The 52,324-nt window shown below is 59.6% G+C and carries 65 protein-coding genes, 1 tRNA gene and 1 pseudogene (2 of these 67 running past the window's edge); 24 read left to right on the top strand and 43 right to left on the bottom strand.

Annotated features, from left to right (window positions below):
• On the bottom strand, positions 1-394 hold the 5' portion of the coding sequence (locus D0Y60_RS01940) for an aspartate/glutamate racemase family protein (protein ID WP_117366448.1). 320 nt of this gene lie to the left of the window's left edge; only the first 394 of its 714 coding nucleotides appear in the window; it begins with the start codon at positions 392-394; the stop codon falls past the left edge of the window.
• A gap of 168 nt (positions 395-562) precedes the next feature.
• Between D0Y60_RS01940 and D0Y60_RS01935 the strand changes: the two genes are divergently transcribed.
• Positions 563-1,024, top strand: coding sequence for an Lrp/AsnC family transcriptional regulator (locus D0Y60_RS01935; RefSeq protein WP_117367030.1), 462 nt, complete (start codon positions 563-565; stop codon positions 1,022-1,024).
• A gap of 57 nt (positions 1,025-1,081) precedes the next feature.
• On the opposite strand, the gene D0Y60_RS01930 is transcribed toward D0Y60_RS01935, so the two are convergent.
• From D0Y60_RS01930 to D0Y60_RS01915, 4 genes are all read right to left on the bottom strand, one after another.
• A complete protein-coding gene (locus D0Y60_RS01930) occupies positions 1,082-1,291 on the bottom strand; it encodes a cold-shock protein (protein WP_064330432.1) in 210 nt (69 codons plus the stop codon).
• Positions 1,292-1,483: 192 nt separating this feature from the next.
• On the bottom strand, positions 1,484-1,846 hold the full coding sequence (locus D0Y60_RS01925) for a DUF4087 domain-containing protein (RefSeq protein WP_117366447.1): 363 nt from the start codon (positions 1,844-1,846) through the stop codon (positions 1,484-1,486).
• A gap of 72 nt (positions 1,847-1,918) precedes the next feature.
• Positions 1,919-2,218, bottom strand: a complete 300-nt coding sequence (locus D0Y60_RS01920; protein ID WP_117366446.1) for a hypothetical protein — start codon at positions 2,216-2,218, stop codon at positions 1,919-1,921.
• Positions 2,219-2,334: 116 nt separating this feature from the next.
• Positions 2,335-2,715: a hypothetical protein gene (locus D0Y60_RS01915; RefSeq protein ID WP_117366445.1), complete on the bottom strand. Its 381-nt coding sequence runs from the start codon at positions 2,713-2,715 to the stop codon at positions 2,335-2,337.
• Positions 2,716-3,110: 395 nt separating this feature from the next.
• On the opposite strand from D0Y60_RS01915, the gene D0Y60_RS01910 reads away from it, so the two are divergent.
• From D0Y60_RS01910 to D0Y60_RS01900, 3 genes are all read left to right on the top strand, one after another.
• Positions 3,111-3,758: a TetR/AcrR family transcriptional regulator gene (locus D0Y60_RS01910; RefSeq protein ID WP_117367028.1), complete on the top strand. Its 648-nt coding sequence runs from the start codon at positions 3,111-3,113 to the stop codon at positions 3,756-3,758.
• A gap of 57 nt (positions 3,759-3,815) precedes the next feature.
• A complete protein-coding gene (gene ilvC, locus D0Y60_RS01905) occupies positions 3,816-4,835 on the top strand; it encodes a ketol-acid reductoisomerase (RefSeq protein WP_117366444.1) in 1,020 nt (339 codons plus the stop codon).
• 557 nt (positions 4,836-5,392) lie between these two features.
• Positions 5,393-6,616, top strand: coding sequence for a PLP-dependent aminotransferase family protein (locus D0Y60_RS01900; protein WP_117366443.1), 1,224 nt, complete (start codon positions 5,393-5,395; stop codon positions 6,614-6,616).
• 154 nt (positions 6,617-6,770) lie between these two features.
• Here the strand turns inward: D0Y60_RS01900 and D0Y60_RS01895 are convergent, their stop codons facing one another.
• Complete coding sequence (locus D0Y60_RS01895) at positions 6,771-8,414, bottom strand: M20/M25/M40 family metallo-hydrolase (RefSeq protein WP_245409057.1); 1,644 nt, start codon at positions 8,412-8,414, stop codon at positions 6,771-6,773.
• 140 nt (positions 8,415-8,554) lie between these two features.
• On the opposite strand from D0Y60_RS01895, the gene D0Y60_RS01890 reads away from it, so the two are divergent.
• Complete coding sequence (locus tag D0Y60_RS01890; RefSeq protein ID WP_199564092.1) at positions 8,555-8,971, top strand: Lrp/AsnC family transcriptional regulator; 417 nt, start codon at positions 8,555-8,557, stop codon at positions 8,969-8,971.
• 6 nt (positions 8,972-8,977) lie between these two features.
• Here D0Y60_RS01890 and D0Y60_RS01885 read toward each other — a convergent pair whose 3' ends face one another.
• The gene (locus D0Y60_RS01885; RefSeq protein WP_147324486.1) at positions 8,978-10,594 is read right to left on the bottom strand and encodes a hypothetical protein; all 1,617 of its coding nucleotides are present in this window, start codon (positions 10,592-10,594) and stop codon (positions 8,978-8,980) included.
• Between the two features lie 166 nt (positions 10,595-10,760).
• Here D0Y60_RS01885 and D0Y60_RS01880 point away from each other — a divergent pair, with 166 nt between their 5' ends.
• From D0Y60_RS01880 to D0Y60_RS01870, 3 genes are all read left to right on the top strand, one after another.
• Complete coding sequence (locus D0Y60_RS01880) at positions 10,761-11,867, top strand: endonuclease/exonuclease/phosphatase family protein (protein ID WP_117366440.1); 1,107 nt, start codon at positions 10,761-10,763, stop codon at positions 11,865-11,867.
• An 81-nt stretch (positions 11,868-11,948) separates the two neighbouring features.
• Positions 11,949-12,866 carry a PhzF family phenazine biosynthesis protein gene (locus tag D0Y60_RS01875; protein WP_117366439.1) on the top strand — a complete coding sequence of 306 codons (918 nt, stop codon included), beginning with the start codon at positions 11,949-11,951 and terminating at the stop codon, positions 12,864-12,866.
• 118 nt (positions 12,867-12,984) lie between these two features.
• Positions 12,985-13,060, top strand: a tRNA-Lys gene (locus tag D0Y60_RS01870).
• Between the two features lie 63 nt (positions 13,061-13,123).
• Here the strand turns inward: D0Y60_RS01870 and D0Y60_RS24960 are convergent.
• From D0Y60_RS24960 to D0Y60_RS01815, 12 genes are all read right to left on the bottom strand, one after another.
• Entirely contained in the window at positions 13,124-13,795 is a 672-nt protein-coding gene (locus tag D0Y60_RS24960; protein WP_245409056.1) for an integrase, read from the bottom strand.
• 337 nt (positions 13,796-14,132) lie between these two features.
• A complete protein-coding gene (locus D0Y60_RS01860; protein ID WP_117366438.1) occupies positions 14,133-14,339 on the bottom strand; it encodes a hypothetical protein in 207 nt (68 codons plus the stop codon).
• Between the two features lie 30 nt (positions 14,340-14,369).
• Positions 14,370-14,639, bottom strand: coding sequence for a hypothetical protein (locus D0Y60_RS01855; RefSeq protein WP_117366437.1), 270 nt, complete (start codon positions 14,637-14,639; stop codon positions 14,370-14,372).
• A complete protein-coding gene (locus tag D0Y60_RS01850; protein WP_117366436.1) occupies positions 14,636-14,989 on the bottom strand; it encodes a hypothetical protein in 354 nt (117 codons plus the stop codon). Before D0Y60_RS01850 ends, D0Y60_RS01855 begins: the two co-directional genes overlap by 4 nt.
• Positions 14,979-15,695: a hypothetical protein gene (locus D0Y60_RS01845; RefSeq protein WP_199564091.1), complete on the bottom strand. Its 717-nt coding sequence runs from the start codon at positions 15,693-15,695 to the stop codon at positions 14,979-14,981. Before D0Y60_RS01845 ends, D0Y60_RS01850 begins: the two co-directional genes overlap by 11 nt.
• Complete coding sequence (locus tag D0Y60_RS24815) at positions 15,688-16,437, bottom strand: hypothetical protein (protein ID WP_199564090.1); 750 nt, start codon at positions 16,435-16,437, stop codon at positions 15,688-15,690. The genes D0Y60_RS01845 and D0Y60_RS24815 overlap by 8 nt, the downstream gene beginning before the upstream one ends.
• Entirely contained in the window at positions 16,434-16,820 is a 387-nt protein-coding gene (locus D0Y60_RS01835; RefSeq protein ID WP_117366435.1) for a hypothetical protein, read from the bottom strand. The genes D0Y60_RS24815 and D0Y60_RS01835 overlap by 4 nt, the downstream gene beginning before the upstream one ends.
• Positions 16,817-17,350 (bottom strand): hypothetical protein, encoded by a 534-nt coding sequence (locus tag D0Y60_RS01830; RefSeq protein ID WP_117366433.1) that lies wholly within the window; start codon positions 17,348-17,350, stop codon positions 16,817-16,819. Before D0Y60_RS01830 ends, D0Y60_RS01835 begins: the two co-directional genes overlap by 4 nt.
• Positions 17,347-17,658, bottom strand: a complete 312-nt coding sequence (locus D0Y60_RS01825; RefSeq protein WP_117366432.1) for a MazG-like family protein — start codon at positions 17,656-17,658, stop codon at positions 17,347-17,349. Before D0Y60_RS01825 ends, D0Y60_RS01830 begins: the two co-directional genes overlap by 4 nt.
• Positions 17,651-18,091 carry a hypothetical protein gene (locus D0Y60_RS01820; protein ID WP_117366431.1) on the bottom strand — a complete coding sequence of 147 codons (441 nt, stop codon included), beginning with the start codon at positions 18,089-18,091 and terminating at the stop codon, positions 17,651-17,653. The genes D0Y60_RS01825 and D0Y60_RS01820 overlap by 8 nt, the downstream gene beginning before the upstream one ends.
• Complete coding sequence (locus D0Y60_RS24565) at positions 18,088-18,342, bottom strand: hypothetical protein (protein WP_147324485.1); 255 nt, start codon at positions 18,340-18,342, stop codon at positions 18,088-18,090. The genes D0Y60_RS01820 and D0Y60_RS24565 overlap by 4 nt, the downstream gene beginning before the upstream one ends.
• Complete coding sequence (locus D0Y60_RS01815) at positions 18,339-18,767, bottom strand: DUF968 domain-containing protein (RefSeq protein WP_117366429.1); 429 nt, start codon at positions 18,765-18,767, stop codon at positions 18,339-18,341. Before D0Y60_RS01815 ends, D0Y60_RS24565 begins: the two co-directional genes overlap by 4 nt.
• A 93-nt stretch (positions 18,768-18,860) precedes the next feature.
• Between D0Y60_RS01815 and D0Y60_RS01810 the strand changes: the two genes are divergently transcribed.
• Positions 18,861-19,121: a hypothetical protein gene (locus D0Y60_RS01810; protein ID WP_117366428.1), complete on the top strand. Its 261-nt coding sequence runs from the start codon at positions 18,861-18,863 to the stop codon at positions 19,119-19,121.
• A gap of 18 nt (positions 19,122-19,139) precedes the next feature.
• Here D0Y60_RS01810 and D0Y60_RS01805 read toward each other — a convergent pair whose 3' ends face one another.
• A complete protein-coding gene (locus D0Y60_RS01805) occupies positions 19,140-19,337 on the bottom strand; it encodes a hypothetical protein (protein ID WP_117366427.1) in 198 nt (65 codons plus the stop codon).
• A 331-nt stretch (positions 19,338-19,668) separates the two neighbouring features.
• A pseudogene (gene bet, locus D0Y60_RS01800) lies at positions 19,669-20,430 on the bottom strand (phage recombination protein Bet); the annotation flags it as partial.
• Between the two features lie 83 nt (positions 20,431-20,513).
• Here bet and D0Y60_RS01795 point away from each other — a divergent pair.
• Entirely contained in the window at positions 20,514-20,867 is a 354-nt protein-coding gene (locus D0Y60_RS01795) for a hypothetical protein (RefSeq protein ID WP_117366426.1), read from the top strand.
• Positions 20,868-20,999: 132 nt separating this feature from the next.
• Positions 21,000-21,893, top strand: coding sequence for a GSCFA domain-containing protein (locus D0Y60_RS01790; protein ID WP_117366424.1), 894 nt, complete (start codon positions 21,000-21,002; stop codon positions 21,891-21,893).
• Positions 21,894-21,913: 20 nt separating this feature from the next.
• Here D0Y60_RS01790 and D0Y60_RS01785 read toward each other — a convergent pair whose 3' ends face one another.
• On the bottom strand, positions 21,914-23,983 hold the full coding sequence (locus tag D0Y60_RS01785) for a hypothetical protein (RefSeq protein ID WP_147324484.1): 2,070 nt from the start codon (positions 23,981-23,983) through the stop codon (positions 21,914-21,916).
• Positions 23,980-25,176 carry a glycosyltransferase gene (locus tag D0Y60_RS01780; protein WP_117366422.1) on the bottom strand — a complete coding sequence of 399 codons (1,197 nt, stop codon included), beginning with the start codon at positions 25,174-25,176 and terminating at the stop codon, positions 23,980-23,982. Before D0Y60_RS01780 ends, D0Y60_RS01785 begins: the two co-directional genes overlap by 4 nt.
• A 329-nt stretch (positions 25,177-25,505) precedes the next feature.
• Here D0Y60_RS01780 and D0Y60_RS01775 point away from each other — a divergent pair, with 329 nt between their 5' ends.
• The gene (locus tag D0Y60_RS01775; RefSeq protein WP_158565370.1) at positions 25,506-25,754 is read left to right on the top strand and encodes a helix-turn-helix transcriptional regulator; all 249 of its coding nucleotides are present in this window, start codon (positions 25,506-25,508) and stop codon (positions 25,752-25,754) included.
• A 150-nt stretch (positions 25,755-25,904) separates the two neighbouring features.
• Here the strand turns inward: D0Y60_RS01775 and D0Y60_RS01770 are convergent, their stop codons facing one another.
• A complete protein-coding gene (locus D0Y60_RS01770) occupies positions 25,905-26,576 on the bottom strand; it encodes a hypothetical protein (protein ID WP_147324483.1) in 672 nt (223 codons plus the stop codon).
• Positions 26,577-26,945: 369 nt separating this feature from the next.
• Between D0Y60_RS01770 and D0Y60_RS01765 the strand changes: the two genes are divergently transcribed.
• From D0Y60_RS01765 to D0Y60_RS01755, 3 genes are read left to right on the top strand one after another with little or no spacing between them, the layout of a single operon-like run.
• Positions 26,946-27,725, top strand: coding sequence for a hypothetical protein (locus tag D0Y60_RS01765; protein ID WP_117366418.1), 780 nt, complete (start codon positions 26,946-26,948; stop codon positions 27,723-27,725).
• Entirely contained in the window at positions 27,722-27,916 is a 195-nt protein-coding gene (locus D0Y60_RS01760; RefSeq protein ID WP_117366417.1) for a hypothetical protein, read from the top strand. Before D0Y60_RS01765 ends, D0Y60_RS01760 begins: the two co-directional genes overlap by 4 nt.
• The gene (locus D0Y60_RS01755) at positions 27,913-28,212 is read left to right on the top strand and encodes a hemolysin XhlA family protein (RefSeq protein ID WP_245409055.1); all 300 of its coding nucleotides are present in this window, start codon (positions 27,913-27,915) and stop codon (positions 28,210-28,212) included. The genes D0Y60_RS01760 and D0Y60_RS01755 overlap by 4 nt, the downstream gene beginning before the upstream one ends.
• 266 nt (positions 28,213-28,478) lie before the next feature.
• Here D0Y60_RS01755 and D0Y60_RS01750 read toward each other — a convergent pair whose 3' ends face one another.
• The gene (locus D0Y60_RS01750) at positions 28,479-29,255 is read right to left on the bottom strand and encodes an SOS response-associated peptidase family protein (protein ID WP_245409054.1); all 777 of its coding nucleotides are present in this window, start codon (positions 29,253-29,255) and stop codon (positions 28,479-28,481) included.
• A 403-nt stretch (positions 29,256-29,658) separates the two neighbouring features.
• On the opposite strand from D0Y60_RS01750, the gene D0Y60_RS01740 reads away from it, so the two are divergent.
• Complete coding sequence (locus D0Y60_RS01740) at positions 29,659-30,786, top strand: polysaccharide pyruvyl transferase family protein (protein ID WP_147324482.1); 1,128 nt, start codon at positions 29,659-29,661, stop codon at positions 30,784-30,786.
• A 608-nt stretch (positions 30,787-31,394) separates the two neighbouring features.
• On the opposite strand, the gene D0Y60_RS01735 is transcribed toward D0Y60_RS01740, so the two are convergent.
• Complete coding sequence (locus tag D0Y60_RS01735; protein ID WP_117366411.1) at positions 31,395-31,697, bottom strand: DUF982 domain-containing protein; 303 nt, start codon at positions 31,695-31,697, stop codon at positions 31,395-31,397.
• A gap of 7 nt (positions 31,698-31,704) precedes the next feature.
• Complete coding sequence (locus tag D0Y60_RS24560; RefSeq protein WP_147324481.1) at positions 31,705-32,175, bottom strand: hypothetical protein; 471 nt, start codon at positions 32,173-32,175, stop codon at positions 31,705-31,707.
• Positions 32,176-32,281: 106 nt separating this feature from the next.
• Here D0Y60_RS24560 and D0Y60_RS24555 point away from each other — a divergent pair, with 106 nt between their 5' ends.
• The gene (locus D0Y60_RS24555; RefSeq protein WP_147324480.1) at positions 32,282-32,527 is read left to right on the top strand and encodes a hypothetical protein; all 246 of its coding nucleotides are present in this window, start codon (positions 32,282-32,284) and stop codon (positions 32,525-32,527) included.
• A gap of 65 nt (positions 32,528-32,592) precedes the next feature.
• Here D0Y60_RS24555 and D0Y60_RS01725 read toward each other — a convergent pair whose 3' ends face one another.
• From D0Y60_RS01725 to D0Y60_RS24550, 3 genes are all read right to left on the bottom strand, one after another.
• Positions 32,593-32,820, bottom strand: a complete 228-nt coding sequence (locus D0Y60_RS01725; RefSeq protein WP_117366409.1) for a hypothetical protein — start codon at positions 32,818-32,820, stop codon at positions 32,593-32,595.
• Between the two features lie 37 nt (positions 32,821-32,857).
• The gene (locus D0Y60_RS01720) at positions 32,858-33,142 is read right to left on the bottom strand and encodes a hypothetical protein (RefSeq protein ID WP_117366407.1); all 285 of its coding nucleotides are present in this window, start codon (positions 33,140-33,142) and stop codon (positions 32,858-32,860) included.
• Positions 33,143-34,076: 934 nt separating this feature from the next.
• A complete protein-coding gene (locus D0Y60_RS24550) occupies positions 34,077-34,343 on the bottom strand; it encodes a hypothetical protein (protein WP_147324479.1) in 267 nt (88 codons plus the stop codon).
• Between the two features lie 245 nt (positions 34,344-34,588).
• On the opposite strand from D0Y60_RS24550, the gene D0Y60_RS01715 reads away from it, so the two are divergent.
• The 5 genes from D0Y60_RS01715 (at position 34,589) to D0Y60_RS01695 (ending at position 40,709) form a co-directional block, all read left to right on the top strand.
• Entirely contained in the window at positions 34,589-35,146 is a 558-nt protein-coding gene (locus D0Y60_RS01715; RefSeq protein WP_117366406.1) for a DUF924 family protein, read from the top strand.
• A 207-nt stretch (positions 35,147-35,353) separates the two neighbouring features.
• Positions 35,354-37,828 (top strand): mechanosensitive ion channel family protein, encoded by a 2,475-nt coding sequence (locus D0Y60_RS01710; RefSeq protein WP_245409053.1) that lies wholly within the window; start codon positions 35,354-35,356, stop codon positions 37,826-37,828.
• Positions 37,829-37,962: 134 nt separating this feature from the next.
• Entirely contained in the window at positions 37,963-38,226 is a 264-nt protein-coding gene (locus D0Y60_RS01705) for a hypothetical protein (protein WP_117366404.1), read from the top strand.
• Positions 38,227-38,414: 188 nt separating this feature from the next.
• The gene (locus D0Y60_RS01700; protein ID WP_117366403.1) at positions 38,415-39,242 is read left to right on the top strand and encodes a response regulator; all 828 of its coding nucleotides are present in this window, start codon (positions 38,415-38,417) and stop codon (positions 39,240-39,242) included.
• A 222-nt stretch (positions 39,243-39,464) separates the two neighbouring features.
• A complete protein-coding gene (locus D0Y60_RS01695; protein ID WP_117366401.1) occupies positions 39,465-40,709 on the top strand; it encodes a diguanylate cyclase in 1,245 nt (414 codons plus the stop codon).
• A 42-nt stretch (positions 40,710-40,751) separates the two neighbouring features.
• On the opposite strand, the gene D0Y60_RS01690 is transcribed toward D0Y60_RS01695, so the two are convergent.
• Positions 40,752-41,759 (bottom strand): GlxA family transcriptional regulator, encoded by a 1,008-nt coding sequence (locus D0Y60_RS01690; protein ID WP_117366400.1) that lies wholly within the window; start codon positions 41,757-41,759, stop codon positions 40,752-40,754.
• Positions 41,760-42,056: 297 nt separating this feature from the next.
• On the opposite strand from D0Y60_RS01690, the gene D0Y60_RS01685 reads away from it, so the two are divergent.
• Entirely contained in the window at positions 42,057-42,650 is a 594-nt protein-coding gene (locus tag D0Y60_RS01685; protein WP_117366399.1) for a GNAT family N-acetyltransferase, read from the top strand.
• Between the two features lie 94 nt (positions 42,651-42,744).
• Here D0Y60_RS01685 and D0Y60_RS01680 read toward each other — a convergent pair whose 3' ends face one another.
• Positions 42,745-42,948, bottom strand: coding sequence for a hypothetical protein (locus D0Y60_RS01680; protein WP_117366398.1), 204 nt, complete (start codon positions 42,946-42,948; stop codon positions 42,745-42,747).
• Positions 42,949-43,055: 107 nt separating this feature from the next.
• On the bottom strand, positions 43,056-43,274 hold the full coding sequence (locus D0Y60_RS01675; RefSeq protein WP_117366397.1) for a hypothetical protein: 219 nt from the start codon (positions 43,272-43,274) through the stop codon (positions 43,056-43,058).
• A gap of 116 nt (positions 43,275-43,390) precedes the next feature.
• On the opposite strand from D0Y60_RS01675, the gene D0Y60_RS01670 reads away from it, so the two are divergent.
• The gene (locus D0Y60_RS01670; protein WP_117366396.1) at positions 43,391-44,308 is read left to right on the top strand and encodes a LysR family transcriptional regulator; all 918 of its coding nucleotides are present in this window, start codon (positions 43,391-43,393) and stop codon (positions 44,306-44,308) included.
• Positions 44,309-44,341: 33 nt separating this feature from the next.
• Here D0Y60_RS01670 and D0Y60_RS01665 read toward each other — a convergent pair whose 3' ends face one another.
• From D0Y60_RS01665 to D0Y60_RS01620, 10 genes are all read right to left on the bottom strand, one after another.
• Positions 44,342-44,746, bottom strand: coding sequence for a hypothetical protein (locus tag D0Y60_RS01665; RefSeq protein ID WP_117366395.1), 405 nt, complete (start codon positions 44,744-44,746; stop codon positions 44,342-44,344).
• A 12-nt stretch (positions 44,747-44,758) separates the two neighbouring features.
• Positions 44,759-45,067, bottom strand: a complete 309-nt coding sequence (locus D0Y60_RS01660; protein ID WP_117366394.1) for a hypothetical protein — start codon at positions 45,065-45,067, stop codon at positions 44,759-44,761.
• Positions 45,068-45,242: 175 nt separating this feature from the next.
• Positions 45,243-47,315: an ASKHA domain-containing protein gene (locus tag D0Y60_RS01655; RefSeq protein ID WP_117366393.1), complete on the bottom strand. Its 2,073-nt coding sequence runs from the start codon at positions 47,313-47,315 to the stop codon at positions 45,243-45,245.
• Between the two features lie 33 nt (positions 47,316-47,348).
• On the bottom strand, positions 47,349-47,672 hold the full coding sequence (locus D0Y60_RS01650; RefSeq protein ID WP_117366392.1) for a hypothetical protein: 324 nt from the start codon (positions 47,670-47,672) through the stop codon (positions 47,349-47,351).
• Between the two features lies 1 nt (position 47,673).
• A complete protein-coding gene (locus D0Y60_RS01645; protein WP_117366391.1) occupies positions 47,674-48,642 on the bottom strand; it encodes a methyltetrahydrofolate cobalamin methyltransferase in 969 nt (322 codons plus the stop codon).
• Between the two features lie 91 nt (positions 48,643-48,733).
• Positions 48,734-49,828 (bottom strand): methylenetetrahydrofolate reductase, encoded by a 1,095-nt coding sequence (locus D0Y60_RS01640; RefSeq protein WP_117366390.1) that lies wholly within the window; start codon positions 49,826-49,828, stop codon positions 48,734-48,736.
• Positions 49,829-49,831: 3 nt separating this feature from the next.
• Positions 49,832-50,446 carry a methylenetetrahydrofolate reductase C-terminal domain-containing protein gene (locus tag D0Y60_RS01635; RefSeq protein WP_117366389.1) on the bottom strand — a complete coding sequence of 205 codons (615 nt, stop codon included), beginning with the start codon at positions 50,444-50,446 and terminating at the stop codon, positions 49,832-49,834.
• Positions 50,439-50,741 (bottom strand): virulence factor, encoded by a 303-nt coding sequence (locus tag D0Y60_RS01630; protein WP_117366388.1) that lies wholly within the window; start codon positions 50,739-50,741, stop codon positions 50,439-50,441. Before D0Y60_RS01630 ends, D0Y60_RS01635 begins: the two co-directional genes overlap by 8 nt.
• A 108-nt stretch (positions 50,742-50,849) precedes the next feature.
• On the bottom strand, positions 50,850-51,632 hold the full coding sequence (locus D0Y60_RS01625) for a formyl transferase (protein ID WP_117366387.1): 783 nt from the start codon (positions 51,630-51,632) through the stop codon (positions 50,850-50,852).
• A 102-nt stretch (positions 51,633-51,734) separates the two neighbouring features.
• Positions 51,735-52,324: the 3' portion of a DUF1638 domain-containing protein gene (locus D0Y60_RS01620; protein ID WP_117366386.1), read on the bottom strand. Its footprint extends 52 nt past the window's final position; the window shows 590 of its 642 coding nt (coding positions 53-642); its start codon lies off the right edge, out of view; it ends in the stop codon at positions 51,735-51,737.

Raw genomic sequence — 52,324 nt, 5'->3', positions numbered from 1 at the left:
CGTGTTCCATCGTGTAGCGCGTGGCAAGCAGCAGCGGACGGCGCTTGCCGTCGGCGAGGATTTCGCCTGCGGTTTCGTCGATGATGTTGAGCAGCGTTGCCTTGGTGGCGGCCTGCACGGCGTCGGCGACGAGATGCATCGTGTTGGTGCAGATCAGCACGCAGTCGGCCCCAGCCTTTTCAAGGCCGGCGGCAACCGCGCCGAGCCGTGCGCCAGCGGCATCCCAGCGACCGGCCTTCTGGAACTCGACGATCGACTGGAAATCGACCGAATGCACCAGCACTTCCGCCGAATGCAGGCCGCCAAGCCGCTCGCGCACGGCCTCGTTGATCATCCGGTAATAGACCGCCGTGCTTTCAAAGCTCATGCCGCCGATAAGGCCGATCGTTTTCATGGTCGTTTCCTCCGCTCTGTCTGGATGGCGCAGAGAATGCCGCGTGATCGGCGGCGATTGTTCGCAATGTTCGCGTTTATATTTCGCGATGGCAGGAAAATTTCTTGCCTAGAGTTTCAAAGGCGCTCATTGTTCGCGCGACTGAAGAAAACGATGGAGAATCCCGGCGTGTTGGACGAACGAGACCGCAAATTGCTGGCGCTGTTGCAGGAGGATGCGGGCGCGCCCGTTTCCGTGCTGGCGGAGAAGGTGAGCCTGTCGCTCTCGGCCTGTGCCCGGCGTATCCAGCGGCTGGAGGAGAGCGGTCATATCGCGGGCCGGGTCGCGCTGCTCGATCGCGACAAGATGGGCGTGCCGACGACGGTTTTCGCCCTTATCAAGACCGCGCATCACAGCGACGACTGGATCGATCTGTTTTCGAAGGCGATCGCCGATATTCCGGAGGTCGTCGAGGCGCACCGGCTGACGGGCAACTACGATTACATTCTGAAGATCGTGCTGCCGCGCGTCGAGCACTATGACGTGGTCTACAAGCGCATCGTGCGCCGGGTCGAGCTATTCGACGTGTCGGCGTCGATCTCGATGGAAAGCCTCAAGAGCGGATCGCGCCTGCCGGTCGAACATGCCTGAAAGCGCGCACAAAAAAGGCCGGCAGAGCCGGCCTTTTCGTATGTCTTTTTTGAATGATCAGGCTGCGACGAGCTGATCAGCCGACATCTTGCCGGACTTACGGTCGCGAACCAGTTCGAAGGAAACCTTCTGGCCTTCGTTGAGGGCAGCGAGGCCCGCGCGCTGTACGGCGGAGATGTGGACGAAAACGTCCGGCTCACCGCTGTCCTGCTGAATGAAGCCGTAGCCCTTGGTCGTGTTGAACCACTTTACGGTACCAGTTGCCATGACGAAACCTTTCCTAGCCGTCAAATCAATCTTCGGCCGTCCGTCGGGCGGCCTTGGGTGGTCGAATTTGAAGGGGAAGTTCGTGAAGCTGCAGGCTGGAAACCCGCAAATGCGACGTCAACGTTCAAATCTCGATGCGGGAGAAATAAGTGCTTCGGCGCGACCGGTCAAGACGCGCCCGCACGCTCGTCCTCATTCCGGTGCGGAAAGTGCCTCGTCGTTGGCGCATTGCGAGATGGGCAGTTGCCGGAAGGAATAAATCGCGACGATGCGGCCCTCGTCGTCGTCCGTATCGACCTTCATGCAGGCGCAGGCGTAGCCGTAATTGCCGTTGGTGCGCACATAGTCGCCCTCGGAAATGTCGGGGATCCGGTCCATGCCGTCGGGCTCGGAGCCGCCGCCCTGGCTCATCATCGTCCATGTGCCGTCGGCGTCGTCCAGCCACCAGTTGCCCGGCGTCGGGTTCTGCAGCCAGCCGCAGCGGCTTTCGGCGGCCTGCGCGGCGGTGGACAGGGTTGCAAGCGCGAGGAGCGCGGCAAGAAGGGGCTTTTTCATCGATACGCTCTCGTGTTTTGTTTTTGCCGCATTGTCCGACGCCGAAGCGAGATCGCTTCGGCTGGAAATGCTTTAGTTCTTGATCTTCTTACAATGGAACATGTCGCCGCTCGTTTCGGAAGACCAGTCCATCTCCGTATCGGTGATATTGGCAAGGCCGATGCGGTAGTCGTCGGCGAAGGTCAGGATATAGGCGCCGCCATCCTTTTCGGTTTTCAGGATCGGCATTTGGCCTTCGCCGGAATCGTAGGTGTCTGCCGTGAAGGTGAAGGTCGAGACCTCGCAGTCCCAGCTGCCTGCATAGGGCGGCTCATCGGCGGCGGCGGCAGAAAGCGTGGATGCGAGCAGGACGGCGGCGGCGAGGCGAAGCATGGCGCGGGATCCGAAACAGGAGTGTGGATACTCCCGTAACGGGCGAGGGCCGTCAATTATTCCCGCATGGGTGCTGTCGGTACGAAAAAGCCCCGCCGGAGCGGGGCTTCTTTAAATCAGGCCGGGCGTCGCTTGTCGACGCGGTTATGGTCGAGGAAAGCGGCGATGGCCGCTTCGCCGCAGAGGCGGCGCTGTTCGACGAGGGCGGATGCGATGCGGGCGGCATCGCCGAAGGTCGCGATTTCGGCATTTTCCGTTGCCGGATTGCGAACGAGGCAATCGGTAACGATATCCGCCATGGTACGCGGCAGGAGGTCGGTGCAGTCCAGCATGCTGTCGAACACGACGCCGATGGGAACGATCTTGTCTTCGAAGATCACCATCGGTTCGGCGCGTTCGTCTTCCCAGGCATCGAAGGCCTCGAGAGCGTCACCAAACAGTTGCTGAAGCGTGATGGGAGCATGTCCTTCGTGAAGGTCTGGCAGGAAATTCAACATTTTCTGTCTCCTTGGCGTAAGGGCGTTTCGCTTGATACTCCTGTACTCGGACCCCTTGGGTGAGGCTTGCCGATCCGCGACGCAAACCGGCCTGCTGCACCGCAGGTCTCACAAATCTTAACAACAGGAAACGGATTGGGAAGCGAAATATTTTGTTCGCCACCGGTCCGCCGTCGCTTCGCCGTGGAGTTCTGTTTCAAAACAGCGACATAGGCGGAAGAAATTTTTGAGCGCTGTTGTGCGCTGCAATGCCGGCGGGGATCTGTGCGCCGAAATATCAAGGTGCCGGAATCCGGTTTCTCTAGCCTCAGCAAGAAGGGCGTTGACCGAGAGACCATACATCGCTAGAAGGTGCGAACCGTACCGTACGGTACGCAAAATATTGGGTGGAAATCTTGCAGATCGCAGAGCAGGCAAAGACGGGCGCAGCCGCCGCGGGACTGACGGAACGTCAGGGCGCGGTGCTGGAGCGTGCGCTCGGCCTGCTGGTGGAGGGCGGCGAGCGGGCGCTCACCACGGCGGGTGTCGCGCGCGCGGCGAACTGTTCGAAGGAGAGTCTTTATAAGTGGTTCGGCGATCGTGACGGGTTGATCTCGGCGATGATCACCTATCAGGCCGGCAAGGTGCGCACCGTCGAGGTCGATGCGCGCGCGCTGACGGTGGACAGCCTGCGCAAGCATCTCGTCGCCTTTGCGGGCGATCTCATCGACGTTCTCTCGGGCGACGTGTCGCTGGCGCTGAACCGTCTTGCCATCGGCCAGGCGAGCCGCGAAGGCGCCGGTCTCGGCCGCCTGTTGCAGGAACGCGGCCGCCGGCAGATCGGCAAGCGCGCTGCGGCGCTGCTGGAAGCCGGCCGCAAGGCGAAGCTGCTTGCATTCGACACCGCCGACGAGGCATACGGCACGCTCTACGGCCTTGTCGTCTCCGACATGCATCTGCGCATGTTGCTGGGCGAGGACGCTAGCGCACTCAAAAAGGAATTCTCGCCACGCGCGGAGAAGGCGGTCGATGCCTTCCTGACGCTTCACGGCGCGAAAGGGTAAGGCCGGCAGGAAAACCGCCGGTTCAATTTAAACAGACAGCAAGGGAAGGAACCATCGATGCGCGTCTATTACGATCGTGATGCCGATCTCAACCTCATCAAGGCGAAGAACGTCGCCATCGTCGGCTACGGCTCGCAGGGCCGTGCTCACGCCCTCAACCTCAAGGATTCCGGCGCCAAGGGCGTCGTGATCGCGCTCAAGGCCGGTTCGCCGACGATCAAGAAGGCCGAAGCCGATGGCTTCAAGGTCATGACGGTTGCCGAAGCCGCCAAGTGGGCCGACCTCCTGATGATGGCGACCCCGGACGAACTCCAAGCCGACATCTACAAGGCTGAAATCGCCGGCAACATCCGTGACGGCGCCGCCATCGCGTTTGCCCACGGTCTCAACGTTCATTTCGGCCTCATCGAGCCGAAGTCCTCGGTCGACGTCGTCATGATCGCACCGAAGGGACCGGGCCACACGGTTCGCGGTGAATACCAGAAGGGCGGCGGCGTTCCCTGCCTCGTTGCCGTTCACCAGAACGCCTCGGGCAACGCGCTTGACCTCGCGCTCTCCTACGCCTGCGGCGTCGGCGGCGGCCGTTCGGGCATCATCGAGACCAACTTCAAGGAAGAGTGCGAAACCGACCTCTTCGGCGAACAGGTCGTTCTGTGCGGCGGTCTCGTCGAGCTGATCCGCGCTGGTTTCGAAACGCTGGTTGAAGCCGGTTACGCGCCGGAAATGGCCTATTTCGAGTGCCTGCACGAAGTAAAGCTCATCGTCGACCTGATCTATGAAGGCGGCATCGCCAACATGAACTACTCGATCTCCAACACGGCCGAGTGGGGCGAATACGTCACGGGTCCGCGCATCATCACCGCCGACACCAAGGCTGAAATGAAGCGCGTCCTCAACGACATCCAGACCGGCAAGTTCACCTCCGAGTGGATGCAGGAATGGAAGGCCGGCGGCGCACGCTTCAAGGGCATCCGTCGCAACAACGACTCGCACCAGATCGAAGAAGTCGGTGCGAAGCTGCGCGGCATGATGCCGTGGATCGGCAAGAACAAGCTGGTCGACAAGGCCGTCAACTAAGTGGCTTGCCGATCCCCGTTGATTGCTTGCATGCCTGCGGCAATGCGGCGATCGGCAAGAACAAGCCGGTCGATAAGGCCGTCAACTAATCGTTTGCGCGCGAAAGCGTGAACGACGGACGGACCGGGCGGAAAACCGCCCGGTCCTCTATTTCAGTCAAACTGAAATAATGCAGTGCATCCTCTGATCTATTGCGACGCAGCAAGTAATAAACTTGCGCGATCGCCCGAACGGGAACAAAATACGCAAGTGTTTCGTTCAGCCGTCAGGAGGATGGTGCAATGACCACGATTGTCCAATACTTTGCCTGGTTCGACCTTTTTATCCTGGGCAGTATAGCCATGCTGGTGCTGCTCAGCCTTTACAGCGACCGCGCCACCTGAGCGCTTCCGCAGTCTGAAAGGGTTGCCGGAGCAGCCATGTTCCGGATAGTCTTTCTCTGCGCGTAATCTTGTTGGTGCACCTTTTCTGTCGTGCGAATATTTAGGTCAGCATTATTGACATAAATACGGCGCCGTGATGAGGTGCGTTCAAACAACAAGCCCGAGGAAACCCCTATGTTCAAATGGGAACTGGCCTTCGCGACCCGCGCGTCGCGGATGAAGGCGTCCGAAATCCGTGAACTCCTGAAGCTGCTGGAACGGCCCGATATCATCTCGTTTGCCGGCGGCATTCCGGATCCGGCGCTGTTCCCCAAGGAAGCCTTCTCCGCCGCCTACACGGACGTGCTGGCGGGCGAGGGCGCCAATGCGGGCCTGCAGTATTCCGTCAGCGAAGGCTACAAGCCGCTGCGCGACTGGCTGGCCGGCGAAATGGGCAAGCTCGGCATTGCCTGCACCGCCGAAAACGTCTTCATCGTCTCCGGTTCGCAGCAGGGCCTCGACTATCTCGGCAAACTCTTCCTGTCGCCTAAGGATACCGCGCTGGTCACCTGGCCGACCTATCTCGGCGCGCTGCAGGCCTTCAACGCCTACGAGCCGACCTATGACCGCCTGAACCTCCAGGGCAACCGCACGCCGGACGCCTATCGCGCCACGGCGGAAGAGGCTGGCGGCCGCGTCAAGTTCGCCTATCTCTCGGCTGACTTCGCCAATCCGACCGGCGAAACCGTCGACCGTGCCGGCCGTGAGAAGCTGCTGTCGCTTGCCGAAGAACTGGACATCCCGGTCATCGAGGACGCGGCCTACCAGTCGCTGCGCTACGACGGCGAGGCCGTGCCGCCGATCCTGGCGCTGGAAATCGCCAAGACGGGCGATATCAACGCCGCGCGCACCATCTATTGCGGCAGCTTCTCCAAGACGCTGGCTCCCGGCCTGCGCGTCGGTTACATCGTCGCGGCCGCGCCCGTCATTCGCAAGCTCGTGCTGATGAAGCAGGCGGCGGACCTTCATTCCTCGACCATCAACCAGATGGCCATCGCCCATGTCGCCGAGCGCGGTTTCGATGCGCAGGTGGCGAAGATCAAGGCGGCTTACAGCGCGCGCCGCGATGCCATGCTCGCCGCGCTCCAGAAATACATGCCGGAAGGCGTTTCCTGGACGAAGCCGGAAGGCGGCATGTTCGTCTGGGTCACGCTGCCAGCCGGCATGGACGGTGCAAAACTGCTTGCCCGCTCCATCGAGACGGAAAAAGTCGCCTTCGTACCGGGCCAGGCCTTCCACGCCGACGGCAGCGGCGCCAACACGCTGCGCCTCAGCTTCTCCTGCGCCGATGCGGCGACCATCGAGGAGGGCATCTCCCGCCTCGGCCGCCTGCTGAGCAAGGAGCGACTTGCGGCCTGACGGGCAGACCCCTCCCTAAATCCCTCCCCACAAGGGGAGGGACTTTACGTGCGGCACGCTCGGTAGAAGATCTTTCGCGATGAACGTGCTGCTAGCCTTTCTCCCCCTTGTGGGGAGATGCCGGCAGGCAGAGAGGGCCTTCTTGATGACGCCCTCACTCCGCGAGCCAAACCAGCGCCGATTCGAACACCAGATCCGGCAGAACCTCAAACGTATAGGGCGCATGGACGCGTTCCCACTTCTGGTGATAATCCCGCCCCCAAGGCCCGATATTGACCGTCGGGAAAGATAGCAGTCCGTCCGGCGCGTTGTCGGTGAAGGCCGCTGACGGCGTGTTGGCGGCGAGCAGGCCAGTTTCGCTGGCCTCCGGCCGATGGCCGAAGAAGCTCATGTCGGAAATGCCGGCAAAGATCTGCTTGAACTTGATCGACGTGCCGTGCCGCTTAGCGGTCTCCTGCATGACCGTTTCCAGCCGGGTCTGCATCAAGCTGCCGGTCTCGCCGGCGCGATCCAGATGGACCAATGGATAATGCAGGCTGCCGAAGCCGATGATCACGGCGGGGCCTTCGATGCCCGCTTCCGCCGCGGCCGCCGCCACGATCTCGCGGCTGACCTTCAGGGGATCGGTGCCGCCGGAGAGGGAGCGCTCCCGTGCGGTGATACGGTCGAGCGCATCCCCGCCGCGTGCCTTCAACCGCTCCAGAAGCTCCGCATAGCTGAGAACCACGCCCTCGGTCTTCGCTGCCGGTCGGCCGCGATAGCGTGCCTGATGGGCATCCTGCGTTTCCAGTGCCGCGTTCAACGCGTCGGTCACGACTGTGCGGAATTCGCCGAGAATATCGGCGGGGCTACGCCGGTGGGTCAGCCAGTTGAAGGAGAGCCAGACGCGATCCGGCGTCGTTACGTCGTAGCCGTCCCTGATGTCGCGGGCTTCCAGGCAGACCGGCGGCGGTGAGCGTTCGCCGAAGGCCTCGTCGCTCAGTTCCGGCACGGTATCCATGGCGTGCACGATTTCCGCGCTGATGCGGTGGGCGCTTGTGCCGTTGAAGGGATAGCCGGCATGGGTGGGACGGCCGATGACGAAGGCGAAGGGTGCGAATTTGCCGATCGAGCCGAGATAGACCGCGCGGCCTTCCTCGCCGTCTCGCTCGCAGCTCGAGGCATCGAGATTGATGCCGCCGACGATATCGAGGTCGAAGCGGCGGGCGATCTCCGGCAGGGTATTGCGCAGGCTGCGCATGCCGCGCGAGCGGTTCTCCTCATCGGGCGTCGCGACGAAGAGGATGTTGCCCTCAGGCGCTTCCAGCCCGGCAAAACGCTCCAACGCCGCGATGCCGGCGGCAAGGCCGCTCTTCATGTCGAGCAGGCCGCGGCCGGCGATGAAATCGCCGCTCTCGAAATCCTTGAGCGCCTTTGCCTCCGCGCCGTTCAGTGGGCGGCTGCGCAACTCCTGGAGTAAGGCTTCGGTCAATGGTTCAGGATCGCAGGCGAGCGGTGCCAGCGTGCCGTAATTGGCGATGGAGACCGTATCGAAATGACCTGCCATCACTACCGTGCGCCGGCCGCGGCCGCGCACCAGCGCTACGACATTCTGCGTCATCGGTTCGCCATGGCTGTCCACGGTGAAAAGCTGGTCGGGATGGCTCCTGAAATAGGATGTTTCGGCGAGATGTGCTCGCAGCTTCTCCGAGAAGGCGGCTTCATCCGGCGAACCGGTGACGCTCGGCCAGCGGGTCATCAGCAAGGAAAGATCCTTGGCGCGGGCGGCGGCGGTGCGTCGGGCATTTTCGGTCGTCATGAGGGGCGCCTGTCGAAAGCGGTTGCATTAAGACGAACGCTATCCAAGGATGACGGCAAGCGAAACGGCAATCTTTTGGAAAAATCGCACCCTATATTGTCGTTTCGTCACTCAAATCTGGCATTCTGGCAACGGGTATCATGGACACGACCGATCGCAAGCTTCTCGCCCTCCTGCGCAAGGATGGCCGCGCCTCGCTTTCCGCGCTCGCCGCCGAACTCAGGGTCTCGCGCGGCACGGTGCAGAACCGTATCGACAGGCTGACACGCGACGGTGTCATTTCAGGCTTCACCGTACAGGTGACGGAGACGGACGATCCCCATGCGGTGCGCGCGATCACCATGATCGAGATCACCGGCCAGAAGACGCTCGCCGCCGTGAAGGCGCTACGCGGCATCCCGGAGGTGCGCGCCCTGCACACGACGAACGGTGCCTGGGACCTCGTCGCCGAGTTGCATGCTGAAAACCTCGTGGAGTTCGAGCGTGTGCTGCGCGGCATCCGCGCCATGGACGGCGTGTCGAAGTCCGAAACCAGCCTGCTGCTGACGACGCTTTGACAGGCGCTACGGCATTACCACGTCGATTTCCTCGCCGGTCGAGGAATAGGTGACGCGCCCGCCTTTCCAGCCGTCCTGGCCTTCGAGGCGGATTTCCAGCGTCACCTTGCCATCGGGCGAGGGCACCATGAAGCTGCCGTCCGGCGACATCAGCTGGCCGATCGAAAAGGTGTAGCGGCTGAGCGACATGTCCGAGCCGACCTTCAGCCGGGTGAAGGTGCGGGCGGTCAGTTCGTTGAGTTTTTCTGCGGAAAAGAAGGCAAGGTCGTCCATGCGGAACAGCCGCTCGGGACGGAATTCCGCATCCCAGGGCATCATCATGCTGGAAGCGGTGATCCCGCGGTCGTTGGCATTGTATTCCCGCATCTTGCCGGGCGTGTCCGGCACTTCGGCCAGGATGCGCATGGAATCGTTGGACACGCTGAGTTCGGCGAACCGGGCGTTCCTGCCGAATTGTTCGCTCACCACGGCAAACACGTCGCGCGTCGTCGTGGCGTCGAGCCAGTTACGGTTGGGTTGGCGCGCGTCGGGCAGGTCGGTCGCCCGCACGATGCCGTCGGCCGTGAGATCCACCGTTCCGCTGTTGGTGAAGAGCGCCAGCTCGCCTGATTGCGTCCAGTCGGTGAAATGCACGGTCCAGCGCTGCTCCGGCTTGCCGGGGCCGTCGGAAAACAGCCGCAGCATCATGTAGTTCAGCGTCGATTTGTCGTTGCCCCAAGCCTTCTTTGCGGCATCTCGCACCTTGCTCAGCTTGGAAAGGTCGATCTCGCCGAGCGACAACGCCGGCTCCTGCTCGGTGCCTGGGAACATCGGCGAGGCGATGGGCGAGCGCGTGACGCCCGAAATGTCCCAGGAATAGCCGACCGTAGCGCCCTTTGTCGTGGGGTGATCGGCCTTCAGCTGCACGGATTTCGGATAGATGGTGAGATCGCGGATGACGGGCTTGCCGCCGATGACGCCGGTCAGGCTTTCGAGGGCCGCTTCCTTCGGCCAGTCGTCGTCATCGATGAAGTTCATGTTGCGGGCGCGCGCCGTGTTGGAGAGATCGCCGCCGATGATGGTGCCGCCGGCATCCGCATAGATGGTCGCGCTTTCCCGCGGCGAGGTGACATAGACCGACCAGCGGATATCGCCATAGGACGGGGCGGGAAGCAGAAAAACCCGTTTGGTGATCTCGATGGACTGCACGCTCGCTTCGCCTTCGAGCTTGGCATAGGCGATGGCGCTTCTGGCGACCGCATCCACCTTGTCCAGCGCCACCTTGTCGAGCGTGAAGAGGCCGCCTGCCAGATTGTCGACCATGGAGGGCGCTTGGCGCGCGGCGGGGCCGCTCATCACCTCGGCGCTGAAGAAGAGCAGCCGCGTGCCCTGCCGCACCCGCCATTCCTCCATGTCGTTGCTGCCCGCGCCGTGCACGAGCATCGTCACATCCTTGTCGGTGATGCGCAGCGTGTGCACCTGCGGCGCCTTGCCGAGGGATTCGGTGACGAGCCCGGCTGCACGGGCGGCTTCCCCCGGCGCGGTGATGTAGCTTTCCGCCGCGTGGGCGGGCAGGCCGGTTAAGACGAACAGCGCCAGCCAGACCATCAGGACCATTCGCCAAGTGCCGGATACGATCCTCATGCGCGATTCCTCCGCCCGTCGCCGGAACGCCCATCATCCGTAGGGAGGGACGGGGTGGCAAGCCGGTTTATTCCAGGGCGAGGATTGCCGGACGAAAGAGGCTTTCCATTGCCGGTCAGCCGGTTACACTCCGGCCGTCATCCCGCCTGCCTTTCGAAAGTGCCTCATGTCACTGCGCCTTGCCACCTTCAATATCGAAAATCTCATGACCCGCTTCGATTTCACGGGGTTCCGCAACCAGGTCCGGCAGGATCGCGTGCTGCGGCTCTTCGATATCCGCAACGAGGCGGAGTATCAGCGGCTGGAGGAGGCGCGCACCGTCGCGCATACCGACGATACCCGCCAGCATTCGGCGCTCGCCATCGCGGATGCCGATGCGGACATTCTCTGCCTGCAGGAGACCGACAACATGGCCGCCCTGCAGGCCTTCGAATACGGTTATCTCTTCCGCATGGTCGGTAATGGCTACCGTCAGAAATACCTGATCGAAGGCAATGACAGCCGCGGCATCGACGTGTCCGTGCTGATGCGCGAGGAGACGCGCGACGGCCAGAAGATCGAATGCATCGATATCCGCAGTCATGCAGGCGTCACCTATCGCGATTTCGATCTTTATGCGGCCGATCTTGGACAAGGCGCCAAGCCGGAAGACCGTATCTTCAAGCGCGACTGCCTGGAAATGGACCTGCGCATCGGCGGGCGGCCGCTGACGCTCTATGTCGTGCATTTCAAGTCGATGGGGCCGGGCCGGGAAGGCCTGGATGGCCGGCAATCGACCATGCCCGTGCGCCGCGCCGAGGCGCTTGCGGTGCGGCGGATCATCGAGGATCGGTTCGGCAAAGGGCAGACCGCCGGCAAGGCCTTCGCCATCTGCGGTGACATGAACGACTATCAGGAGAAACTCGCGATCGAGGGCGACAGGCGCAGCGGTTACCGATTCGTACCGCAGCGGGAGGCGGCCAGTGCGCTGGATGTCTTCAGCCAAGACGGTTTTGCCGTGAACCCCATGCTGCGCCGGCCGGTGGACGACCGCTGGACGCTCTATCACAGCCGCGGGCCGGAGGAGCGTCACCTCTGCCAGCTCGATTATATCTGGCTGTCGCCGTCGCTTGCCGAGCGCAATGCCAAACGCGTGCCGGAGATCATCCGAGCCGGCCAGCCCTTCCGCACCATCTTTCCGCCGGGGCAGGAGGTGGAGCGCTATCCGCGCGTCGGCTGGGATCGGCCGAAGGCGTCGGACCATTGTCCCATCGTCATGGAGCTGGATCTTTAACGCGCATTTCTGCTTGCTCCGGGCGGATCGCTCGGGCACCTTCGGCAAGTGCTGCGGTAAAAACTGAATGCGGAGAATGCCTTGTCCCGTCGTTACGCCATTTATGACGTCTTCACCGACACGCGGCTTGCCGGCAATCCCCTGGCCGTCGTCTTCGATGCCGATGGTCTCGAGGACGAGGCGATGCAGCGCATCGCCGGCGAGTTCAACCTTTCCGAAACGGTCTTCGTGAAGACGCCGGAAAACCCGGCCCATGCCGCGCGCCTGCGCATCTTCACGCCCGGTCGAGAATTGCCCTTCGCCGGGCATCCGACCGTCGGTGCGGCGATCGCCATTGCCGAGGCAGGCGAGGGCAATGGCGGTGGTGTGCGCGATCTGGTCAGTGTGTTAGAGGAGAATGTCGGACCGGTGCGTTGTGCCGTGAAGGTTGGCGGCGCGAAAGCCGCCTTTGCCGAATTCGACGTGCCGCGCAAATCCGTGCGCCTGGATGCCGGTTTCGAGCGTCAGGCGCTCGCTGACGCTTTCAGCCTGAAACCCGGCCAGATTGGTTTCGAGAACCATGTGCCGTCGCTGTGGAGTGCCGGTGTCGCCTTCGTGATGATCCCCGTGCACGATCTCGCCGCCGCCGCGGCGGTGGACTTCGATCCGGCGCTCTGGGAACGTTGCGCGCCCTTCGCCGAGGGCCGGCTCGCCTCGGCCTATCTCTACTGCCGCGGCGGCGTGAACCATCTCGCCAAGTTCCACACCCGCATGTTCGCGCCCGACATGGGCATTGCCGAGGACCCGGCGACGGGCGCCGCCGTCGCCGCGATGTCCGGCGCCATCCATTTCTTCGACAAGCTCGTGGATGGCCACCACCCGTTCCTGATCGAGCAGGGCGTCGAGATGGGCCGCCCTTCCCATATCCACCTGCATCTCGACGTGTCTGGCGGTGCGATCGCCGGTGCGCGCATCGGCGGGGAGGCGATCCGCATCGCATCGGGACTGCTTGATTTGTGACGTTTATTTTGCGTTGCGGAAGAATTTTTTGCGCAGACGCATTTTTTTTCCGGCGTCGGTATAGACAAGGTCCCCGAAGGCCTTTATACGCCCCGTCAGACCGCTGGAGCGGTCAAGTGGGTGATTAGCTCAGTTGGTAGAGCAGCTGACTCTTAATCAGCGGGTCCACGGTTCGAGCCCGTGATCACCCACCAAAACAAACACTTAGCGGTTTTCTACCAACCCGCATTTTACAACAAAACGCAGTTTTTACAGTTTCATTTGCGTTTTGTTCCCCGGCCGATGGCTTCGACGACTTCTTGGCCAGCCAGATAGTGCTTGCGGATGATCGATTCGGCATCGTCAGCAGAGTGGCCCGATATCTCCGAAATCAGCTTGATCTTCTCCTCATGCGATCGGTCGAGGTGCGCATACGCGAAGGTGATTGCCGTTCCGCGCAGGTCGTGGAAGGTGACGCCTTTGATGCCAAGCCGGGCCATCTCCTTCCGCCATGAAGCTCGGAAGCCGCTTGAGGTCCAGTTCTGGCCGAACGAGTTGACGAGGACGCGGGTCCGATTCTCTTCCTTTGCCGCACACAGGATCGCTAGGATATCGGGTGCAGCCATCACGCGAACCTTGGCTCCAGTCTTCCCCTGTTTGATCGACACCCGAGTGCCATCGAATGCCAGCGTCGGCATAGTGAGAATGTCTGCCTGGCGCTGCATCGTCCAAAGCGCAACCTTGGCCACATTGGAGATGTGTGGCGCTCCCTTGGTCAAGAGCGTCTCAATCTGATCATCCGACCAGATGATATCCTTCCGGGTGCCCTCGTGAAGCCGTTCGACGCGCTCGAGAGGGTTTCGTAGGATCACTTCATTCCCCTTGGCCCATGCGAAGATGCGAGAGAGCAGGGCTATATGCATGTCAGCTGACCGCGGCGAATCCTTCATCGTGTCGCGCCAGTTGAGGAATATTTTCCGGCTCCCGCGAGCCTCAATCGTGCGAATTGAGAACGTCTCAAACTCTTCTCGAATGGCGCCAAGCTGACGTTCGTAATCGCGTCGTGTGGACGGCGACAGCTTCGTAAAGTGAGGAGATTTGCGGAACTCATCGACCAGAGATCCTATGGTCCCGGCCTCAGCATCTTTCTGCCGATCCTTGGTCAGCCGGATAAACTCTTAGGTGAATGCTTTCGTCCCAGGCTTCGCTTGAATGCGAGGGGCGCCCTTGCCCCGCCATGCGTAATAGTAGACGACGGGCTCTTCGCCCTTTTTCCTGATCGTCACCTTATGCACGCCGACGAGCTTCCCTTGCATTTACCCACCTCTCAAGCTCCGCTTCCGGGCTGTCGTCTTCCTGTTTTTGTGTTGCGAAGCCTTTTGGGGCGAACTCAATCTCGCCGGTCGGATGCATGATCACCGGAATGCCGTGCATCGCAGCAGCTGCCGCAGCATCGGCCATTTCGGTCTTTGTGTAAGTGCGGGCTCTGCTCATCGGCAGTCATCCACATTGTTTCCACAGGCCCTATTCATCGCCGCGCTCCTTCTCCAGAGCGTCGCGGCCGGCACGCACCCATCGGCGAGCATAGAGTTCGCATCCGCTTGTGAGGGCGACGCCGTTGCACATTCCGTTGTGGGTTTCGCGGCCCTTGCAACCGCAGTGGCACCGACGCCGCGACTTGACAGGCTCGATGTATCTAGCGTGCTTGTGGGCGTTTCCCCATTCGCCCCAAGACGCGGTTCCACTTTCCATCGCCGCTTTTAGGGCGTTCGGGCTCAGGTCGTTGAGCTTCATCCTTCCCCTCCCATATTGCGGATGGCAGCATCAATTTGCGCGAGGCAACGGTCCTGGTCAGGGTTCATTGCCGGGGTGTCGTAAGCCTGGACAAACTCGCGCGCATGCTCCAGCGCCTTCCTCGCCTCACCCCTCTCTGCGCGTAGGGTGGCGTTCGCGCGTTCGAGCGCTTCGATGCGGGAATTGTCGCGTCGCAGAATCACGGCTGCTTGACGCAATGCATCGACTGTCTCTTGCGAGGAGCCGGCAACGACGAACTCCTGTCCCGACCTATGATCACGGCCGGGCTTTGTCGTCAGCCGGCAGAGAATTGCGATCAGTGTGTTTCGCTCTACCAGTTCACCCGCCATTCTTACCTCCATCGGTGGAGGAGGGGGAGGAGCCAGTTGCGGTGTTGGCGGGCGCGTCAATGTTCCGGCGCTCGACGGTGAACGTGTCGGCAACAACCCACGGGTCGAGCCGTGATGCACCGTCGCCGTTGATTGAATTCCATAGGTCGAGATAGGCATCGCGCGGCGTCGGGCAGCGGTCCGCTTCATCTGTGCTGGCCATCCACCATCCTGGTCGATCTGGATCGGGAAGGATGCCTTCAGCGATCGCGTCCTCATCGGTGATCGAGCACAGCCGCTCGACGCGCACGTCTGTGACGGTCAGCGTCAGGCGGGAGGCCCAGCGGGGCATGAATATCGAGGGGACGTTCCAAAGCGTTTCGTCATCCCTCGAATACCGGTCGACAATGGGCTCAGCTCGATCATCTCGCAGGAAATGTTCTTCGCTCGGACCGATGCCGCCATGAGCATCGTAGAAAAGCCCCCAGTCGGTGCAGCAAGTCAAAGTTTCCCGAACCCAGAGCCGGTCGCCGACCTTGATCAGGATATCGTCCTGCCTCCAGCTTTCATTGCCGGGGTCGAGAACGTAACTATCGGACCAGCTGCCGTCGAAGAGGCTCGGGCGGTTCTTGCTGCGAGGCTTGATGATGCGCCGTGTCTGGGTCTTCCGGCCGTCGAGCAGCGCGAGGACCATTGGCCTGCTGAAAAGGATCGGGCGATCAGCCATTGTCCTGGCCTCCGCTCGTACCTGTGGCGGCTCCATCCCCTGCGGAGCCCTTACGGGTGGAGAGGGCGAGAATGTCGCGGGCAAGTGCCAATTCGGGGGCCTCGTTGCCGTCGCCGTCCTCCATGCCGCTGTAGTTGGCAAGGAACACCTTTGCTAGGGCCGCGCCTTTCTCAGCCAAATCGTTGGAGAGGGAACGGGGAGAGTGGGCGTAGAGAGGGATGTATTTGAAGTTTTCGGTCGATCGGTCATTCGGGACCAACTCTGCTGCGTCGTAGCAGGAAAGCTCTTTCCGAAAGTCGGCATTGACGTATCCAACCGGCTCGCTCTCTACCGCCGGGACATCGACAAGGGCGGAGGGAATAGGCTCAAATCGCCCATCTTCGAATTCTTCGCGCGGGCGAACCCATAGCGATCCGTCATCAATGCTGCGGTAAATTGCGACATCGCGCATATCGACGCTCTCGTGAACCCATGTGTTCCGGCCATCATCATCTTGGCCGAGGGTTTGCACGCTCCAGTCTTCCGCCTGCATTTTACCTATGCCGATCAGCACGTATTCGGTCCCACGCTTCTTGTGGCGATACCGCTTCACCTCCACCCCCTGCTGCGTCTGTACAGCAAGAGCGGCGGCAGCTTGGAGGCATGCGTTTGAATGGCGGCCCCAAAGATCCATATCGACGCTGGCAAAGCAGGCCATGGCTTCCGTGGTTTCCCGTAGGATATCCGCTAGGTCGGCCATCATTTCATCTCCTCGTAGTCGAGGAAGTAGCCCTTGCCGCAAACGTCGCAGCGATAGCGCTCGCCGTCCATGCCGCCGCCGACTTCCTTCATGTTTTCGCAATCTCGGGTGCTTGGGGCGGCAATGCCGCAGGCGACAGGCCGCCCTAGGGCATCGACTTGCGCCTTCGCCTCCTGCCGCGCATGGACGGGCACATACTTGTCGCCGTAAATCGCGGCCAGCGTGACCTCATTTGCGAAATGGACCGCAGCCTCGGGAGAACCCTGCATGGTGGAGCCAAAGAAGTTTGGGTTCGCGCAGATGCCGGTGATGGCCGCGTTGAATATCGCGCGATAGCCTTCATGGTTTGAATCCCACGATGGCACGAAGTCGGTCGTGATCTTCATTTCTTCTCTCCCTGGATGAGGGTGCGGGCGCGGCGGAGGTCAGCCAGCAGATGGCGAGGGATGGTGTTCTCGGCCGATTTGCATGGCTCAAGGTTTTCGACGCTGGCTCCGCAGAGCGGGCACGGGTTGGGCTGTTCGTTATGGCAGGGGCAGCGCTGCTCGGCCCACGTCAGAACGGAATTGACGACATCACGGGAAACACAGTTCCGGCGTAGCGCCGAAAGATGCATGCTTTGCGACTCGTCAAGGGCGCCTTCCAGCGCGGCAATCCGCTCGTCCTTCTCCGCCATCTCTCGCTGCATCGCCTCTAGCTGGAGGGCGAGGGCGTCTCGCTCTTTTGTGACAGCGTTGACGGATGGCTCGGCGATGTAAGCTGTGCTTCCGTCGAATTCCATGAATGTGGACCAGCGACGGATGTTGATGCTCCCATCTTCTTTCCACGTGGAGAAAACGACATGGAGCTTATCCGGCGGCGTCACGCCTTCCATTGCCTTCGCTATGGTCTCTGAGGGGGATACGGGGGAGGTCATGGGCGGGCCTCCATTTTGACGTGGTACCCATGGCCGTTCGCAATCTTCCAAGTCCGCTGACGATTAACGGCCATCTTGGCGTCTACTGCCGCATGCAAATCTCCGCCGAGGCGATGAGCCAGACGATATAGAATGATGACGATGTCGGCGCACTCTTCGAGCGCCAAGGGGTGCCGATCATTCACGGCAAGCCCCATCAAAAGCTCTGCCATTTCTTCATTGGCGCGCGCCGCAACGGACAAGTTGCTACCGGCCGGGCCAAAGGTATGCTCGATCCATTTGTTGACGGATTCCTGGTTCTCACCCATTGGAGGAGTCTTTCTGCTGGAGGGCGCGGAGGGTGGCGAGGACGAGGGCGATTGCCGGCGTGGCGTGATAGCCTTCGCCTTCGATCTTGTCGGGAGCCAAGATTGACTTGTCGCGCACATATGCGGACGTCTTCCCGAGGCCGGTCAACATAGAACGCATCCACCCCGGAAGAAGCCGCTCCGCCAGAGATACGGCGGCGTCGATGGAGGAGGTCGCCGGCGGGAAGAAGTGAACGTCCATGAGACCACCGCCTTCAAAGCGAATGACGTTCTCCCCAGAATCGTACCGGAAGTTCGGGATTGGCCGGATGGGCGTGAAGCCCGGTGCATCGAAAAGGTGCGGTTCAACGACCGCAGAAATCTCGGCATCAAGCCCTCGGCTCGCGCCTTCCGCCTTCTCCAGCTTCTCTATGAGTGAGGTAAGGTCGGTCATGCGTCACCAGAGGTTGAGCGGGAACCAAAATGCGTGATCGGCATTTCCTCAACAGATTGTCCGCGGAGCGAGATGGAGGCAGCCTGATGAAAATCCGAAATAATATCACCGGCTGGCTCATGAAAAAGGCCGTCGTGGGGGCCGTCGCTTTTCATCGCGCCACCCTGAAAGTGGAGCAGATGATCATTGCGAGGTATCTCGCGACCAACTCGCGCGCCTAAGCGCTGCGCTTTGTCTTCGAAATAGGTCATATCGAATCCCTCGAAGGCAGCCGGCCGGCGACAGCCAGGCCCTGCATGATGCGGTTGGTGCAGTGGGTGATGGCCTCGGGCTCGTCGTAGTCGTTCCAGAGACCAAAGAGGGTGTTCGCCAGCGCGTGCGGCTCGATGCCCTTGGACGCCCAGTATTCCCGCTCGTTCATGGCGTGCTGGGCGGCGTGTTCTTCCGGGCGGAGGGGCAGGGCGAACCTATCCGGCGCCTTGGTCTGCTTGCCGCGACCGAAATGGCCGTGGAAGATGTTGGCGTAGGAGAGGTGTGCAGCCTGAACGCCCGTCCGGCCCGTGACAACGCACGGAAGTTCGTGGAGGAACGCGAGATAGTCGCTGCGCTTCTTCGGCCGGCGCTTCGGTGGCTCGTGATCTGTGCGGAAGGCCGCGGTGTTGATGCGCATAGCCATCTCAGCCCTCCATGCCCATGAAGGCCGTCGCTCTGAGAAGGAACCTTGGCTCACACGCCGGGTTGATCGTCTGTACCCAACAGGAGCAAGACGATGAGCGATCCCAAAAACGAAGACCTGACCAACCAGCCGATGCCGTCGCCGACGTGGAAGCCGGAACCGCAGGAAATGGATATGGACCCGCAGTCGCTGCCCGATCAGGCCGACGAAAGCGGCACGGAAGATGCTGACGCGCCGCCGGCGCGGTCCGGCCAGTCCGAGCGCCGCGAAAAGCCGACCGAGAGTGCGAGCAATGATAACCCCGTGCACCATACCGGCCGCGTTCCGCCGAAGGTGACGCCGGGCGAGTTGTAACGTTCAAGCGCGCCGCCATCACCGGCCCACCTTCTGCATGAGCGTGGCGAGGCTCCGAAGGCCTTCGATGATCGTAGGCATGGACTGGCGTTGCGGTGCCTTCGCCTGATGGCGGCGAATCTGATGGAGGCGCGCGCTGATCTTGTCGGCGAACGGGTCGGGTGTCTTCTCGGGCTTGCGGCGCTCGTAGCCTTTGACGCGGATGGTGCTGGTCACGATGCAACCCTCCCCATAGCTCTGAAATTGGACTGGCAAGTCCGCCATGCTTCGATGATCGCCTCGCACTTGCCGCGCGTGTTGCGATATTCTTCGTCGGCCTCGACAGCCGCGTAGTATGACTCGCAAGCGATCTGGTACTCTTCGGATAGCAAGGCGTTTGCCTCGCGTTCGGCGACACTCCCGGAGGCCTTGAGAAAGGCGCGGGCTTGCGCTGATCTTCGCGGCGTTCGCGCATGGCTTTTGCGGCCGCGGCCGGTCGCGCTTGCAATTCGAGCGTGTCGAACGCCGCGTGAACCGTTTCGTCTCGGATTAGAAAGGTCGCCATCGCTCAGCCTGCCATCAGCACATGGTGGCCGGCGATCTTGGCCTCGATTGCCTTCTTCACCGAAACAGCGTCGCCGGGGCTGCGTGCCCAGAACTCGCGCAGCGGCTCACGGTTCGCGTCGCGCCACTTGGCGACGGTATCGGGGGTCTCGTTCTTGACGAACTCTAGAGCCCGATCAGCGAACTGGCCAAGCGGGACGTTTTCGAGCGTCCAGCCGTCGCCTCATGTCACGGTGATGGCATCCTTGGCGCCGACGGCCTTGAGGCGGCTTTCCTGCTTGTCGTGCTCGACGATCTCGGTGGCGGACAGGTCGAGCACCTTGGCGCGATCCATCTCGGCTTCATCATAAAGGCCGGTGAACTGTTCTGGCCAGCCGGCGCGCAGCGCCTGCATTTCGGCGCACTTCGAAATCATCAGGCGAGGCATGCGGCACCAATTTCCAGAATCGTCCAGCTTCTGCTTTCCGGTTTTGCGGCTCCGGCCGTCGTCTCCTTCGGTCCATTCGTCCTTTACCGGCGCGAACTCTTCCCAAAACGCCTGACCGGTGACCTCGTACCAGTCGCTGGTCTTCGGATCCTGTTTCCAGAGATAGACCGTCGCGGAAATGATGCCCTGCGGGTTGAGGGGCGAAATCATGCTCTTGTCGGCTTCGTAGAGCGGAGGCTTGGAAGCAGGGCGGTAGTCGCCGCAGCGCTGCGCAATGACGCGCTGGCCGTCTCGGCTAACGATAATCGTCATCTTCCGCTTAGCGGCGTTGAGTTCCGTATCTCCGGCGCTCTCGCCAGCGGCCGGTTCTTTGTCGGGGTCATGGAAAGACGCGATCGTTATCGCATCTAGGGAGCAAGTCTATGCAGACGGAAGGAATGATCATCTGGGGCGAGAACGGCTATGTGGCGTTCAACCCTGACGAAAAGCCGATCGAGGAACTGCCGTTCATCTACGGATACAACACCGGCGAACTCCTCGATGAGCGCTATATGCTCGGCAAGCTGATCGCGCAGGACGGTACGACGCTGGGCGCACATTATAGCTCCACGGAAACCTTCCAGCGCCAGGATCTTGCCATTCTGCCCGGCTGCTGGCCGGAGCGGCAAGACGATTTCCAGGGGCATTATCCTGGCGGATACCGGATGGAGTACGTTCCAGCCGAAGAGCGGCCCGGCCATGTCGGGCTGGCAGAGGCGATCGGGCGCAGCGTGTAATGTAGCAATCTGGAAAACACTCGCTAGGCATGGCGCCAGACCCACCATCGCCGCGTGGCTTCCCTGCGCCATCTTGACTAAATAGCTTCGCTCTGTTTCATCGCTGTAGCGTTGCCAAAACGGGGTGGGAAAATGACAGAAGAAAAGCTTTCAGTTTTAGAGAAGCACGGATTCGCCGGCATTAGTCGGTGGCCGTCGAAATCTTCGATCTCGGCTGATGGTGGAGCTGAGCGGTACATACTGGGTAATTTTGCTCCATCCGAGCCCTTCATCACAAAAGGTAACAGGATAACTGCATTTGGCAGTTGTTTTGCAGGGAACGTTTCCAGATACCTCGCGAAGCGCGGCTACACCGTAAATGCTCACCAATGGAAGCATGCGAATTCCGATTTCATCCGAATTGATGAAATCATGGTACACACTCCCGCTCTGCTGAAGCAGTTTGAGTGGGCGTTTGAAAACAGGCAACTAGGTGAAATCATCATTGATGGGAAACAAGAAGATGCAAAAAGCTACCATGATGAAGATAGCGTAAAATCCATTATACGAGACTCTGATGTTTTCATCGTGACATTCGGACTTACGGAGGCGTGGTACGACAAAGAGAATGATGATTACCTCTGGAAGTTCGTTCCAAACAGGCGTTTGAATTCCGAGCGTTTTGAAAACCGGATCATCTCTTACGCGGAGAATTTGGAAAACATCCGTAGAATTTATTCAATCATTCGCAAAAACAGAGCTGATGCCACGATTATATTCACGCTTTCACCAATTCCTCTCCTGGGGACCTACAGCGGAAGGCCGGTAATACCGGCGAGCACATTTTCTAAAGCAATATTACGGGCAGCCATTGGCGAGTTTCATCTGGAAATGGGCGCTGATGAGCGATTCTTCTATTTCCCGTCTTATGAAATGATAATGAATGCTCGTGAGAACCCGTGGCAAGACGACAATCGCCACCTTGAAGAAGCGGCGACGGACAAAATTATGACGGTTTTTTCGAGGTCGTTCTTGGTGCAGGACTAACAAGTTCATGCCAAAAACGATTAATAAGTAAGGCCAAACCGTTCGCGCGAGGGTGAAGTGCTTTCATGGGCGTGAAGGACGATTGGCTTGAACGATCGAAAATCGAGCAATGCCACATCAATGTCAGGCCCGAGACCAATCTCAGCAAACACTCCATCCGAGCCATGGCAAGTGAGCATTTTCTCATCTTGGCTTGCTATTACGATCGGCCGTGACATTGATACCCCGTGTAGAAGGTCCGATAAACCGTCGGCCTTCTGCGCATGCACGATCGGTATAATGAAGTCGCCGAAGATGGGCATTTTCAGGCTCGTTGCCGTCAGCGTAGTCAAATGACCGGAATGTATGCAGATGAGTGTGGCTTTCTCGCTCCCGTGTCCTCTTGTGACAAGGAATATAGATTCGCCGGGTGTAAGGCGGGTTTGAACTGAGCATGGTTGCCGCGATGTCGGCAGAGACAGCGTCTCGACTTCCCTCGGCAGCAGTCTCGCTAATGAGAAGCCGTTTTGAACGATGCCCCGGTGACGAGACACTCTCTCTCCATGGCCTTGCAGCGCTATCAGTAGCAATTTGGTTGGGACACTTTTCTGCGCTTTGAAGAACACCGATACCGTGGATATACGTTCAGAATTTACCTCGATTTCCAGCACAATTCGGCCAAAGTCGTTCTCACGCTTGTGTGTACCTGGTACATCAAACATTGCGGAAGCCTCAACGAAGTCCCCGCCCTCGCCCGCATCAGCCAATCGTAGTTTGAATGCGTAGCGCTCCTCGGTCCTTATCTTGAAGACGTGTAGAAATGCGGTGTCTTGCTCCGCTCCGGGGAAGCTCCCAAGGATGGCTCTGTGAACATGAGCGGATTTTTGTTCACAGAGGCGTGCCCAACCAGCTTTGGTAGTGACACGCTTCAATCCATCCAACTGTTCATACATAGGCTTGTCGGGAAGGTGGCCAGGGGATTGAATCGAACGGCCAACACGTTCCATATGGCTCTCTGCGGAAAACCATCTCCCGACATTGCTTGTACTCGGTGAAATCCCGGTGACATGCGTGTTCGAACGGAGGTTGTCGCGAATTACATTCCTAATGTGATCTGAGCGTTCCTTTTTCACGAAGTATTGCTCGCTGGGTGTAGCAACGACGACGGTATCTGAAGGGGCGAACGCTCGGCTGAGGGTGTCTGCCACCGTCGAGCCAAATACGACCAAGCGGTGCGGTCTCGTCTTGGTTTCCCTTACGTACTCTTCGATTCCGTATTTGTATCCTTCGATATTTGCGGAAATTTTTGACTGAATGATCTCGAGCTTTTCGGCTTGCTCGCGGCGATGAGGGAAATATCGAACGACTTTATCGGGAAACCATGATCGGACGGCGGCACAAATGGCGATGTATTCATTCTGCTTTGCTAGGCGAGCTTCGACATGATTAGCGCCGCATATCCAAACCTCATTGTCAAGGAGACGGAGATCTTGGTATGCGGCACCCTCATACTGTTTATTCAGCAGTATTTTATCACTTTGCGCGATCGGTTCGTCGTAGATGGTGAAGTAGGTGAGGGAGGTCGGCTCCATAATCCTGAATGGATCCTCCGCCCCGAGGTGAGGCAAGATTCCGCGAGTCGCTTCCTCTTTACCCGCCCCCGTCTCGCGAAAGCGCATGACATACCGTGATACGGACCCGTCATCCAGCAAGACAACCTCAGGACGTCCGTGCTCAGTGGCCTGCAAGAACTGCCTGAAGGACATCGGGCGATAATCCCCAAGCAGAACGGTCTCAAAATGAGATGTGCCTACTTCGGTGAAGAAACGCGCGATTTCCTCGATGAATATAGCTCGGTTAGAGGTTTCCTCGCGGCGCCAATCTTCGACCGTGACGAAGTCCTTACTCCTCAGTGGTCTAAATGGAGGAAAGCGGCCGATCCTTGCCCATGCCTCACGATTAGCTATTGTCAATGCACGTTCGTTGTCCTCATCGCGGGCAGAACCCACGTGGGCCAGAACTGATCGGGAGAAGTCTCCATTTGTTTGCCTAATGTACTGAATACCGTTCTGAACCTGAAGGGGAGATGTTGCGACTACGAGTACCTTCACTTCGATATTCCCAAGCATTTGAGGTAAAAATCGGTATACGCTTCTGCGATAGCCTCTACGGAGTAGGATTCAGCGCTCTTGAGACAAGCTATAGCCATAGCGTCGTAGCGTGAAGACGACAAGGTCGATGCCTTTATCAAGGCCTCCTGCAAGTGCGAGCGTTGTCCGGGATCGAACAGCCAGCCGGTGGACGCACTAAGGACTTCCGCGCCGCCTCCCCGCTTCGAGCCAACCACCGGAACGCCGTGGTGCAAGGCTTCTATGAAAACGCGGCCGAATGGCTCATACCAGACGGATGGAACTACACAGAATTTCACCCTCGAAAAGAAGTTGTCTTGCGGCATATATCCGCCAAAGTGGATAGCATCTGTCTCATATCGGGATCTTAGATTGGCGACGTATCCCGGATTGCCGTCTCCGGCAATGAGGGCGCGGATCGGTCTCCCCAATGTTGTGGTCACCGCGGAAAGCGCATCGAGGAAAATGTCAACGCCCTTGGTTTCATGTATGCGACCGATATAGCCGAATTCGTATTCGCGTCCGCTGGACTGTTGATCAGTTTCAGCGGCCACCTGCTCATAGCTATTGGCAATAATGCTCCTCACCGGGACATTCGAGAACCAGCCGGCTTGTCTATGTACATCCATAACGTGCTTGCTAATGGCCACAACGCCGGTGACAGCGTCGGACCGGCCGCGTCCTTCGGCGCGGGACGAAGTGAGACAATTTGAGCATTGGCGCGCACAAGGCGCTTCTCCCCTGAGCATGCGACGGTGGCAAAGGAGCGTGTAGGACCTTAGAGTGTGGATCGCTGGAATTCCGTAGTCTGAAGCCAATTTCCAGAATCCCGGCAGATCACCGATGACATTTGTGTGGATGATGTTTGGCTGGAATTCAAGAATGGTGGGCGCCATCCTTGATGATAGGCTTTTCGGCTTCGTTGGATTGGCGGAATACATACGCTGCAGACGCGGCTCCGCTAAGATGTTGGGCCCATGCCCTAGGGGAGAACCGCAGCGGTAAACGTCGATGCCCTCGTGTATTTCTTCTACGTCTTCAGCGGAAGCGCTTTGAGTGAAAACTTGCACGGTATGTCCGAGTTTCTTCAATCCCTGAGCGAGGTAAAACGTTGACATCTCGGAGCCACCAATTCCGAGCTTGGGGAAAAGCGAGTTCAATAGCGCAATTCTCATAAATTCCTCACGCGAAAGCAGTCTAGCGATCAATTAGTATGTTGCGTATCTGCTCTCAAACGGGATTACAAGACAGAGGGAGTTGACGTTGTACGTCGACGAAGTTCGCGTTCCACCGAATTCATCTGCGACGCCTGAATCCGAGATTCATGATCGACCGAGACCAACGATTATTTGGGTGTGCGCCAATCTAGTGGCAAATACTCAACGGGCGTAATATGGTGAGTTTCGTCGCCCAGCGTTTATGGTGGGGTTGATTGACGGACGATTGCTTGTTCCCCGCACTGCATGATAGAAGCGAATTCTGCGAAAGCGTGAGGCAATGTAGAGTGAGTAATCACCACTTAATTGAATTGAGAGAGTCGTCCTCGCTGTCCGCGGAAGATTTTGCTAAAGAAATTGGTTCATCGCCACAAGCATATTTGAAAATGGAACGCGGCGAAGCAGTCGCACGTGACGTGCATCTAAATGCGGCGCGGTGGGCCCTCATAATGCTTGCTGGAGTTGACAAGGAAGTAGCGCGCCAGCTCCCGCAGGATATCAAAGAAGTAATTCGCGCTGCGATGGCCAATTTATGATCTTACAGCATGATTCTAGTTACAATAGGAGACGCTCTTCATCGCGACATACGCAAGTGCGAAACCAGAGCGGTATCCAAGGCGCGATGCGCGCTTTAGCAGTCTAGCGCGAGCGCAAGCGCAAGTCTGTGATTTGAGTCTTACTTGAACCTAAGACTCAAATCGCTCTTTGACTCTCATGGCAAGTCCACCTTCGGTGGCCTGCCACTTCGTCGCAACGTCGTGCTTGGCTCTGATGGGTTCTATCGCAACGTTTGCGCATCCTGCGAGATTCCCCGCGTGCACCATGTCAGCAGGTTTCTCCCATCCGCTGGCGATGTGAATCTTCCTTGCCCTTCCCGTCACATGTGCGCGGAGATCTGGGACGGTCGGCTCGAACTTCGTTAGTTGTGGCCAGCCTTTGTCTCCAAATCGCTGCAACGTTGGCATGGAAATCAGGGTTTGTGGGCATATTGCCAGCGCGACATGCGCCGCTAATGCCTCGCCGTAGAAGATTGAGGCGTACCCTCCGGCAGAGTTCCCGATGGTATAAAGCGGTAAGCTTGGGTCCAAAGACCTTTGTATGACGGCAGTGATCTGTGTTGCCGTGTCGTCCATATCGGACGAAAAATTATCGATCCCAAAATTGAACCATCTCTGGGTGAGGTCTCGAACGAAAACGACGTTGTACGAAAGCTCGGATAGTGTCCTGACGAACTCGAAGGCTGGCGCTCCAAACCCGCCTTGCGGCCTGAGACCACCAAAGGCGACAACGTTTGCTGTTGCGGCCGAGTGCTTCAGAACGCGTACGCCTGGGCAAAGGTCAACAGTATCAACTGGCACTTGCTCACTCCGTCTCATCGGAACCTCGACGTCTCATTTTAAGGGCTGCCGGTCAAGGTGTCCGGCGGCAGGCTGCCCCAATCTTGTGTTGTGCACCGTCTCCTCGTCGCCCGCCGCACCCCTGACCTGGTCGACGGGACCACGGGGAAGGTGTCGGTAAGGGCCTTCCCATGGTCGCCATCGCGAGCGCATCCGCCGCGGAAAACGCTGCGCCGGGCAATGCACTCAAGGCCTACGTCAATGACGTTTTCCCGTCGATCCCGGCGGGCTGAAAAACCAATCCCAAAAGGAGTTCCCATGACCACGACCCTGCAGGTGCAGGAGCGCTTGATTACGCTCGGCTACTAATCCAACAAGAGGAATTCGCTCATGAACCGCAGCGCATTCTATGAGTCGGCGCGCGCTCGCGCGTCCGGCATCTTAGGCACGTCTATTTCTCAAAGCCAGGCGCAGGGTGTCGAAGCCATCCTTGACGAGGCGGAGAGGCGAGGGACGCCGCTCCGGCATCTCGCCTACATCCTCGCCACGGCCTATCACGAGAGCGCGCACACCATGCAGGCCGTCCGCGAAACCCTCGCGACGACCGACGACGACGCAATCCGGGCGCTGGAGAGCGCGTGGAAGCGCGGAAAGCTGCCGTGGGTGAAGACGCCTTACTGGCGGAAGGACGCGAACGGAAAATCGTGGTTCGGCCGCGGCCTCGTCCAGATCACGCATCACCCGAATTACTCGAAGCTCGGGCTGCTGATCGGCGTCGATCTCGTCAAGGACCCTTCGAAGGCGCTGGAGCTTTCGACTGCGGTGAAAATCCTCTTCGTCGGCATGGAGCTTGGCAGCTTCACCGGCAAATCGCTGTCCGACTATATCAGCGACGGCCGGGCCGACTACGAGGGCGCTCGCCGGATCGTCAACGGGACGGACAGGGCCGCGCTGATCGCCGGCTATGCCAAAGCGTTCGAAAAGGCCCTGCGCGATGCTGGCTATGCCGGGGGAGCCGCGTCCTCCGCAATCCCGATCCCTGAGTCAAAGCCCAAGCCCGCCGAACCCGAGAAGCCCCCTGTCATTGCCCAAGGCCCGGTGCCGTCCGGCGGCTGGCTATCGGCTCTGCTCACCGTTCTTCTCAACATCATCACAGGATGGCGCAAATGACCTCTGCCGTTACAGCTCGAATCCTCCTGCGCTATCTCGCGGGGTATCTCATTCTCAAGGGCATCCTGCCCGAAGACATCGCCCATATGATCGAAAATGACCCCGAGATTGCCGCCGGCATCGGCGCTCTGATCTCGGCCGGCGTGGAAAGCCTCTATGCCGTCGCCAAACGCCTCGGATGGGCCACATGAGCCCATCGGATGAGCCCGACCTCCGCAGCCGGATGGTGAGCGCCGAACACTCGCTTCAAGGATTGCTCCAACGTCTGACGTTGCTGGAAACCTGGAAGCAGCAGCGCGACATCGAATCGGCACGCCATGACGAGAAGTGGAACGCGATGGAGACCCGCATCGACAACCGCTTCTCCGGCCTCGAAAAGTCCGTGCACGATATTCAGACGTCGCTCACATGGATCAACCGGCTGATTGTCGGCGGGATCGTTACCGGCATTGTCGCCTTCTTGGTAAGAGGCGGCTTCGCGCCTTAGGCATCGTCAGAAGTTGATGAGGCTTCCGAGCGGATTGCCGCAGTTGGATGCACGCCTCTCTCAAGTTTATCGAGAACAAGCGGTACACTGGCGACCAACATACTTACTGCGATGTGGCATAATTCATCCGTCGACGTTTTAGCGAAGCTTAAAATTGGATGATGGGCATTAATAGGTCAATGTGCGGGTTCTTGCGGGCCTAAGTTTGTATCAAGCCTGTCTGCGATCAGCACGTTCACCGGCAAAGTGTGCCGTGTCGAGGTCGTTCATAGCAGGTTCGGTTGAGTAGTTTCGGCGGCGCCGACTGGTACCGCTCTCTCAACGATTACTAAATCGTTATTGGGTAACGGCCGCTGCAATGCGCTCGCCTCCGGCCAATCAGCAGTCAGCCACAGTTCGACCTCTTGCTGATTGCGGAGGATCGCCGGCATTGCCTTCTCATGGATAGGGCCAACAATACCGTTGGCGTCAGTCGTCAGGAACGCGAAGAGATCGGCCTTGATCAGTCCTTCCTTCACTTTCCGCACACTTTCCCACTGCGGCACCCATATTCCAGCAAACCACGCAAGCGGCTCGGTAGCATCGAGAGCGAACCATGCGTTGGGAGTCCTGCCTCCGTCCGGCTTCATTGCCGGATCTGGTTCTGCAAATCGGGTAAATGGCACAACGCACCTGTGTTCGACACCGAGCCAGCGTTTCCAATGCTTCGAGCTGGTGTTTCGAACGTTTGTGGTTCCGCCGTCCGGCTCTACCTTCAAAAGATCGTTTAAATCGAAATCCTTGCCCTTTGCACGGAGCTTGTCCGCTCGCTTCGTGGCGGCCTGGAAAATGGCTTGGCTCGAGCTCGGCATGCCCCATCGGACGCGCGCCAGTTCTCTAACCCCGTTGTTGTTTCGGACGACAGGCGCCAAATAATCTGGGTAGATATCCATGGAGGGTTCAACGAAAATTGGCGCGTACTCCATATAGGACGGAAGAAGGCCTAAATCAAACGCACGGGCAAAGCCTAGTTCAACAGTTGCTACATTAAGCGAGATCGACATATGCGACCGCTTACCCAAGCGCCATAGGCCTCAAAACCCAAACAAGATCCAAGTCGGGATGTCGAGATAAGCAGCCCGGCGACGGCCAAAGCGCCCGCAGCGACCAAGGTGTGACCCGCCTTCGGCTCTTCCAGTCTGCCCTTCATGACGATCTCCCTATCGGATGTCGTCCTGTCGACATTGTCGTGGCGCTCCCACAAGATTCGGGAACTGGTGGCCTTGTCGATCTGCGGAGCGCTGGCGGTCAGATATCTGACGACGCCGACTATGGCATTACCTAGTGCTATGTCTCGATCCGTTAAGGGCATTTGACGATAGATCGTCGATTTTAAGCTTGGCTCAAGGCCGCGGTCACAGTTATAGAGGACTACAAACTATAGCTCAGAGCAGGGTGTCACAGGAAATGCATTTCGATTACATAACATTCCGAGACGCAGGAAACGCGGGAGACAACCTGATCGGCTACACAGCACAGCGCCTGCTTTGCGGTTATATTGAGCCATCTGTTCCACCCACGGTATGCCATATCAAGAATCAAAAATACGATGAAATATGTTTCAGCCGGAACATTATCTTCGGACCTGGCGGAATCGTCTCCGGATCCGACGATTCCAATGAGCCAGGCCGAATATTTGCGCAGCACGTAACGCATAAACTCCTGGACGATTGGTCGAGACAGGATAGGCGCGTGTTCTTTTTCGGCAGCGGGACAAACGCAGCCCCCGGCTATAGAGATTTTTTCGGCGCTTCCGAAAAACTGTTGGCCCATCTTGCGACAGTGAGCAGATGGTTGTTCCTCCGTGGCGATGCTGACATAAAGAAAATATCAGGGCATATCGCGCATGAAGATCACCGAAAGCTGATTTTCCAACCGTGTCCATCGATTTTTCTGGATCGCGTCTACGGCATGAAGCATCAGGCGTCGGATAGAGTGGCCATAAATTTAGGCTTTGGCAAGTTGACGGCCGAGGAAATAGCCATCCATCCCATCAAGCGTTTCGTCAAAGCAGTCAGGGCGGAGGGTTTGACTCCGGTCCTGTTCGCTAATCACGCAACGGATGTGAACGAGGCGGCGGCCGACCTCTTTCGAGGGGAGGGATGCTTCAATTCTCCGAAATATTCTGAAGACGGACGATTAAAGGCGATCCGAGCGAATCGGACGAAGTCGTTTCCTAACAGGCTGCACCAAGATGCCGATCTGGCGCGTGACTTCAGCGGATACCGCTTTGCCTTCGGAAATCGCCTACACGGCTTCTTGCCATTCACGTCTTTTGACACGCCTGCAAGTTTTTTAAACACGAGGCCGGTTCGTCGTCCTCTCGCTTTTCAGTATTTCGGGGAAGAGAGCATGTCCGCGCCGTTCGACCGCAAAAAACCGGAGGAGTCCGTTGATCGAATGATATCGGTATTGAAAACTTTTATCAAAGAGGAAAGTAGGCTTCGGTCTAAAATTGCGGAGCGCCGAGACATGCTGTGGGAGGTGACAAAGAAGAATTTGAAAACTCTCCAAGAGAGTATGGTTCGTGAGTGATATTTTGAGGAGAGTACTAATGAAGGCGTCATTCTGAAATGACCGCTAAATCTTTAAAGTGGATGAGAGAAGTTTCGACGCTTTCGATTGAGGAATTTGCAAAAGAAATTGGGTCATCTCCGATGGTATACTTGAAAGTTGAGCGCGGTGAGGCGCCTGTCCGAGAAATCCATCTAAACGCGGCACGGTGGGCTCTCGTCCTGCTTGCCGGCGTTGACAAGGAAGTGGCGCGCAATCTATCGCGTGATATAAAGGAGGTAATTCGTGCTGCGTCGGCCAATATATAACTTTACAGTGGTACGAGCGGTCGCGTAAAGGCGGCCTTTTGCCGCATTTTTTCTATGAAATAAATAAATTGACCTGAGCCCCCAATTCCCTCCAGATTTCAGGAAAGTCTTGGTTTTCAATCTGGACTCATGCGGCCTGTTTTCCAGAGCCATTTTTATCGCGAACTCGCTGGGAGTGACGTTGCCCAGCGATGAGTGGGGTCTGTTCGACGACATATCGTCTTGCCAGATAATGTCGGCTCATATCCATTCTCTTGCTTTCGGACGAGCGCATATGGCGCGGAGGCCGCAGCGGCGACCTCCGGCCTGGGCCCAACCGATTTAGGGCGAAACGCGCTCCCCTCCAGAGCGCGAGCGGATCATCCACGGCTGAATGCCGGGAGACTTCGCGAGAATGCCCTTCTTTTCCCCGAAGGCGCGGATGGCATCGCGACCGATTTTTACGGGCTTGTGGCCGTCGAAAGCCATGTAGCAGCTCTTCAAGGTAGCATCGTGCACTATGTCACGGTCCCGTTCAGGCCATTCTTCCAGAAAGTCGATGGCGTCTTCCAAGCACGTTATCTCTCTGATCAGGTCCCTGCGTTCCTTCAGATAGACAGGCTTATCAAATACCTTCGAGTTCATTTCTACCTCACTGAAAACGTTGGTGATCAACAAGGGGGCGCCGAAATCGAGCGCCGGTCGGAGATTTATTTTTGAGTTTTTCCGGTTTCAAGATCAGCCAGGTGATTGCCGTTGAAAAAATTGAGGAGGTGGCGGCATGGCCATTACGTTCCTCGAAGCCTAAGCCCTTCATGGCTGAGACAGCGCAGCAACAGCACAGGCATGCGGCATCGACGAGGGCGAGGCCTATAACCTCATGGCTGCCCGTGCTGACCTTGATCTCGGCATTAAGCCCACAAGCGTCCAGGCCGACCAGCGCCGCGCATATTTCCGCGAGTATCGGCAGAAGAAAAAAGAGCAGCTTGCCGCGCTTCGGCGGGAGACGTGCGGATGACAGGCACGGCCAAAAATCCCAACAAGTCTGGAATCGGACGAGCGCCTTGATCGAGCGTTCGCGACGTAGCTCAACTGGATGGAGCGAAATCCCCGTCGTACCCATTCCAAAGCCATCTGAGGGTGACGTCGCCAAAGCCCAGCGGCCAAGCCAGGACGTAGCCGGGTCTACGTGCCTAGACTTTCCTGGCCGATCCATCCACGATAGCCTCATGGCTAAGTATCATGTTGGCGATTGCCCAGCTTGTCGAAATGGTCGGCTGTTCCTGTTCCGCGAGGTCGATACAGGCGATGTCTACGGACACTGCGAGGAGTGCGAGCAAGGGTTTCGTAGCCCGGATGAGATCGAGGCTAACAGTGGTTTTCTGACGCTACTCAACGAATCCGATGCCGAATGGGCAACCGAGATGGCGATTGGTCGTAGCGTCTGGGCGAACTATCGCCTCCACGTGGCGTAGGCGCTTGATGCGGTAAGGACCCTTACGCTGAGTTCAGGTGGGTCGAGGCAAGAGGTGCGCGTTAATCAGGGGCGTCCGTATTTTGCTCCGGCAATCGGACCTGATGGATAATGCTTATCATCGCGATCCAGAACGCCAGCCATGAAGCGTTGCAGTACGACGCGGGATTGCTCTGCTAACGGGCCGACGAGGGGTGTCATCCTCCCTGTGACGTACCCAGCCTTTTGAAGCATCTGATTTATTATGCGGTTGCTTGCCGGGCTAAAGTTCACGTTGGAAATCACGTAAGACATGAGTTTATCCTTTCGCAGGGCGGTATTCGCCCGAATGTTAGGCAGACGGTTCACGCCCCGAGGCAGCAGCGTTGCTGGCATCAAGGGCTAGAGCCCGATGGATCTCGTTATAGGAAACCTGAAGGCGTTGCCGGACGACGGTAGACGCCGAGATGCGTGGTATTTCAAGGTGGGTGGCAACACGCTTGTATGCGGGGAAGCTTAAACCGGCGATGAGTTCTTCATCTACGATAAGCCGGTAGGTTCCGGCCTCCTGTAGTTCAACGAGCGGTTCAAGCTGGAACGGCTTGATGAATGTGATTTCGGTTTCGGTCGTTCTCATGAGACACTCGTCCGGAAGCTTACCGGCCTCTGTTGCAATGCCATTCGCGGCGGTCGGGAGTGGCCGATAGGCAGCGCTTCGAAATCTCGCGGCTGCTTTCCGGCTGGCCAGCCGCAGGCCTACCAAAGCCAACCATCCGCAAGAACGTAGACGATCATCATGATGCTCGCCGCAACAACGATTTGCGACACAGTCGTAGCAATGAGATATCGATTTTGGCGAAGAATGAAGTCGGAAGACATGTAGTCCTCCTCTCGCTTGGGGCCAGGGTAGCAAGCCCTCAAACAGCAGCGCCCGTTTCGATGGCTGCTGGAAAATCAATCATGCGCGCATGTCGCGGCATTAGCAAGAAATGAAATAAGGTCATTTGACGTTCGCCGCGCGGAACCGGCTATCATGCTTGGCTGTCGTTGTGCGAAGTTCGTCTCGCCTGGCGTCCAGAACATCATGTGCGTCAGCAAAACCATCCCAATAATGAATGTCGCGATCACGAAGTGGATTACTCCAGACTTAGCTTTTTGATAGGTCTTCCTCATGCCGCGCCAACTGGCTGATTTGGAAACATTTCGCGCTACCTAACCATCCAAACGTCCGCACGGAGCAACGTCGAGCGTTTCCGAAGGCCCTTGTCGAGCTCTACGCCAACCTTCTTGACGCTCGTGTATGCGACATCGGAAGCCGGGCTGATGCCTATCATTTTGACCACTTGGCAAAGAACGCTAGTCGCGGGCGTTGCCGTTACGTCCGTGCAGTGAAGATGGCCGTTCCAGAAGTTCTCCCCGAAAAGAGAAAACGGTGGCTATCACGGGGATCGACAGAGAGCTGAAACTGAAAACGTCTTGCGGGATTCGCAGCGTTCTCGCTCGGGTCGGATAAATTGCCGCAAAGCAATTGATCGCGGCCTCAATTGCCGTTTTGTTGTCTGCGGCCGAGGTCATTGCGCCCACATGCCGATGTGCGGCTCGCCTTCTAACTGGTGCACCCAGGCGCCATTGTCGCTGATTACGCCCCCAGCTTTGAAAAGAAGACCTTCCTGCATGTTGGCTGTGATCTGTGCAGCGTAATCCCATCCTCCCACACGAAGGTTCCCATTTGGCCTTCGCCGGCGACGGTGCGTTCCATAGGAATGCAGCTTGACGCTTGTGGTATCGAGTGCCTTGAGCGCTGTGCGTGTTGCGTCCGTTTCAATGTCGGCTGGCATTCTTGCTCCGGATTGTAGATGTCGTCCTTTTCGCCTCTCGCCCGGGAAAGAGCTTTTGAAACAACGGTGCCAGTCCAAGAAGGATGGTGCCTGTAGGGAGAACAAGGCAAAAAAGGTTGGTCGCGCAACCCGACCAGGGGACCGGAAATCGTCGGCACCGCAGACGTTGTTGACGGTAATGTTTTGCTCTTGTCATGCTCCTTCCTGTCGCCATATCTCAACTCAAGAAAACGGAGTGAAAGCGCATGAGTGACGGCAGGATCAGGACGCCGCAGGAGGTGGTCGGCTATTGGTGCGGGGTGCTGACCGCCAAGGACTGGTTTCAGTCGACGCCGGAGCTGGATGCGCGTGTGCATGAGCAGTTCGCTGCCACCCATCTGGCGCTTTCCCGCGAAGTGACGCCGGAATGGCGGGCAGATCCTGAGGCGCGGCTTGCCGCGTTGATCGTGCTCGACCAGTTTCCGCGCAATATGTACCGCGCATCGCCGATGGCCTTTGCGACGGACTGGATCGCATTGCGTGAGGCGCGTCTGGCGGTGGAGGCGGGGGCTGACAAGGGGGTCGCATATGATCGCCGGCATTTCTTCTACATGCCATTTGAGCATTCGGAAGATCTCGCTGATCAGGATCTTTCGGTGAAGCTCTTCGAAGCGCATGGCGACGAGATGTATCTGGACTATGCGATGCGCCACCGCGAGGTGATTGCGACCTACGGCCGTTTTCCGCATCGCAACGGCTTCGTCGGGCGCGTTTCGACGCCGGCGGAAGTTGCCTATCTCGCCGAACCTGGGTCCGGCTTCTAACGCGTTTCAAGCCGAAGCGGCGCCACGTCGGCGTCGGAAAATGCTGCAAGGCGAGGCTTTGGTGTACGGTCGACACGCCTGAGTTCATTGGCGATGCAGCGGCAACGCGGCCTGACCGGTTTAAAATGGCCGCAATCATGGCTAGAAGGGGAACAGAATCGCCTGTCTGCGATGCGTCGCCTGTTTTTGTTCATCGAGGATGGCCTCTTGCCGATCTCCCGTATCGTTTCCATCCTTCTTACCGTTCTGCTGCTTGCTGCACCGCCGGCTGTCGCCCAGACGCCGGCGGTACCGGCGACCGACACGACGCAGCTCGAACAGGCCAGCGCCGATCTCGACAAGGCGAGTGCGCAGCTGAACAGCATTCGCGAGCGGGTCGACAAGGCGCAGGATGACGATGCCCGGCTCGTTGCGCTGAAGGTCGAGGCCGAGACGCTGAACCGGGCGATCCTTGCGACCTCGGTTGCGACCCGTCCCCGTCTCGAAGCGATCAAGGCCCGCCAGGCGGAACTCGGCGATCCGCCGGCCGAAGGTGCACCGCCCGAGGCTGATGTCGTCAAGGAGGAACGCAAGAAACTCACCGCGGAGCGCAACGAGATCAACGCGCTGACCGGCGAGGCCGAAAATCTCTCCATCGAGGCGACGAAGCTTTCCAATCGCATCACGGAAATTCGCCGGCAGCTTTTCACCGACGCGATCCTGAAGCGCACCGACATCAACACGGAACTGTTTAGCGAGGCCTCAGGCGCTGTCATGGACGAGACAGCGACGCTTGGCCGAACCGTAACGGCCTGGCTGCAGTTTGTCTGGAAGTTCAAGCGGACCCAGCTGTTCGGTGCCGTGGCCCTTTCGCTGATGGCCGCACTCGTGCTGCTGTCCGGTAGCTATCGGCTGTTCTCGCCCTACATCACCCGCGTCGCGCAGCAGGAAAAGCCGCACTACATCACGCGTCTCTCCGTCGCCTTCTGGTCGACCATCCTGCCGACCATGGCGGCAAGTGCCTTTGCTGGAGCCAGTTACTTCTTCCTGGATACGTTCAACGTTCTGCGTTCGGACATTGCACCGCTGGTGGCCACTGCGCTGGGTGTGATGGTCGCCATCTATTTCGTCGCGCAGCTCGCGAATGCCGTCCTTTCGCCCGCCGACGGGCACTGGCGCCTGATCCGGGTTTCCGACCGCGGCGCGCAGCTGTTGTGGCTCTCGATCTTCAGCATGGCGCTCGTCAACGGTGCCGATTACTTCCTCGGCTCGATCAGCGAAGTGCTGGGGTCTCCGGTCGTTTTGACGGTCGTCAAGAGCTTCTTCGCCTCGCTGATCATCGGCGTGCTCCTGGTCATGACCGCCTTCATCCGGCCCGTCCTGCATCAGGGCGAGGCGCCGAATGCGCCGGGCCGGCCGTGGCCACGCTCGATCTTCGTGCTGCTCATCCTGACGGGGCTCGGTCTGATCTTCTCCTCGCTGCTCGGCTATGTCGGCATGGCGCGTTTCGTCGCGACGCAGATCGTGGTGACCGGTGCGATCGTCGTGACGGCCTATATCGGGTTCCTTTCCGGGCGCGCCGTTTCCGCGCCGGATGCCTTCGGTGCGACGAATGTCGGCAAGCGGCTGGAACAGCGCTTTGGTCTTGGCCCGGTGGCGCTCGACCAAATCGGTCTTGCCGCCGGCCTTGCGATCTATCTGCTGATCTTCGTCTGCTTCGTGCCGCTGGTATTGCTGCAATGGGGCTTTCAGGTCGCCGATATCGAATCCTGGGCCTATCGGATTTTCACGGAAATCCGCATCGGCAGCATTACGATTTCTCTGATCGGCATCCTTGCTGGTATAGCGCTCTTTGCGCTCGGTTTCATCGTCACACGATGGTTTCAGAAATGGATCGACGGCAATGTGCTGGCGCGCAGTCAGGTCGATGCCGGCGTGCGCAATTCCGTGCGCACGGCGGTGGGGTATGCCGGTGTCGCCATTGCCGGCCTCGTCGGCATATCGGCGGCCGGCATCAATCTCTCCAGCCTTGCCCTCGTTGCCGGTGCGCTTTCCCTCGGTATCGGTTTTGGTCTCCAGAACATCGTATCAAACTTCGTCTCCGGCCTCATTCTGCTTGCCGAACGCCCCTTCAAGGTGGGGGACTGGGTGGTGGCCGGCACGACTGAGGGATTCGTGCGCCGCATCTCTGTGCGCGCCACCGAAATCGAGACCTTTCAGCGCCAGACGGTCATCGTGCCGAATTCAGTGCTCATCAACGGTCAGGTCGGCAACTGGACGCACCGCAACAAGCTAGGTCGCGTAGAGATTGTGCTCAGCGTTCACGCCGGTAACGATCCGCGCCGCATTCAGGAGGTCCTGACGGAGGTTGTCCGGGCCCAGCAGGGCCTCTTGCGCAATCCCGAACCCGTGATCGTCTTCCAGGCGTTTTCCTCGGCCACGCTGGATTTCGAGGTGAGGGGTTATCTGGCCGATATCCTGAATGGTACGGCCGTAAAATCGGAGCTTCGCACCGCCATTCTTGAACGCTTCCGTGCGGAAGAGATCCCGCTTGGGGGCCCGGCCGCGCCGGAAGTGCCGATCAAGATTTCGCCCGAGGGGGCCGAGATCATTACCGCTCTGCTTGATCAGGCGACCGAAAAGCTTGCCAAGCCCGCGGCGCGCATGCGCCGCCCGAGGGCGGAGGAAGAGCCCGAGGCCTGATTTCCGGCACATGAATGCCGCATTCACGCTGCATTCAGCCGTCCCCGCATAAAACGTGATGCAAATCCGATTGAGGAACGGTACTGTTTCTCCCGGGCTTGTTGAACAGGGGCGGCGCCGGGCGCCGGGCGATAATGAAGCGAATGATCATGATGCTGCTCGTGTCGGCTGCGATGACCGCTCCGGCCATGGCTGCCACCGTCACCAACAAGGACGCCGATACCCAGGTTCTGGTGGTCGTGGAAGACGGAAACCGCGCGGAGATCGCGTTGGAACCCGGTTCCACGGAGACGATCTGCCCGTCGGGCTGCTTCGTCACCCTGCCCAACGGCGACCGTATCGCTCTGAACGGCGGTGAGGATGTCGAAATCCAGGGTGGCTCTGCGTCGGTCAAGTAAACATTGGACGACGATTTTTTCGAGAGTGGCGCGGAAGCAATTCCGCGCCTTTTTCCTTTGCGCGGAGAACAAACGGAGCGGGGAAAGGAACATCGCTACGCTTTTTCATGCTCTCTAAATTTAACGCTTTCGCAAAGGGTTGTGGTTACGCCTTAGCTTGGGGAACACTCAAATTACGAAGGCATATCATGGCGTTTATCGGCATTTCCGGGATGCAGTATTCCGGCGCGTCTCTCTCGCATCATCGTATTCTTGTTGCGGAGGACTCAAATGTCTTCACTTCCATGATTTCAAAGAGGCTCAAAGAGCTTTTTGACATCGATGTCGAAATTTGCCGCAGCTTTGAAGAGCTTGAACTGGCTTACGACAAGTCTTCCGAAAAGATCACGCTGGCGATTTCCAACATCAATCTTCCAGGTGCGGAGAAGGGGGAGGCGCTTAACTATCTTGTTGACCTTAGTATTCCCACGATCGTCTTTACGGGAACCTTCCAGCAGACGACGCGCGATCAGTTGATGTCCAAGGAGATAGTCGACTATATTCTGAAAGACAATGTCTTCGCAGTCGATATGCTGGCGGAATCCGTCTGTCGGTTCCTGACCAATCACCAGCACCACGTGCTGATCGTCGATGACAGTGCCACCGCCCGCGCCTTGCTATCGACGCGGCTGAAGCGCTACAATTTCCGTGTCAGCGTGGCGGAGAACGGCTCGACGGCGCTCGCACTGCTCAAAACCAATCCCGACATCGCGCTGATGATCACCGATTACAACATGCCCGATATCGACGGTTTCGAGCTGACGCGGCGCATTCGCGGGACGGTTGGCTCGCACCAGCTGCGCATCATTGGCGTATCCTCTTCGACGGACCGACTGCTCTCCGCCCGCTTCCTGAAGGCCGGCGGCAACGACTTTATCATGCGGCCTTTCATCGACGAGGAATTCTACTGCCGCGTGAATCAGAACCTCGATACGTTGACCCAGATCAGAACGGCGCAGCAGCGGCAGAAAGCCTGAAACCCCAAACCGATCCAAACTCCACCCAGATCTGTCCCTTACGTAGCGTAAGATATTTCTCGCGAGATTAACCACTTGGTAAAACCAGTGGTTTGTAATGCGTGCCGACGGGAACAATAATATCAGGATAGTGAACGGGTGGACGTGGACTCAAATCCGCAGCGAGGACCAGCATTTCTGCGCCATTCCGGCCAGCATGTGCTGCTCGTGGAAGATTCCCGCATGTTTTCCACGGCGCTCAAATATCGCCTGGAAAAAGAGCTCGGCCTTTCGGTAATCCATTGCCCCAGTATGGCGGCAGTGCGCACCATCTTCCAGACTGACGCGCCGGAATTCGCGCTCGCCGTTCTCGATCTCAATCTTCCCGATGCGCCCAACTGCGAGGCGCTTGATTATGTGATCTCCAAAGGTATCGCGCCCTTGGTCTTCACCGGCTCGTTCAGCGATGCGACGCGCGACCAGATCCTCGCCAAGAACGTGCTGGATTATGTGGTGAAGGACAGCCCGGCCGCCATGCAACAGCTGGTGCTGGCGGTGGATCGCATCCTGACCAGCGGCAAAACGCGCGTGCTCGTCGTCGATTCGGATTTGGACAGCCTTCATAAGCATGTCGGTCTGATTGCCAAGCAGCGCTTCCAGATCACGGCGGTCGAAAGCGGGGCGGCGGCGCTTGAAGCTCTCGATTCCAACAGCGGCATCGACATGGTGGTCTGCGATCTCGATCTTGCCGATATGGACGGCTTCGCGTTGCTGCAGGAAATCCGCCAGCGTCATGGCGACGACACCGTGCGGGTTGTGGGCCTTTCCACCGCAACGGACCGCATGGTCGCGGCGCGTTTCCTGCGGGCCGGTGGCGATGAATACATTCAGAAACCCTTCCTGGAGGAAGAGTTCAACAGCCGCATCTTCCATGTCGCCGCGATTCAGAAGCGCGTTCAGTCGCTGCATCGCATCGCCGCGCGGGACTATCTCACCGATATCTACAACAGGCGCTACTTCTTCGAGGCCGGCCCCCGGCTTGTTGACCAGGCGGTGCGACGTGGCGAACCCATGTCGATCGCCATTCTCGACATCGACCATTTCAAGCGTCTCAACGACACCTATGGCCATGAGGTCGGCGATGTCGTGCTGAAGGCTGTTGCCCGTCGTCTCAAGCACCGGCTCAACGACCGGCATCTGCTGGCGCGGCTCGGCGGCGAGGAGTTCGGGATCATCTTCCACGGTCTGTCATTGGAAGCCGCGCTCGATTGCTGCGAGCATTTGCGCAAGGAGCTTGCGGCTCAGCCGATCATCGCCGATGGCGAGGCATTGACCATCACCGTTTCGGCCGGCCTTGCCGTCATAGCCGAACGGGAAACCTTCGACAATTATCTGAATGCCGCCGACCAGTTCCTCTACATGGCCAAACATGCCGGTCGGAACCGCGTGTTCTCTGAACTTTCACTGATGAGCGCCCTGGCAAGCTGATCCCCGCCGGACGGGCGGGGACGCTGGATTTTTCCCATTCGATCAGCGAGCAATGGCCGAAAGCGTCAGCTTACGCTCGGCGCGCTCCTGTTGGGGCGAGCGGTTGTAGAGTTCGCGATAACACTTGGAGAAGTGCGACGCGGAGACGAAGCCGCAGGCGACCGCCACTTCCACCACCGGCATGGAGGACTGGACGAGCAGGTGGCGCGCCCGGTCGAGCCGGATTTCGAGATAGTAACGGGCGGGCGAGCGGCCCATTTCCTGGCGGAACAGGCGCTCGATCTGGCGGCGCGAGAGATCGGCACTGTCGGCGATCTCGAGAAGCGACAGCGGTTCGGACAGATTGCCTTCCATCAGTTCGATGATCGACAGCACCTTGGCGTTCTGTACGCCGAGGCGGGCGCGCAGCGGCAGGCGCTGGCGATCGTGCGGCCCGCGCACGCGGTCGGTCAGGGCCTGTTCGCAGACGCGATTGACGAGGTTTTCGCCGAAATCTTGGTCGATCAGGTTCAGCATCATGTCGAGCGACGCGGTGCCGCCGGCACAGGTGTAGATGTTGCTGTCAATTTCGTAGAGGTCGGCATAGACATCGGCCTGCGGATAGGCCTCGGCGAAACCGGGCAGGTTCTCCCAATGGATGGCGCAACGCTTGCCCGAGAGCAGGCCGGCCTGGGCGAGAACGTGGGCGCCGGTGCAAAGCGAGCCGACTGCAATGCCGCGATTATAGACTTCGCGCAGCCAGGCGTTGACCGACTTATTCGAGAAATCCTCGACATAGATGCCCGAACAGACGAGCACCATGGAAGGGCGGTTTTCGCCGCCGAGATATTTGCGCTCGTCGGCAAGCGACGAGTTCACCTCAATGCCGATGCCGCTGGAGGAGAGCACCTGCTGGCCATCCGTCGAGGCGAGGCGCCAGGTATAGGCCTCGTAGCCGAGCATGCGGTTGGCGATGCGCAGCGTCTCGATGGCCGCCGAGAAGGGCAGCATGGAGAAGTTGGGCACGAGGAAGAAAACGAGAGAGCGCTTCTTGACGTTTTGCTTGTTCATCACTCTGTCCATGCTGGAGGCCGGAATGTCACAATGGTCGCAGGGAGAACAGTCGTCGCGCTAGTACTTTTGCGACAAGAAAGAGGACGGTTACGACTGATAGGGGCAGCGTATCGCTGAAATGTCAGGACCTTCCGCCGAGTGTATGTCGATTGTGCATTGCAGCACATTTGCGACTTCAACTTTGGCATCGTCGGATTGCGACAGGTGGCATCGCGTGCAACGCGCTGATGTTCCCGTTTGACAAGAGGCGTCCGGGCGGCCAGATACGGAGCGGATTTTCGAAGGATGATTGCAATGCTGCCAGATGGATATTCGGATGTGCCGGCGGGCAAGCTCGCCGCCGTGGTGACCTGTCTTGAAATGCTGGCGCCGCCGGCCGGTCGCGCGGATTCCGAGCAACCGGGCATAAGTCTGGAGCGAATGGAGAATGTCGATCTCGCCTGGTATCGCGATCTCTACAGGCGGATTGGTACCGAGTGGCTGTGGGCCTCGCGCCTTGCCATGCCGGAAAGCGACCTTGCCGCCATCATCCATCACCCGGATGTCGAGGTCTATGCCGTCATGAAGGATGGGCGCGGCGAGGGGCTCATGGAGCTCGATTTCCGTGAGGAAAGAGTGGGCGAACTCGCCTTCTTCGGCCTGACGGCTGCGGTCATCGGCAAGGGAACCGGCCGCTGGCTGATGAACCGGGCGATCGCGCGCGCATGGTCGCGGCAGGGGCTTACGCGGTTCTGGGTGCATACCTGCACGCTCGACTCACCGCAGGCGCTGGATTTCTATATCCGCTCGGGCTTCACGCCGGTGCGGCGCCAGATCGAGGTCTTCGACGATCCGCGGCTGACGGGCATCCTGCCGGAAAATGTAGCGCCCGCAATCCCGATGATCTGAGCCCAAAAGAAAACCGCCGGAGAGACTTTTGAAGGTCATGTCCGGCGGTTTGTGGCGTCGTGGTCGTTCGGCATGTCGCCGTTACAGTCGTCCGTCATCGTGTGATCTTGTTCGACGAACGGAAACCGATGTCCTTGCGCAGATCGAAGGGCATGCTTTCCAATTCGCGTTCCACGCGATAGCGCTGCCAGGCGGAAGCGATCCGCTCGACGATGTCACGGACGAGATGCGACAGGCTGCCGGCTTCAGCGGTGCCGGCAGCACGCCGAACCGGGCGGTGATCTAGTGCTATTGCCATTTTCAGGGTTCCTTTCGAGCTTGGGAGGTTTCGAAAGGTCGCGACCTTGATCGTCACTATGCCGCGGCCTTATGCATCAATCAAACGAATATATTTGATTGGATCAATCAGCGTTCTTCATGTTTGATAAGCGTGGGCCAGCCGATGTCCTGCTTGAGATAGTCGGGCAGGTGGGCCAGTTCCTCGGCGGTGTGATGGGCGAGGGCACGCCGGCGTCGGGCCTCGATCGCATCGCCAACGAAGCGCCGTATTGCGTAGTAGAATCCGTTTCCACGGGCGAGAACGGCAAGATCGGCGCCGCCAGCATGGGTTTTCTGCGTTTTCATGGCGTTTTTCCTTCCATTCGTGTGCTTGCAGATTGACTATCCGCCCATCCTGTATTTCAATCAAACGAAATGAAGTGACAGTTTGCTTCAGAATTTCTGATCCATGGAGATCCGTCATGAACCTGCTGATGCGCCAGACGCTCCCGCTCTTGGAACTCGATATCCTCAAGACCTTCGTGGCGATCGCCGAGACCGGAAACTTCACCACGGCGGCCGAGACGGTGCATCGCACGCCATCGGCGGTCTCCATGCAGATCAAGAAGCTGGAGGAACTGCTCGGCTGCTCGCTCTTTCGCCGTGACGCCCGCTCGGTGGTGCTGACTCATCACGGCGAGGTGCTGCTGTCCTATGCGCGCCGCCTCATCGCGCTCAGCAACGAGGCTGTCTCGCGCTTCATGATGCCGGAGATGAACGGCGTCGTGCGGCTGGGTGCGCCCGATGACGTGGGCGAGCTGATCCTGCCGGAGGTGCTGAAGCGCTTTGCCGAGAGCTATCCGTCCATCGCCGTCAATGTCTCGATCGAAAACAGCGCCAATCTGCGCCGTGCCGTCGCCGAGCGGCGGCTCGATCTCGCGATCTTCAATGCGACCGACGGCACGATCCCGGTTCCGGGTGAAATCCTGCTCAAGGAACAGCTCGTCTGGGCCGGCAAGAACTGCGGCAACGCGCATCTGAAAACGCCGCTGCCGGTCTCCGTCTGGGAAGAGGGCTGCATCTGGCGCGCCAAGGCGCTTGAGGAGCTGAGCCGGTCAGGCCGCGATTTCCGCGTCGCCTATTTCTGCGCCCACCATATGGGCCAGCGCGCCGCCATCCGCGCCGATCTCGCCGTCGCCCCGCTTGCCCGCTTCCTCATCGGCGACGACATGGTGGCGCTGGGGGAAAAGGACGGCCTGCCGGATCTCGGGCACTACCATATCGGCCTCGTCGTCAATGACGAGGCGGAAGCGCCGGCCCAGGCCGTCGCTGACTATATCCGTACAGTCTTCGCCCGTATGGAGCGCCGGCCGATGGACATGCTGCAGGTCGCCTGCTGATATCAGGGAGCCAGGTGTTTGCCCGGCTTTCCATTATTCATAGGTATAGGACGCGCACATCTCGTCGCTGCTTTCAGGCGCGTCTTCCGTCGAGAAGACCGCAACGACCGTGTCGTTCTCCGTTGCTCCGCTCCAGGAGGCGACATAGGTGACGGGCGCACCGCACAGGCGGTTGCCGTTGAGCAGTACCGGATCCTTCGGGTCCGCCACGCTATAGACCGACGCCGGCACCGATTTTCCATCCACGACGAACGTATCGCCGATGAGATCGTCGAACTCGATTTTCTTGCCGTTTTCGAAGGTGATCCCGAAGTCGTCGAATTCGATATCGCCGGTAATCGACATCGCGGTGTTGCTGATGGCGGCGTAGCTGTCGGCCAGCGCCGGCGAGGCGAGGCCAAGCGAAAGGGCGAGGGCGAGAAGGCTGGAGCGGTTCATGGCGCGTGATCCTTAATAGCGGCGGCAGCTCAGGGTACGGTCACTCTCCGAGGAGGAGAAGTCCAGCGTATCCGACGTGATATCCGAAAGCGTGATGTAGACGTCGTCCGACAGGAACAGCGAATAGGAGCCGTCAGAACCTTCCTGCACCTCCTGCACGTCATAGCTGTCGTCGCCGACGCTGTAGACGGTCGAGGTGAAGACGAAGGGCGCTCCGTCGCATTCCCATTCGCCGGTAAAGGGATAGTCCTCCTGCGCCTGCACGGCCGTAGCGGCGGCTAGAAGGAAGAGGCTGGCGGTGACAAGGCGGGCGAGCGGCATGGAGCGGCTTTCGTGCGCTGGAGGGATGGCGAGGGATCACGCGATCGATCGTGTTATCGACGGGCGACACCCTCGGCCTATTCGCGCACCTTGCCGATAAACCGCCGGAAACAAAACGGATTTTGTTGGTGTGGTTTATGGACATGGTAACCGCGGCCGGTGGTCGCGGATTGCACTATTCCCGGCTACGGCGTCGGCGACGGCCGCCACCTTCGCCGCCGCCATCGTCGGAAAGCACCTTGCGCTCGGGCAAGGTGACGACCTTGGCGAGCTCCGGGAAGGGATCGACCTTGTTCGGCATCGCCATGGCATTGACGAAGAGCTGCTGGAAGTTGGGTTCCAGCGCGGTCTCTATCTTCTCGATATGGGCGACAGTCCGTTCGATCTCACGGCGGTGATCGCGGTTGAGCAGCGCCATCAGCGCGCCGGTGCCGGCGGCATTACCGACCGCCTTCACCTCATCAAGGTTGCAGTCCGGGATGAGGCCGAGCACCATGGCGTATTTCGGATCGATGAAGGAGCCGAAGGCGCCGGCAAAGCGGATCGTATCGACATGGTCGACGCCCTGCTTTTCCATCAAGAGCTTGATGCCGGCATAGAGCGCCGACTTGGCGAGCTGGATGGCGCGGATGTCGTTCTGTGTCACCGTGATGCGCTGCTCGCCGTCATGCAGCAGGTAGGAGAAGGTGCGGCCGTTCTGCAGGATGCGCGGGCTCCTCTCCGCCATCGCGCCGTCGACCACGCCATCCTCGGAAATGATGCCCGAGAGATACATTTCCGCAACGACCTCGATGATCGCCGAGCCGCAGATGCCGGTAACGCCGACGCTGGCGGCCTGTTCGGCAAAACCTTCTTCATCTGACCATTTTTCCACGCCGATGACGCGGAAGCGCGGCTCAAGCGTGACCGGATCGATGCGCACGCGCTCGATGGCGCCCGGGGCGGCGCGCTGGCCGGAAGATATTTCGGCACCTTCGAAAGCCGGGCCGGTCGGCGAGGAGGCGGCAACGACGCGCTGGCGATTGCCGAGGACGATTTCCGCATTGGTCCCGACATCGACGAGCAGCATCATGCGATCCTGGCGGTAGGGGCCTTCCGAAAGCGTCGCACCCGCCGCATCCGCGCCAACATGGCCGGCGATGCAGGGGAGCGTATAGAGCCGTGCGCCGCGGTTCACCTCGATATCGAGTTCATGCGCCCAATATTGCAGGGCACCCGAGACGGCGAGCGCGAAGGGCGCCTGGCCGAGTTCCGTCGGGTCGATGCCGAGGAAGAGATGGTGCATGATCGGGTTGGCGACGAAGACCATGTCGAGAATATCGTGCCGGTCGACCTCGCCCTCGGCGCAGACCTTGCCGATCAGGCCGTTGACGGCCTCGCGCACCGCCTTGGTCATCGCTTCCCGGCCGTCCGGATTCATCATGACATAGGAGACGCGGCTCATCAGGTCTTCGCCGAAGCGGATCTGCGGATTCGAGGTGCCGGAGGAGCCGACGATGCGGCCCGAGAGCAGCGAGACGAGATGCATGGCGATGGTCGTCGAGCCGATATCGCAGGCGATACCATAGGCTTCGTTCTTCAGGCCCGGCCAGAGGCCGACGATGAAGGGACGCGAACTGTCCATATCGCGGTGGATCGCGGCGGTGACGCCCCAGTTGCCCTTGCGCAGGATCGACTGGATTTGCGGGATGAGGTGCGGCGCGACCAGCAGATCCTTCCAGCCCCAGTCCTTTTCCAGCATGACCTTCAGGCGGTCGAGATCGCCGAGCGGCTTGTGCATGTCGGGCTCGTCCACCTCAACATAGCAGAGCTGGACGGCGGCATTGCGCTCGATGACGCGGTCGGTCGCGGCCTTGCGCACGACCTGCGCATTGACCACGGTGTCCTGCGGCACGTCGATGACGAGGTCGCCCTGGATGAGCGCCGAGCAGGACAGGCGGCGGTTCTCCGGCAGGCCGCGCACCTTGTCGTAGCGCTCCTCCTTCGGGCCGCGGGGCGAGATGTGGTCGTTGGAGGAGACGATCTTGTGCTTGGCGAAATTGCCTTCCTGCACCTCGATCTGACAGCGCCCGCAGGTCGCGCGACCGCCGCAGACGCTCTCGACATAGACGCCGAGTTTTCGCGCAGCCTCCAGCACGGGCGTGCCGACCGGGAAACGGCCGCGCTTGCCGGAGGGCATGAAGAGGACAAGCGGTTCCTTTGCCGAAGCTTCCGTCATATTGGTCTCGCTCTCACCTTCAATGCGCATCGGATCGCTCTTTCCACTGGCGGCAAGGCCGCCTTACGTCTTCTTCTTGGCAAGCCGGCGCACATTGCTGCGCACGCGCTTCCCGTAGGGTTTCAGCGCAGCCGTCGATACGGCCCGCGCGGTCGTCTCCGGCGAGGCGGCCGTCATCACGGCCTTCGCCAAAGCAAAATTGGCCGCCACGACGCTTTCCGTCGCAGCAGCCATCTTTTCGGTGACCATCCGGGTCATCTCGGTCGTGTTCTGCGTCGAGCCCGTCAGCGCCGCAAACCCCATCTCCTGACAACGCATGGCGATTACGAGGGGCGCCTCCAGCCAGAGGCTGAAGGCATCGCGGCGAAGCTGACGCCCGCCGGCCACCTTATTCCGCCTTCGCGCCGGCACCGGCGCGGGCTGCACGACCGCCACGGCGGCCGCCACCTGCAGCAGGCGCTGCTGCCGCAGCGGCAACCGGTGCGCCGCCTTCGGCGGGCTTGTGGTCGCGGTAGGTCATGATCCAGTTGGTGCAGTTGGAGTCCGTACCGTTCAGCACGTTTGCGGCGCGCACGGCTTCCATTTCCTGCGGGCGGCAGGGGTTCATGATGGCGGAGGTCATGCCGGCGCCGATGACCATCGGAATGAAGCCGGCATTGATGCCGTGGCGATGCGGCAGGCCGAAGGAGATGTTGGAGAGGCCGCAGGTCGTGTTGACCTTCAGCTCGTTGCGCAGGCGGTAGAGCAGCTGGAAGACCTGGCGACCGGCATCGCCCAGCGCGCCGATCGGCATGACAAGCGGGTCGACGACGATGTCATGCGCCGGGATGCCGTAATCGGCGGCGCGCTCGACGATCTTCTTGGCGACGGCAAAGCGCACGTCCGGGTCCATCGAAATGCCGGTCTCGTCGTTGGAGATGGCGACGACGGGCACGTTGTACTTCTTGACGAGCGGCAGGATCGCTTCGAGCTTTTCCTCTTCACCCGTGACCGAGTTGACCAGCGGACGGCCCTTGGCGACCTTCAGGCCGGCCTCGATGGCGGCCGTCACGGAGCTGTCGATCGCGAGCGGGATATCGACGAGGCCCTGGACGATTTCGAGCGTCTGCACGAGCAGGCCCGGTTCGGTCTCGTTCGGGTTGACCGAGGTCACGCCCGCATTGATGTCGAGCATCGTCGCGCCTGCCGCGACCTGTTCCAGCGCATCCTTGATGACGGTATCGAAGTTGCCGGCCTGCATTTCCGCGGCCAGCTTCTTGCGGCCGGTCGGGTTAATGCGTTCGCCGATGACGCAGAAGGGCTGGTCGAAACCGATGACGATTTCGCGGGTGGCCGAGGCGACGATGGTGCGGGTCATGTAAGATCCTCTGGGGCGTGGCGCTAGGTTTGATCTAGCGCGCGATTTCCGGTGTTACAAGCGGCCTGCCGGCGGGCGCCGGCAAGCGAAATCAATGGGGGTGATGGGCGGCTTTTTCCGCCATCTGCTGCTGGTCCTGTTCCTGGCCGGTGCGGGCCGCCTCAATGCGTTCGGCAACCATCTGGTCGACCGGGTTCGGCTCGCGCTTCCAGGGCTGGCGGCCCTTCAACACGCCGGAATCATGCACCATCTCTGCGACATATTCTTCCTGGCGGTAGGCCATGACGTGAATGCCGGAAACACCCTCGATCTCCTTCACCTCGTTGATGATGTCGATGCAGAGCTGCTTGCCTTCCTTCTTCTGGTCCTGCGCGCCTTCGAGGCGGGCGATGACGGAATCGGGAATATGGATGCCCGGCACGTTGGAGCGGATCCATTTCGCCGTCTTGGCGGACGCCATCGGGCCGACGCCGACGAGGATGTAGCATTTTTCGTGCAGGCCGAGGTCGCGGACCTTTTTCATATATTCGCGGAACATCGGTACGTCGAAGCAGTACTGGCTCTGCACAAACTGCGCGCCGGCCTCGATCTTCTTGGCGAGGCGGTAGGGGCGGAAATCGTAAGGCGGTGCGAAGGGATTGATCGCGGCACCAAGGAACACTTTCGGCGGCGAGGTGAGCTTGCGGCCGGAGAGGAATTTCGAATTGTCGCGCATGATGCGCACGGTTTCGAGCAGCGACATGCAGTCGAGGTCGAAGACCGGCTTGGCGCCAGGCTGGTCGCCGGCCTGCACGCCGTCGCCGGTCAGGCACATGATGTTGCACACGCCCATGGCGGCGGCGCCGAGAACGTCGCCCTGAATGGCGATGCGGTTCTTGTCGCGGCAGGCAATCTGCATGATCGGCGCATAGCCCATGCGGGTCAGAAGTGCACAGATGCCGACCGAAGACATGTGGCAATTGGCGCCGGAGGCATCGACCGCGTTAATGCCGTCCACCCAGCCGTCGAAGATCGCAGCGCGCTCGTAAACGTCTTCAGGGTTCGCGCTGTCCGGCGGGTTCAGCTCCGTCGTGACGGCAAATTCGCCGCGGCGCAGCACGCGCTCCAGCCGGCCCATGGAGGAGTGGCCGGGCAGAGGATCGAGCGGCAGGTGCGGGCCCAGCGGGTTTTCATCGATATGCGCCATGGATCAGGCGTCCTTTCCGGCATTGGCGGCCGCTTCCCTGGCGGCGGCGGCCTCAGCCGTCACGCGCAGCCAGGAGGAGGTTTCGCGCAGCGACTGGTTCACCGGCTTCTGTACGTTCATGATGGCATCGCCCTTCGCCATGTTCTGGGAGCCCTTCCAGGCCTGGACCCAGACGCAGGGCATATCCGGTTCGACTTCGCAATTGCCGTTGGCGCGCACGCCGCCGCAGGGGCCGTTGCGCAGCTGCTTGGGACAGTTCATCGGGCATGACATGCCCGTGGACGACAGCGCGCACTGGCCGCACATGCGACAGTCGAAGAGGAAGCCCTTCACATGCTTTTCGACGAAGGTGATGGGACGCTCGACGCGCTGGTAGCCGAGGAGCTTCCAGACCGGATGCAGGAGAAGGAAAACTTCCGCAAAGCGGTGGTAGAACCACTCGAAGAAGCGGGAGTTGCGCACGGCCCAAAGGCGGATCGTGTATTTGTGGCGGGAACGGCGGTTGGGCGAGACGCCGGCCGGTGTGAAAGCGCCGGTGGTAGCCTTCTTGGCGGGCGCGGCATTGCCAGGCTTCTGGACGCCTTCAAGTTTCGGCTCTCCCAGTTTCGGATCAGCCATTCTCGCGGCCTCCGGCTTTCACGAGGGCGACCAGCCGCTCGCGATCATAGGCGGCCTCGAGTTCGGCGGCGGCCTTGTCGGCCTCGGCTTCGAGGTCGTCGGAAACCGGCGTCGGTTCGGCCTTGCGCCATTCGGCGAGGTAGTCGTCCGTCTCGGCCGCACCTGTGCGCATGGCGCACATGTCGATCGCCTCGGTGAAGCGCAGGGAGAGCTCCCGCTTGGCGTTCGTGCGGCCCTTCTTGATGATGACCTGGGCGGGGATGTCGCGCCAGTAGACGATGATGCGGTCTGCCATGTCAAAATTCTCCTCGCGCTGACAATGCGATCTTGCTGCGTCGCGGGCTGCACCCGCCACGACTGCCCCATGCTTAAAAACGACGCGGGATTTGACTGTCCAGAGGATTTACCAGATGCCGCGGGTCACGCCGTTCCAGAGCCACGTCCAGATTGGCGGATGATACCATTGTCGCGAGGGGGCGGCTATTTTCAAGGGCTTGAGGTTGTCGGTGACGGCGTCTTCCATGGCTTTGACGATGATACCGGTCGAAGCTGCCACCTGGAGCAGCGGATAGGTGTGCATCGTGTCGCGTTTGGAAGGTTTGAGACGCTGCTGGTAGAGCGTGTCTCCGGTGTCGACGCCGGCATCGACGAGATGCACCGTGCCGCCGAAATTCTCCTCGTCGCGATGGATGCGAGACCAGTAGCCGCCCTGCAGGCCGCGATATTGGGGGATGATGCCGGCGTGGAAATTGAGGACGGGGCAGGTAATGCGGGCGAGCGTTTCCGCCTTCACCATGCGGCAGCTGAAGAGCAGCAGCGCCGCCGGGCGAATTTCGTCGAGCGCCTTGAAAAGTTCAGGGCTGTTGGCCGACGAGATGTCGATCCGGGGAATTGTCTTGTCGATCTCGGCGCTTACGCCGAATTCCTCACAAATTTCCGCAGCTCTTTTCCGGGTGAAGCGCTTGCCGTACCGCGAAACGACCATGGTGCCGAGCTGGCCGATCGCCTGCACCCAGCCGAGCTTTTTCGCCCGCCGCGTGACGAAAAGCTTTTTCGACTCGGGCTGCTCGACGATGACGACGAGGTTAGGGAAGGTGGCCCTGACGGCATTGACGATGATTTCCGGATTGTGGCCGGACTGGATCAGCATCGCCACCGGTTCCGTCCGCGTCTTCAAGTCAGTCATGCCTGCAGGCCCCCGCCATTCTTTGGCGCGATCATGCCGGCCAGGGCTTAGGAAGCCGTAACCGAAGACAGGTTTTTTCGCCCAAGGCTAAGGATTGGTAAGTCAGCGCGCCCGGAGCAGCTCGCCCGTCAAGTCGCCATAGCCGGTGAAGCGGTATTCATAGGTCAGGCCGAGATAATCGGCGGCGTCCTTCGCCTTCTGCTGTAGACCCTCGTCCTCGATTTGCGAGAGATAGACGACTTTGGTGTAATTGCCGAAATACATGTCCTTCAGCTGCGGATGCCGGTCGAGGCCGAGCGGCTCGATGACGAAGGCGCGGAACTGTCGGGCGAGGAAATCCGTGAGGAAGAAGGAGGTGACGTCGTCGTTCTTCGCCGCAAAGGCTGCGTTGCCGGCAAAGAAGGAATAACAGTGCGGCCCGGCAATGCGCTCGACACCCTCGCGTTCGCAGACCTTGTCGAGCAGGCCGCCCGTGCCGCAATCGGCATAGCCGACGAAGATGCGTGAAAATCCTTCCGTCCGCGCCTCCGCGATCGCCTGCTCGACGCCGGGCGCGATCTTTTCCGGATGGGCATGCCAGATGGCGGGAAGACACTGGAGATCGATGTGGGACAGTCCGCTCGCATCGCGGATGGCGATGATTTCGCGGGCGATGGCGCCGCAGGCGATCACGCGAACCTTTTCGGCTTTCG

Source organism: Shinella sp. WSJ-2 (genome assembly GCF_003432075.1).
GTDB lineage: Bacteria > Pseudomonadota > Alphaproteobacteria > Rhizobiales > Rhizobiaceae > Shinella.
Note: the sequence above shows the minus strand (reverse complement) of the source record. Positions and strands in the feature narration are given on the sequence as shown.

Excerpts from the sequence above, each read along its gene's own strand:
- D0Y60_RS01780 (WP_117366422.1), bottom strand. The coding sequence starts at position 25,176 with ATGAGAATTGCGCTATTGAACTCGCTTTTCCCCAAGCTCGGAATTGGT.
- D0Y60_RS01895 (WP_245409057.1), bottom strand. The coding sequence starts at position 8,414 with ATGACGACCGAAAATGCCCGACGCACCGCCGCCGCCCGCGCCAAGGAT.
- D0Y60_RS01625 (WP_117366387.1), bottom strand. The coding sequence starts at position 51,632 with ATGACTGACTTGAAGACGCGGACGGAACCGGTGGCGATGCTGATCCAG.
- D0Y60_RS01815 (WP_117366429.1), bottom strand. The coding sequence starts at position 18,767 with ATGGCTATGCGCATCAACACCGCGGCCTTCCGCACAGATCACGAGCCA.
- D0Y60_RS01725 (WP_117366409.1), bottom strand. The coding sequence starts at position 32,820 with ATGTCTTACGTGATTTCCAACGTGAACTTTAGCCCGGCAAGCAACCGC.
- D0Y60_RS01635 (WP_117366389.1), bottom strand. The coding sequence starts at position 50,446 with ATGGCTGATCCGAAACTGGGAGAGCCGAAACTTGAAGGCGTCCAGAAG.
- D0Y60_RS01670 (WP_117366396.1), top strand. The coding sequence starts at position 43,391 with ATGAACCTGCTGATGCGCCAGACGCTCCCGCTCTTGGAACTCGATATC.
- D0Y60_RS01820 (WP_117366431.1), bottom strand. The coding sequence starts at position 18,091 with ATGACCGACCTTACCTCACTCATAGAGAAGCTGGAGAAGGCGGAAGGC.
- D0Y60_RS01825 (WP_117366432.1), bottom strand. The coding sequence starts at position 17,658 with ATGGGTGAGAACCAGGAATCCGTCAACAAATGGATCGAGCATACCTTT.
- D0Y60_RS01765 (WP_117366418.1), top strand. The coding sequence starts at position 26,946 with ATGAACCGCAGCGCATTCTATGAGTCGGCGCGCGCTCGCGCGTCCGGC.
- D0Y60_RS01660 (WP_117366394.1), bottom strand. The coding sequence starts at position 45,067 with ATGCCGCTCGCCCGCCTTGTCACCGCCAGCCTCTTCCTTCTAGCCGCC.
- D0Y60_RS24960 (WP_245409056.1), bottom strand. The coding sequence starts at position 13,795 with ATGAAGGATTCGCCGCGGTCAGCTGACATGCATATAGCCCTGCTCTCT.
- D0Y60_RS01930 (WP_064330432.1), bottom strand. The coding sequence starts at position 1,291 with ATGGCAACTGGTACCGTAAAGTGGTTCAACACGACCAAGGGCTACGGC.
- D0Y60_RS01860 (WP_117366438.1), bottom strand. The coding sequence starts at position 14,339 with ATGAGCAGAGCCCGCACTTACACAAAGACCGAAATGGCCGATGCTGCG.
- D0Y60_RS01835 (WP_117366435.1), bottom strand. The coding sequence starts at position 16,820 with ATGAAGATCACGACCGACTTCGTGCCATCGTGGGATTCAAACCATGAA.
- D0Y60_RS24815 (WP_199564090.1), bottom strand. The coding sequence starts at position 16,437 with ATGATGGCCGACCTAGCGGATATCCTACGGGAAACCACGGAAGCCATG.
- D0Y60_RS01705 (WP_117366404.1), top strand. The coding sequence starts at position 37,963 with ATGAAGCGAATGATCATGATGCTGCTCGTGTCGGCTGCGATGACCGCT.
- D0Y60_RS01690 (WP_117366400.1), bottom strand. The coding sequence starts at position 41,759 with ATGAACAAGCAAAACGTCAAGAAGCGCTCTCTCGTTTTCTTCCTCGTG.
- D0Y60_RS01790 (WP_117366424.1), top strand. The coding sequence starts at position 21,000 with ATGACAGAAGAAAAGCTTTCAGTTTTAGAGAAGCACGGATTCGCCGGC.
- D0Y60_RS24555 (WP_147324480.1), top strand. The coding sequence starts at position 32,282 with ATGGCTAAGTATCATGTTGGCGATTGCCCAGCTTGTCGAAATGGTCGG.
- D0Y60_RS01630 (WP_117366388.1), bottom strand. The coding sequence starts at position 50,741 with ATGGCAGACCGCATCATCGTCTACTGGCGCGACATCCCCGCCCAGGTC.
- D0Y60_RS01855 (WP_117366437.1), bottom strand. The coding sequence starts at position 14,639 with ATGAAGCTCAACGACCTGAGCCCGAACGCCCTAAAAGCGGCGATGGAA.
- D0Y60_RS01795 (WP_117366426.1), top strand. The coding sequence starts at position 20,514 with ATGCAGACGGAAGGAATGATCATCTGGGGCGAGAACGGCTATGTGGCG.
- D0Y60_RS01830 (WP_117366433.1), bottom strand. The coding sequence starts at position 17,350 with ATGACCTCCCCCGTATCCCCCTCAGAGACCATAGCGAAGGCAATGGAA.
- D0Y60_RS01700 (WP_117366403.1), top strand. The coding sequence starts at position 38,415 with ATGGCGTTTATCGGCATTTCCGGGATGCAGTATTCCGGCGCGTCTCTC.
- D0Y60_RS01845 (WP_199564091.1), bottom strand. The coding sequence starts at position 15,695 with ATGGCTGATCGCCCGATCCTTTTCAGCAGGCCAATGGTCCTCGCGCTG.
- D0Y60_RS01920 (WP_117366446.1), bottom strand. The coding sequence starts at position 2,218 with ATGCTTCGCCTCGCCGCCGCCGTCCTGCTCGCATCCACGCTTTCTGCC.
- D0Y60_RS24560 (WP_147324481.1), bottom strand. The coding sequence starts at position 32,175 with ATGGGTACGACGGGGATTTCGCTCCATCCAGTTGAGCTACGTCGCGAA.
- D0Y60_RS01750 (WP_245409054.1), bottom strand. The coding sequence starts at position 29,255 with ATGTCGATCTCGCTTAATGTAGCAACTGTTGAACTAGGCTTTGCCCGT.
- D0Y60_RS01645 (WP_117366391.1), bottom strand. The coding sequence starts at position 48,642 with ATGACCCGCACCATCGTCGCCTCGGCCACCCGCGAAATCGTCATCGGT.
- D0Y60_RS01695 (WP_117366401.1), top strand. The coding sequence starts at position 39,465 with ATGTTTTCCACGGCGCTCAAATATCGCCTGGAAAAAGAGCTCGGCCTT.
- D0Y60_RS01890 (WP_199564092.1), top strand. The coding sequence starts at position 8,555 with ATGGACACGACCGATCGCAAGCTTCTCGCCCTCCTGCGCAAGGATGGC.
- D0Y60_RS01755 (WP_245409055.1), top strand. The coding sequence starts at position 27,913 with ATGAGCCCATCGGATGAGCCCGACCTCCGCAGCCGGATGGTGAGCGCC.
- D0Y60_RS01720 (WP_117366407.1), bottom strand. The coding sequence starts at position 33,142 with ATGAGAACGACCGAAACCGAAATCACATTCATCAAGCCGTTCCAGCTT.
- D0Y60_RS01925 (WP_117366447.1), bottom strand. The coding sequence starts at position 1,846 with ATGAAAAAGCCCCTTCTTGCCGCGCTCCTCGCGCTTGCAACCCTGTCC.
- D0Y60_RS01680 (WP_117366398.1), bottom strand. The coding sequence starts at position 42,948 with ATGGCAATAGCACTAGATCACCGCCCGGTTCGGCGTGCTGCCGGCACC.
- D0Y60_RS01880 (WP_117366440.1), top strand. The coding sequence starts at position 10,761 with ATGTCACTGCGCCTTGCCACCTTCAATATCGAAAATCTCATGACCCGC.
- D0Y60_RS01685 (WP_117366399.1), top strand. The coding sequence starts at position 42,057 with ATGCTGCCAGATGGATATTCGGATGTGCCGGCGGGCAAGCTCGCCGCC.
- D0Y60_RS01740 (WP_147324482.1), top strand. The coding sequence starts at position 29,659 with ATGCATTTCGATTACATAACATTCCGAGACGCAGGAAACGCGGGAGAC.
- D0Y60_RS01885 (WP_147324486.1), bottom strand. The coding sequence starts at position 10,594 with ATGAGGATCGTATCCGGCACTTGGCGAATGGTCCTGATGGTCTGGCTG.
- D0Y60_RS01715 (WP_117366406.1), top strand. The coding sequence starts at position 34,589 with ATGAGTGACGGCAGGATCAGGACGCCGCAGGAGGTGGTCGGCTATTGG.
- D0Y60_RS01655 (WP_117366393.1), bottom strand. The coding sequence starts at position 47,315 with ATGCGCATTGAAGGTGAGAGCGAGACCAATATGACGGAAGCTTCGGCA.
- ilvC (WP_117366444.1), top strand. The coding sequence starts at position 3,816 with ATGCGCGTCTATTACGATCGTGATGCCGATCTCAACCTCATCAAGGCG.
- D0Y60_RS01665 (WP_117366395.1), bottom strand. The coding sequence starts at position 44,746 with ATGAACCGCTCCAGCCTTCTCGCCCTCGCCCTTTCGCTTGGCCTCGCC.
- D0Y60_RS01810 (WP_117366428.1), top strand. The coding sequence starts at position 18,861 with ATGAGCGATCCCAAAAACGAAGACCTGACCAACCAGCCGATGCCGTCG.
- D0Y60_RS24550 (WP_147324479.1), bottom strand. The coding sequence starts at position 34,343 with ATGCCAGCCGACATTGAAACGGACGCAACACGCACAGCGCTCAAGGCA.
- D0Y60_RS01900 (WP_117366443.1), top strand. The coding sequence starts at position 5,393 with ATGTTCAAATGGGAACTGGCCTTCGCGACCCGCGCGTCGCGGATGAAG.
- D0Y60_RS01735 (WP_117366411.1), bottom strand. The coding sequence starts at position 31,697 with ATGAACTCGAAGGTATTTGATAAGCCTGTCTATCTGAAGGAACGCAGG.
- D0Y60_RS01915 (WP_117366445.1), bottom strand. The coding sequence starts at position 2,715 with ATGTTGAATTTCCTGCCAGACCTTCACGAAGGACATGCTCCCATCACG.
- D0Y60_RS24565 (WP_147324485.1), bottom strand. The coding sequence starts at position 18,342 with ATGACCTATTTCGAAGACAAAGCGCAGCGCTTAGGCGCGCGAGTTGGT.
- D0Y60_RS01640 (WP_117366390.1), bottom strand. The coding sequence starts at position 49,828 with ATGGCGCATATCGATGAAAACCCGCTGGGCCCGCACCTGCCGCTCGAT.
- D0Y60_RS01760 (WP_117366417.1), top strand. The coding sequence starts at position 27,722 with ATGACCTCTGCCGTTACAGCTCGAATCCTCCTGCGCTATCTCGCGGGG.
- D0Y60_RS01675 (WP_117366397.1), bottom strand. The coding sequence starts at position 43,274 with ATGAAAACGCAGAAAACCCATGCTGGCGGCGCCGATCTTGCCGTTCTC.
- D0Y60_RS01850 (WP_117366436.1), bottom strand. The coding sequence starts at position 14,989 with ATGGCGGGTGAACTGGTAGAGCGAAACACACTGATCGCAATTCTCTGC.